Raw genomic sequence first — 52,643 nt, forward strand, 5'->3', positions numbered from 1 at the left:
AAACCCACAGCCCCTACGACCAGGCAACCGCCTGGTCGCACCGATCAAACGACCTCGCTGCTTGACAACAAACGTCCAGGGATGTCTGACCCGGCGCACTCGTCCTAGAGTCGGCGGCACACCCCTCAGGAGGTCAGGCATGTCCAGCATTCCCTCCCTGCTGCGCGACCGGATCGCGGCCACCCCCGACGCCGAGGCCTATCGGGTGCCGTCGGGCGACGCGTGGACATCCGTGTCGTGGCGCGAGGTCGGCGAGCGGGTCCGCGGGCTGGCGCTGGGGCTGTCCGGGCTCGGCGCCGGGCCCGGCAGGCGCGTGTCGATCCTCTGCTCGACCAGGCTCGAATGGATCCTCGCGGACCTGGCCGTGCTCTCCACGGGCGCGGCCACCACCACGATCTACCCGTCGAACACGGCCGCCGAGTGCGCCTTCGTCATCACCGACTCCGGCAGCACGATCGTCATCGCCGAGAACGACGAGCAGGTGGCCAAGCTCAGGTCCGTGCGGAAGGAACTGCCCGACGTCACCCGCGTGGTCGTGGTCGACGGCTCGGCGAGCGACGACGGCTGGGTGGTCACCCTCGACTCGGTCGGCCGCGGCGAGGGCGACTACGACGCCCTGGTGGACGCCATCGCCCAGGACGACCTGGCCACGCTCATCTACACCTCCGGCACCACCGGACGTCCCAAGGGCGTCGAGCTCACCCACGACAACTGGTTGTTCGCCGCCGGCTCGGTCCGCGAGATCGACCTCCTCTCCCCCGGCGACCTGCACTTCCTGTGGCTGCCGCTGTCCCACTCCTTCGGCAAGCTGCTGGAGGTCGTGATGATCGACATCGGCGTGCCCACCGCGATCGACGGCCGCCTCGACCGCATCGCCGACAACCTCGGCGCGCTGCGCCCGACCGTGATGGCCGCCGCGCCGCGCATCTTCGAGAAGATCCACAACACGGTCGTCGCCACCGTGCGCCGCGAGGGCGGGATCAAGCTGCGCATCTTCGAGTGGGCGCGGGAGACCGGCATCAGGGTCAGCAGGGCGCGGCAGCGCGAGGCGGCCGTCCCGCTCACCACCCGGGTCGAGCACGCGCTGGCCGACCGGCTGGTCTTCGCCAAGCTGCGGGCGCGCTTCGGCGGCCGGATCCGCTTGTTCATCTCCGGGGCCGCGCCGCTGTCGCGGGACGTGGCCGAGTTCTTCGACGGCGCCGGCCTGACCATCCTGGAGGGGTACGGCCTGACCGAGTCGTCGGCGGGCAGCTTCCTCAACCGTCCCGAGTCGGTGCGGTTCGGCACGGTCGGCCCGCCGCTGCCCGGCACCGAGGTCCGCATCGCGGACGACGGCGAGATCCTCATCGGCGGGCGCGGCGTGATGCGCGGCTACCACGGCCTGCCGCGGGAGACGTCCGAGGCGCTGGAGGACGGCTGGCTGCGCACCGGCGACATCGGCGAGCTGGACCAGGCCGGGCGGCTGATGATCACCGACCGCAAGAAGGAGCTGATCAAGACCTCGGGCGGCAAGTACGTCGCGCCCACCTACCTGGAGGGCCGCATCAAGGCCGCCTGCCCGTTCGCCTCGCACGTGTTCGTGCACGGCGACCGCCGCAACTACGTGACGGCGCTCGTCACCCTCGACATGGACGTCGTGCGCCCGTGGGCCGAGGCCGAGTCCCTGCCGGTCGACCCCGCGGCGCTGTGCGGGCACCCGCGCATGCGCGAGGAGGTCGACCGGGCGATCAGGCAGGTCAACGCCGACCAGGCCAGTTACGCCACGGTCAAGAAGTTCGCCATCCTGGCCGACGACTTCACCGTGGAGACGGGCGAGCTGACGGCCAGCCTGAAGATCAGGCGCAAGGCCGTCGTGGAACGCCACGCCGAAACCCTCGACGGCTTCTACGACGACTGACGACGGCGACCGACGACCGCGACCGACGACCGCGCCTGACGACCGCGCCTGACGACGGCGGGCTCCTCGGCCCGCCGTCTCACTTGGCCGACTCCGGGGCCCGCGCCGTCTCACGCCTGGCCGGAGGGCTCGCGGAACTGCTCGATCAGCGCCGTGTAACCCTCGCCGCCGTGGCCCGCCGCGACGGCCTGCCCGGCCAGGGCCCTGATGAAGCGCGGCAGCCGGGCGTCCACGCCGTGCGACTCGCTCTCGCGGACGAGGTGGTCCATGGCGGCCACGTGGGTGTCGATGGTCGAGTCGGTGGCCGGGTGCGCGCCCTCGTCGATCTGCCGCGCGTAGTCGGCCAGCCAGCCGGCCACGGTCTCGACGCCGTTCCGCGCCACCGGGGCGAACGCCGACGCCTCCACCCCGGCGGCCCCGAGCAGCGCGGCGCCCTGGAGGAAGCCGTTCAGGATGTTCCACATCAGGCTCAGCACGCCGACGTCGTAGAGCGCCGACAGGCCGTGGTCCGTCCCGAGGTACGTCGTCGCGCCGCCGAGGCCGCGCAGGGCCGGTTCGTGCAGGTCGAAGGCCGACCGCGGGCCGCTGTAGAGGAGGGCGGCGTCCGGGGTGCCGATGGCGGCGGGGGTGGCCATGATCGCGCCGTCGAGGTAGGCGCCGCCGTGCCCGGCCACCCAGCCGGCTGTGTCGCGGGCCTCCGCGGAGGTGCCCGAGGTGAGGTTGACCAGCACCCGGCCGTCCAGGACGTCGCCCAGCGGGTCGAGGACCTCGCGCACGGCGTCGTACCCGGTCAGGCAGACGACCACGAGCGGGGCGGCGGCCACGGCCTCCCTGGCCGAACCGGCCCGGACGGCCCCGAGCCCGGCCACCCGGTCGGCCCTGGCCGCGGTACGGTTCCACACGGTCGTCGGCCGGCCGTCGCGCAGGAACGCTCCGGCCAGCGCCTCCCCCATCAGGCCCAGGCCCACGACGGTCACGGGGGTGCGGGGATCCTTCGTCATCACAGTCGCTCTCCCAAAAGAGGTGGTTCGGTGGCTATGGGAGAATCGTCAACGTTCAGACCGATATGAAGGTCAAGGGGGACGGCCGTGCTGATCGGGGACCTGAGCCGGCGGACCGGGGTCCGCCCGCACCAACTGCGCTATTACGAGGCCCAGGGCCTGCTGGAGCCCGGCCGCCGCGCCAGCGGCTACCGCGAGTACGACGACGAGGCCGTGCTGACCGTCGCCCAGATCAGGAAGCTGCTCGACGCCGGGCTGTCGACCGGGGAGATCGCGTACCTGCTGCCCTGTGTCACGGGCCCCGACCCCGATCTCGCCCCCTGCCCCGAGCTGCTGGACACCCTGCGCGCCCGGCTGCGCGGCCTCGACGAGCAGATCGGCACGCTCTCCCGCTCCCGCCGCGCCCTGCGCGGCTACCTGGAGACCGCCGAACGGCGCGCGCCGGCCGAGCGGCCGGGCCCCGAGGGGACCGGGCCGGCCTGATCGCGCGCCGGGACGGCGGTCAGCAGGACAGGTTGCCGCCGGGGGCGACGCCGAGGATCCGGGTGAAGCGCTGGTAGGCGTCGACCCGGCTCCGCACCTGGCCGGGGTTGCCACCGTCGCACTCCAGGCTGCCGTTGATGCTGCGGATGGTCTCGCCGAACCCGCGGCCGTTGACCATGGCGGCGTGCGGGGTCATGGTGCCGGGGCCGTTCTGGGTCGTCCAGTACCACAGTGCGGTCTTCCAGGCCACGGACGCGTTCCGTTCCACCTGCCAGCGCCGCCGTTGTAGACCGTCGCGGCGTTCCATGCCGTCGCGCAGGCCGCCGCCCCGGCCGGCGAGGCCGGCACGACGACCGAGAGGACGCCCGCCACCAGCAGCGCGGCGGCGGACAGCGTCAGGCTCCGTCGCACCCGATCACTTCCTTTCCCGGAATTTCTTAAGAAAGTTTCCTAAAAGTTAGCGCGATGGCGGCACGCCGTCAGGCACCCGGCAAGGCCCGAAGTCAAGCCCCGAGTCAGAGGATGCGCCTGGCCCCCGGCAACGACCGGACCGCGTACGCCAGCCCCCAGCACAGCGGCAGCGACACCGCCAGCACCAGGGCGAACTTGACGACCGCCGCCGCGTGCAGCCCCCGCACCGCCCAGGCCACGGCGACCAGCACCAGCGGATGGATGACGTAGACCGCGTAGGCGTGCTCGGACAGGAACCTGCCGCGCGCCCCCTGCCCGGCGAACCGCTCCCTGAACAGCACCGTCAGCCCGACGATCATGCCGACGGCGACCACGGACTCCCACAGCGCCATGGCCGCCGACGCCACCAGGCCCGTGGTGAGGCTCGACACCGGCAGCAGCACCAGGCTCGCCAGGCCCGTGGCGGCGAACCCGGCGCGCGCCGCCCGCCTGGGCAGCGCCTCGAACCAGCCGCGCCGGAAGGCGACCACGCCGGCCGCGAACATCGCCGCGTACTGCGGCAGGAAGTAGGGCGTGGGCAGCCCCAGCACCGGCACGTACGTGCCCTGCGGCACCGGGACCCGCCACAGGACCGTGACCGCCGCCAGCCCCAGGGTGAACAGCACGACGCCCCTGAGGCTCGGCGCCCCGGCCCCCTGCCCGCCGGACCTGCCCGCGCGCCGCCACCACGCGTAGATCAGGGCGAAGACGATCAGCACCTCGACGAACCACATCGGGCCCGGGTCCCACGAGACGACGTACCACTTCCAGAACGGCATGCCGTGGTCCCCGAGCGTCACCAGCGGACGCAGCAGCAGGACGAAGACCAGCAGCGGCACCCCGAGCCTGGCCAGCCGGTCGCGGACGAACGCCCGCCCGCCCTTGCGGTCGTGGGAGCCGGGGGTGAAGAAGCCCGAGATGAGGAAGAAGAACCCCATGAAGAACGCCTGGTTGAAGACCACCAGGAGGTCGAGCGCCACCCCGGAGGGGTCGGTGGCCGGTTCGTTGTAGTACCAGATCGGGATGTTGCCGTACGTGACGGCGACGTGATGGGCGACGACCAGCGCGGTCAGCAGCACGCGCAGGTTGTCGATCGCGAGGAGCCTGGTCCCCGTCTCGGTCTTCATCGCCTGCATGCCCTCTCGAACAGGTCGGCCAGCTCCGCGGCGTGCGCGTCGAGGTCGTGGTCGGGGTTCGCCACCCAGTAGGCGAACATGTTGTCGATGGCGGAGGAGTGGGTGATGGCCATGACGCGCCGGTCGAAGTCGCGGAACTCGCCGGTGGTCTGGCCGTAGGCGTAGATCTGCTCCATCGCCTGGTAGAGCTCCTCGTTGGCCTTGACGCCGTAGCGCGGCCGGCCGTCGGCGGTGCGGAGGTTGTAGAAGATCTCGCCGAGGGCCTTGAGCCGCGTGCGGTGCTCGCGCATGTGCTCGGCGACCGCGAGGATGTGCGTCCGCAACATCGCGGTGGGGCCTTCGACGCCCTCGATCCGCGCCATGACGTGTGCGGCGATCTCGCCGTAGACGCTGTTGACCACCTCCTCCATCAGCTCTTCCTTGCCGGTGAAGTGGTAGGAGATGACCCCCTTGCTGATGCCCGCGTGCTGGGCGATGCGCGCCAGCGACGCCTGGGCGAAGCCGACGTCGGCGATCACCTCCACGGCCGAGGCGATGATCTGCGCCCGCCTGGCCTCCTCGATGAACGAGCGCGCCTTCTGGCCGCTCGGCTGATTTTCTGACCGCATGGCCAAAACCTAGCACACGCGGCCAGAAACGCGGCGCGGCCGGGCTTCAGGAGAGGGGGACGGGCCAGATGAGATGCGGACGCGCCCTCAGGACAGGCGGACCGGCTCTCAGGACGAGCGGACCGGGTCTCAGGACAGGCGGCCCCGGTAGACCTCTCTGGCCTGGTCCAGCAGGGCGACGTGGTCGGCGAGCTGGCCGGGGTCGGTCAGGCGGGCGTGCGACCTGATCAGCTCCTCCAGCAGGTCCAGCCATTCCAGGCACCAGCGCACGTCGTCCCGCCGGGCGACCCGGCGGCCGGCCACGTCCACGTGGACGGGGCTGGTCAGGGCGTAGCCGGTGCCGGTCATGGTGCGCGGGTGCGGGTCGCACACGACCTCGGCCACCACGTACGTCGGCTCGTCCACGCGCAGGTCGGCCGTCACGGTCAGCCGCTCGTCGCCGTCCGGGCGACGATCGTCGGCCAGGAGCCGTTCCGCGCCCGCGCGCACGCCCTCGGCCGTACGGATGCGCACCGCGGCCACCTCCGGGCCGATCGCGGTGGCGGTGACGCGGACGTGGTCGCCGGGGCGGACGTCGATGACGTGGCCGGGGCCGTGCCCGTCCACCGTCAGCTCCAGCCAGGGGCCGGTGGTGGCGAACGTGCGGCCCGCCCGTACCGCGTCGGCGAACGAGCGGGCGGTCAGCTCGCCCTCCACCCGGGCGTAGACGCGGGCCCAGCCGGGCGGGTTGGACTGGTTGTCCGAACGCGTGAAGGAGATCATCGAGTCGGTCCCGGCGGTGACGGCGAGCCGGTTGCCCGCGCCGATCAGCCGCCGGTAGACGGCCGCCGTGGACGCGATCGAGGCGTGGGTGAGCACGTCGAGGCTGTCCACCAGGCCGAGCGCGGCGTCGGCGACCAGCTCGCGGGCGGCGCAGTTGCGCGGCACCTGGGACACGACGGCCCTGGGCGGATCGCCGTCGGCGAGCGGCGTGGCGAAGGGATGGCTGTAGCCGAGCACCGCGCCGAGGCCGCGCAGCTCCCGCAGCCCCTCGGCGTTCGGCGGCCAGTCGGCGTCCCCGGCGAACCCGGTGTGGAAGCGTCCCGGCGCGCGCTCCGGGGCGAAGGCGTAGACGTGGCCGAGCAGGTCGTTGCGGTACTCGACGCCCATCCGGGCCAAATGGGTGGCGTCGGACCAGGGCAGGTCCTCCCCCGCCCAGTGGTCGAGGGCCTCCCGGTCGTAGACGCGCGGCCCGGAGACGTTCCCGGCGAGCAGGTTGAGCACGTGCAGGTCCTCGCCGTGCTGGGCGGCGGCCGCGTCGGCGGGCAGGCCCACCAGGTCGCCGGCCCAGTTGAGGTGGACGTGCATGTCGCCGCCGTACCAGCCGCGGGCGGCGGCGTCGTAGAGCCGTTGCGGGGAGAGCCGGACCACGCGTTCCTCGCCCGGGTCCAGGGTGGCCTCCACCGCGGACTCGGCGTACTCCATGCCCCGGGTGACGGTGATCGTCAGCGGCTCGGCCGGGACGTCGAGGGTGAGGCCGTCGCCGTGGAAGTACGGCCTGCCGTGGTAGTCGTGGCGGCTCGGGACGCCCGGCGGGTACCAGCCGCGGCCGTCCGCGGAGGCGACGCTCCACCGGCACGGCTGCCCCGCCACCAGGGTGAGCCGGGCGGCGGGGACCTGGCGGAGCAGGGGATCGAGCCGGACGCGCTGCCCGTCGGCCACGATCACGCTGCCTGCGTCGACCTCGGCCAGCCAGGCGCCGTGGGGGGCCAGCTCGCGGTGGGCGTCGTCCACGGTGACCGGGCAGGGGGCGTCGCGGGCGGAGTCGACGAGCAGGAAGATCTTCTCCTCACCCCGCCCGGGGGGCGGCGGAACGTGGGGGTCCGCGGCGGCCGGCGCGGGCCGGGCGCCGCCGGTCGCGGCGGCGGCCTGTGCGGGGTGGGCGCCGCCGGGCGCGGGCGGGACCGGCAGTTCGCCCACCCAGCGCGGGCCCGTGCCGGAGGACGGCCCGCCGGGGGTCAGGACCGTTCTCGGCGCCCCCCGCAGCTCGATCCGGTCCGGGCCGATCCGCAGCGCGGCCAGGTGCGGCGGCAGCTCGCCGCCCAGGGTGTCGCGCAGCACCCGGTCGTAGTCCGGCTCGGCGAGGTGGGCGGCGAGCCGGTCGATCGGCTGCCCCTGGTGCAGGCGGGCGGCCTCCTCGAAGGCCAGGCGCCAGAACGTACCGAACAACGAGGGCGGCAGCACCCTGCGCCTGGCGAAGAACTTCACGTAGTGGATCTCCGGCTCGCCCCAGGTGATGCCGTGCTCGGCCAGCAGCCGACCGTACTCCTCCAGGGCCCCCGCGACCGTTTCGGGCAGCATCGGTTCCGCACACATCTGCGCTTCTCCCCACGTCGGTTGCGCGACATCGTGACATGTCACGCCCGAGCCGTCGGATCGGCGATGACGCTGCGGATACGGATATTTCTCCCCCGGACGCAAGTCTGTTCCTCCGGGGCGCAGACCTCCCGGCGACCACCCCCCTGGGGGTCAGGGCCGCCTGAACACCGACAGCAGGCGGTCGGCGGCGAGCGCCGGGGTCAGCTCCCCCGCCAGCACCTCCCGCTCGACCTCCGCCCTGATCGCCGCCACCTCGGGGTCGTGGCGCAGCTCGGCGAGCAGGCGGTCGCGGACCAGCGTCCAGGTCCACTGGACCTGCTGGCGGCGGCGCTTGGCGGCCAGGTCGAGCGAGTCCTGATGGGCCAGGATCCGCCGCCACAGCCCCTCCAGACCGTCCCCGGTGAGCCCGCTGCAGGTCAGGACGGGCGGTGGTCCGGAATCCGAGCGCAACATGCGCAGCGCCCCCGCCAGTTCCCTGGCCGCCTTCCTGGCCGCGAGCTCGTGCTCGCCGTCGGCCTTGTTGACCGCGATCACGTCGGCCAGCTCCAGCACGCCCTTCTTGATCCCCTGGAGCTGGTCCCCGGTACGGGCCAGCGTGAGCAGCAGGAACGTGTCCACCATGTCGGCCACGGCGGTCTCCGACTGCCCGACGCCGACGGTCTCGACCAGCACCACGTCGAACCCGGCGGCCTCCACCACGACCATGGCCTCCCTGGTCGCCTGCGTCACGCCGCCGAGCGTGCCGGAGGTCGGCGACGGGCGGATGAACGCGGCGGGGTCGGCCGACAGCCGGGCCATCCGGGTCTTGTCACCGAGGATGCTGCCGCCCGTCCTGGTCGAGGAGGGGTCGACGGCCAGCACGGCCACCCGGTGCCCCTGGCCGGTGAGGTACGTGCCGAGCGCGTCGATGAACGTGGACTTCCCCACGCCGGGCACGCCCGAGACGCCGATCCGGCGGGCCCGGCCGGACAGCGGGGTGAGCTCGACGAGCAGCCGCTGGGCCAGCGCCATGTGGTCGGGCCTGGTCGACTCGACCAGGGTGATCGCGCGGGCGATCCACGTACGGGAGCCTGCACGTACGCCTTGGGCGTAGTCCTCCAGCGAGCGCACCCGGTTCACCCCTTTCTTCTGGTTTGATCAGCCTAACTTCTGACAAGTCTCGACATTTGCCAGTAAGGTGCTGGAGTTCTGATCACAGCCGTCACAGGAGTCACTCCCCTCATGCCCAACGTCGAACCCCTCCGCGAGGGCGACCCGGCAGCGGTGGGACCCTACCGGCTGGCCGGGCGGCTCGGCGCGGGCGGCCACGGTGTCGTCTACCTGGCGCGCGGGCGCGACGGCGGTCCGGTGGCCGTCAAGGTGCTCGCCGAGGGCGTCGCCGCGGGTGAGCCGTTCGCCAGGGAGATCGCCGCCGCGCGTGCCTTGGAGCCGTCCTGCGTCGCGCGGGTGCTCGACGCCTCGGCCAGGGGGCGGCCGTACATCGTGACCGAGTACGTGGACGGGCGCTCGCTGCAGGAGACCGGCGCGCTGCGCGGCGGGGACGGCCTGCGGCGGCTGGCCGTGGCGACCGCCACGGCGCTGGCCGGCGCGCACCGGGCCGGTGTCGCGCACCGCGACTTCAAGCCGGCCAACGTGCTGCTCGGGGCGGACGGGCCGCAGGTGACCGACTTCGGCGTCTCCGCGGCGTTCGGGACGGGGGTGAGCGCGACCGGCAGCATCACGGGCACGCCCGCGTACATGGCGCCGGAGCAGCTCTCGGGGCAGGAGGCGGGGGCGCCGGCGGACGTGTTCGCGTGGGCGTCGGTGATCGTGTTCGCGGCGACGGGGATGCCGCCGTTCGGCGACGACTCGCTGCCGGCTGTGATCAACCGCATCCTGCACGACGAGCCCCGCACCGGCGACCTGCCGCAGCCGCTGCTCGGCGTGGTCCTCGCCTGCCTCGCCAAGGACCCCGCCCGCCGCCCGGCCATGGCCGACGTCCTCCGCCACCTGATCGGCGCCCCGCCGGCCGCCGCGTCGGGGACCACCGGGCTGCGACTGGTCGCGGGCGCACCGCCCCTTTCCCCCGGGGAACCGCCGCGGACGGAAAGCTCGGCCCAGCGGGGCCCCGCGCCCATGACCGGGCCGGACCCCCAAACGCCCGCGCCCAACGTCAGGCCCGACCCGCAGGCGCCCGCGCCCAAGGTCAGGCCCGACCCGCAGGCGCCCGCGCCCAAGGTCAGGGTGCGGCGGCGGGTGAAGACGGCGATGGTGGCCGGGGTCTCCGGGGTGACCGTGCTGGTGCTGGCGGGCGCGATCGTGTGGCTGACGCCCTCGACGCCCACGCCCAAGGCCACCCACGTGGCGGACGTGACCAGCGCCCCCACCCCGGCCTCCGCCCCCACCCCCACACGGCGTCCCCGGCACACCCGTACGCCCGGACCCGGGCCGGGGTCGGAGAGCACGCCCAGCACGACGCCCGCCCCCGACCGCCTCACCCTGGCCTCACTGCGCCCGTCCGGCGGCACCAGGAACGGCGACTGCTGGGACGGCGCGGTACGGCTCCAGGCCACGGTGACCAGGTCCGGCGCCCCCGTCACCCTCCGGTACGCCTGGATCGTCGACGGCACGGTCACCGCCCGCTCCTCGGCCACGGTCGCCGAGACCGGCCCCCGGCACCTGACCTCGCCGACCGCCGTGACGGGCTCGGGCGCCCACAGCGTCACGCTCCGGATCACCGCGCCCGTCGCCCGCCAGCGCACCATCGCCGTCACCGTCTGCGACGACGCCCCTCTCGGACGCCCGCCGACCCCCTGACGAGCACCGCCCCCTCGACACCCACCGAAACTACGAAACCCGCCGAAACTACGACACCCGTCGCAATCAGGGCGCCGGAGGGCTAGTGACGGTCGCCGAGGGTCTGGAGGAGGTCGAGGGCGGCGTCGGCGATCACCGTTCCCGGCGGGAAGATGGCGGCGGCGCCGGCGGCGCGGAGCTCGTCGTGGTCGCCCGGCGGGATGACGCCGCCCACCACGATCATGATGTCCTCGGCGTCGAGTTCGGCCAGGGCGTGCCGGAGCGCGGGCACCAGGGTGAGGTGCCCGGCCGCCAGCGACGAGACGCCCACGATGTGCACGTCGGCCTCGACCGCCTGCCTTGCCACCTCTTCCGGCGTCTGGAACAGCGGGCCGACGTCGACGTCGAAGCCGAGGTCGGCGAAGGCGGTGGCGATCACCTTCTGGCCCCGGTCGTGGCCGTCCTGGCCCATCTTGGCGACCAGGATGCGCGGGCGGCGGCCCTCGTGCCGCTCGAAGTCGGCGCAGGCCCGGCGCACGCGCTCGATGGCCTCGGCCGGCCCGGACTCGTCGCGGTACACACCGGAGATGGTACGCACCTGCTCGGCGTGGCGGCCGAACACCCGCTCCAGAGCGTCGGAGATCTCGCCGACGGTGGCCTTGGCGCGGGCGGCGTCGACGGCCAGCTTGAGCAGGTTGGCGTCGAGGCCGGGCGCGGGGTTGTCGGCGGCCTTGGTGAGCGCGTCGAGCGCGCGCTGCACGGCCTCGCCGTCGCGTTCGGCCCTGAGCCGGGCCAGCTTGTCGAGCTGCTGGGCGCGTACGGCGCTGTTGTCGACCTTGAGCACCTCGATGGGCTCGTCGTCGGCGGCGCGGTACTTGTTGACCCCGATGACCGGCTGGCGGCCGGAGTCGATGCGGGCCTGGGTACGGGCCGCGGCCTCCTCGATGCGGAGCTTGGGCAGGCCCGCCTCGATGGCCCTGGCCATGCCGCCGGCCGCCTCGACCTCCTCGATGTGGGCCCAGGCGCGCTCGGCGAGGTCGTGGGTGAGGCGCTCGACGTAGTAGGAGCCGCCCCAGGGGTCGATCACCTGGGTGGTGCCCGACTCCTGCTGGAGGAGGAGCTGGGTGTTGCGGGCGATACGGGCGGAGAAGTCGGTGGGCAGCGCGAGCGCCTCGTCGAGGGCGTTGGTGTGCAGCGACTGGGTGTGGCCCTGGGTGGCGGCCATGGCCTCGACGCAGGTGCGGGCGACGTTGTTGAAGACGTCCTGGGCGGTGAGCGACCAGCCGGAGGTCTGGCTGTGCGTACGCAGGCTCAGCGACTTGGGGTTGGCCGCCCCGAACCGCGACACCAGCCTGGCCCACAACAACCGGGCGGCACGCAGCTTGGCGACCTCCATGAAGAAGTTCATGCCGATGCACCAGAAGAACGACAGCCGGGGGGCGAACCGGTCGACGTCCATCCCGGCGGCGATCCCGGCGCGCAGGTACTCGACGCCGTCGGCGAGGGTGTAGGCGAGTTCGAGGTCGCAGGTCGCCCCGGCTTCCTGGATGTGATAGCCAGAAATGCTGATCGAGTTGAATTTCGGCATCTTCTCGCTCGCATAAGCGAAAATATCCGAAATTATGCGCATCGAGGGGGCCGGCGGGTAGATGTACGTGTTGCGGACCATGAACTCCTTGAGGATGTCGTTCTGGATGGTCCCGGCCAGCTCCTCCGGCGCGACGCCCTGCTCCTCGGCCGCCACGATGTACATCGCGAGCACGGGCAGCACCGCGCCGTTCATGGTCATCGACACCGACATGCGGTCGAGCGGGATGCCGTCGAAGAGCTGCCGCATGTCGTAGATGGAGTCGATCGCCACCCCCGCCATGCCGACGTCGCCGGCCACGCGCGGATGGTCGGAGTCGTAGCCCCGGTGCGTGGCCAGGTCGAAGGCGACCGACAGGCCCTTCTGCCCGGCCGCCAGGTTGCGCCGGTAGAAGGCGTTGGAGTCCTCGGCGGTGGAGAAGCCCGCGTACTGGCGGATCGTCCAGGGCTGGTTGACGTACATGGTGGGGTAGGGCCCGCGCAGGTACGGGGCCGCGCCGGGGTAGGTGCGCAGGAAGTCGAGCCCGTCGAGGTCGGCCGCCGTGTAGAGCGGCTTGACCGCGATGCCCTCGGGCGTCTCCCACGCCTCCCCTTCAGGGCCGGGCCCCGCGCCGGAACCGGCCGCCGGGCCGAGCGGGACGCCGGAGAAGTCGGGGATCATCGCAGCACCTCCAGGTCCTCGAACGTCTGACGGAGCACGGCGAGCGCGTCGCACCCCGCGTAGAGGCAGGCGTCCACGCCCTCGTAGTCACCCTTCCCCGCCAGCCAGACGCGTCTCGCCCCCGCGTGCCGCAGCGCGGTGGCCACGGCGCGGGCGTGCTGGGCGTACAGCTTGTCGGTGGAGCACAGGCAGGCCACGGTGGCGCCGCTCACGGCGAAGGCGGTGGCGATCTGCTCGGGGTCGGCGCCCGGCCCGGCGGTCTCGGTGGCCAGGCCGCCGGAGTGGAAGAGGTTGGCGGCGAACGAGGCCCGCGCGGTGTGCGCGGCGACCGGCCCGATGGTGGCCAGGAACACCTTGGGACGCTCGGGCAGGGCGTCGGCGACGTCGCGCAACGCCTCGAACTCCTGGGCGTAGCGCGCCACGGGCCGCGCGGCGGGAGCGGGGGGCCGGCTCAGCGGCTTCTCGCCGGGGTCGGGGAACTCGCTGACGCCGGTGATCGGGAAGCGGCGGTGGGCGATGTCGTCGTCGCGGCGGGCGCGGGTGGCCGCGACGCGCCGGTCGATCAGCTCGCCGGCGGCCTCCACGCCTCCGGCGGTCTCGATCTCCTGGAACCACGCCCAGGCCCGCTCGGCCAGGTCGGCGGTGCGGCGCTCGACGTACCAGGAGCCGCCGGCGGGGTCGGTCACCCGTCCGATCCCCGACTCCTCCAGCAGCAGCGACTGCGTGTTGCGGGCGATGCGCCGGGAGAAGGCGTCGGGCAGGCCGAGCGCGGCGTCGAACGGCTGCACGGTGACCGCCTCCGCCCCGCCGACGCCCGCCGCGAAGCAGGCCAGGGTGGTGCGCAACATGTTCACCCAGGGGTCGCGGGCGGTCATCATGGCGGCGCTGGTGACGGCGTGCTGGCGCTGCCCGCCGTGTTCGGCGGCGCCGCACACCTCGGCCACCCTGGCCCACAACCGGCGCGCCGCCCGCAGCTTGGCGATGGTGGCGAACTGGTCGGCGGTGGCGGCGTACCGGAAGTCTATCTGGCCTAGCGCTTGCTCAACGGTAAGGCCGGCGCCGGTCAGCGTCCGCAGCTCGGCCACGCCGCGCGCGATCGAGCAGCCCAGTTCCTCGGCGTCGGCGGCGCCCACGTCGTGGTACGGCGTGGCGTCGACCATGACCGCCCGCAACCCCGGGAACGCGGCGCAACGCCCGGCCAGCCCGGCCGCCTCGCCGCCGCTCGCGCCCAGGTTCCCGCTGAGCGTGACGCCCCGCTCGGCGGCCAGGCCGAACAGCACCTCGGCGGCCTCCCGCGTCCGCTCCCCCGCCTCCAGGACGATCGGGGCCAGGTCGAGGTAGACGTCCTTCAGGACGGCGGGCAGCGCGTCCACCGGGATCGCGTCGTCGCCGACGACCAGCCAGAGCGAGGTGACGCCGTTCTCCAGGTCGGCCAGGACCGCCTCGGGGTCGGCCACCGCGTGCCGCTGCCGGACGTCCCAGCCGGGCACCGCCCGCGCCCCCCGCGTGAACGGCGGAGCGCCCGGCATCCCGGGATCGCCCGGCAGGTCGCCCGCGTCGTAGAGCGGCGCGACCGTCACGCCGTCGTAGGTCGGGCTGGACAGCGCCTCGTCGGGCGAGCCCGCCTCGACCCCCGACCTGCGCAGGACCTCGACCGCCAGCCTCCGCCAGTCGTCACGATCGGTGGGAGGAAACCCCGCTGCCAGTTCCATGCAACGGATAGTAGGCGCTGCCGGGCGGCCGCAGTAATCCGGGGGTTACCCGTCGGCGGGCGGCGCCTCCCAGGCCAGCTTCCACGTGAGCGGGCCCACGATCCCGTCGTCCTCGACGCCCTGCTCACGCTGGAACCTGCGGCACGCGTCGCGGGACCGGCCGCCGTACGCGCCGTCGACGGTCAGGTCCCAGCCGCGCTTCTTCATCTGGCGCTGCCAGGTGCGCACGTCCTCGCCCTCCATGACCGGCGGGTACTTCAGCAGCCGGCCGGGGAAGGGCGGCGTGGCCGGCGGCGGGGTGGTGGTGCCGCCGCCCGGACGGGGCGCGCCGCGCTTGATCCAGGCGTACAGGGGGTCGCCGGGGCAGTCGGTGGAGTAGCCGTCGCGGTGGCCCTTGATCTCCTTGCCGGCGCCGCCCTCGTCGCGCACGTACTGGACGGCGTCGAGGATCGCCTCCAGCATCGCGTCGGGCGGCTGCACCAGCCCGGCGTTGCCGACCAGCCCGAGCACGGCGTAGTGACCGGCGTTGAGCCCGGGACCGTTGGCGGCGGGCAGATGATGCAGCCCCCGCCCCTCGAACACCTTCCGGTGCGCACAGGCGACGAACGAATAGCCGATGTCTATCCAGCCGTTCCCGTCCATGTGGTACGCCTGGATCGATCGCACGAGGGACACGCAGCCGGCGTGGTCGGACACGATGGCGGGTTCGACCCTGCCGCCGGTGTAGTGGACCTTGACGCCCTTGGTCGAATCGAGCTGGGTGTAGGCGCCGCGGGGCGCGCGGGCCTGCCAGTCGCGCCGTAACACCAGATCTATGTCCACGGATGCTCTCCGAGAGTAGATATCGGGACGACCGAGCGTAACGCCAGCGAGGTGAACAGGTCCGGGGATCGCGCTATTTCACGGCCTGATCACCCGCCGTTCGGTCACGATCGCGGTGATCAGATCGTGCGGCGTCATGTCGAACGCGGGGTTCAGCGCCTGAGTGCCCTCGGGCGCGACGCGTACACCTCGCCCTTGGCCGGCAGGTACGGCCCCGCCGAGTCGGCCACGAGCCGGTGCGGCGCGCCCATCCTGGCCAGTTCCCAGGTGGTGAGCCGGGCGCCCTGGAGCAGCGGGCGGGGCTCCAGGGCGAGCACCTCGGCCAGGCGGCCGCGTTCGTGCAGGGTCTGGATCACGCCGAGGGCGGTGCCGCGTTCGACGGCGGCCAGGCCGCCGGTGTTGCAGACGGTCATGATCCGCAGCCGGTCGCCCTCCAGCAGGCCGGCGCCGCGCTCGCTCATGGCCAGGCAGGCGGCGATGTCGTCGTCGCGGACGCGGAGCGCGGCGGCCACGCCGAGCGCGGGGGCGCCGCGCACGGCCAGCCGCCGGATCGCCGCGACGAGCTCGGCCACGGTCTCGACGCGCAGCCGCACGCACCGGTCGGGCAGCAGCGTCTGGTCCACGAGCTCGACGGCGTCGCCGGCCCAGTCAATGGTCCTCACGCCGCACACCGTAGCCCACGGCCCGGGGCCCGGTCCGGCCCCGGGATCAGCGTTCGGCCAGGACGATCACGGAGTCCTGCCGGCCGAGGACGACGGTGTCGCTCTTGGCGGGGTTCAGCACGATGCCATAGTGCGGCGGGACGTTCCTGGAGACGTTGTCGCGGTAGCCGATCGCGGTCTCGCCCCTGCGCCGGGCCGCCTCGACGATGGTGGCGAAGGTGACCTCGGTGCCGGTCGTCACGTACGAGGCGGCGGGCCTGGGGTAGATCTCCGAGCCGTGCGAGTCGAACAGGTAGCCGAAGACGTCGGCCAGGTGCCGGTTCTCGGCGAGCTGGGCCAGCAGGAGGCCGATGACGGTGTCGCTGATGACGATGTCGTCGGCCTCGGTGACCTCGGCGAGGGCCCGGTTGCCCTCGTCGTGCATCTCGCTGACGATCGAGTAGTGCTCGCCGAGCGTGCTCTGCATGTCGCGGAGCTGGAGCAGGGTCATGAGCGTGCGGGTGTCGGCGTGGTGGGGCTTGAAGCGGTCGTCGGAGAGCACGATGACGTGCTGGTAGAGGCCGATGCCGAGGGATTCGAGGGCGTACCGGTCGGTGGTGTCGCAGTCCTTGACGTTCACGGTGAGGGTGCGCAGCCCGGTCAGGCCGGTGCCGGCCTTGGGGTGGTCGGCGGCGATGTCCAGGACGGAGCCCGGGGAGACGTAGCCGTCCAGGTAGCGCACGATCTGCTCGGCGCGGCCGTTCCAGTTCAGGAGCAGCGTGCGTTCGGGCTCTTGCTGCGTGGCGCCGGTGGCGGTGACGGCCCGCTCGTCCACGGGGGGCTCGCCGGTGGCGAGCTTGATGTGGGAGTCGTCGTGGGCGATGACGACGACCTGGTCCTTGACGGTGATGACGGTGTCCACAGGCGGGTTGAGCACAACGCCGGCCGGCCCGCGTAAGCCGATGACGGCGGCGGTCTCGTAGGCGTGCAGCGCCTGGCCGTAGGTGGCGCCGACGAGCTCCTCGTCGGCGCGCAGGTAGATCTCGCCGCCGTCGAAGTTGAGCAGGTCCATGCAGACGACGGACATGCCGGACTGGCGGGAGGACTGGACGATCAGCCGGGAGGCGGTGTCGTCGGAGTCGACCAGGTGCACGTCCTCGCCGCCGGCCAGCCGGGCGGCGGCGAGGTTGCGGGCGGAGGCCAGGGCGGCGACCACGGGCGGGTGGGAGCCGGCGCGCTTGGCCAGGGCCAGCAGGATCTTGATGACGTGCGCGTCGGGGTCCTCGCCCTCGGGTGAGAGCACGACGACGGACCTGGCGTCGGTGAGGTTCATCAGGCCGAGGTCGCGCGGCTCGGTGGGACGGCCGGTGCGGCAGACCAGGCGGGTCCTGCCGAGGTCGCCGACGTGCTCGCGGATGTCCTCCTCCATGGCCAGCTTGTCGCGGTCGGCCAGGATGGCGATGACCGAGTTCTTCTGGCTGGCGTGCGCCTTGACGAGCTCGGTGACGATCGTGAACACCTGGTCCGACCAGCCGAGCACCACCGTGTGGCCGGACTCGACGATGCGTGAACGGCCCCTGCGCAGGCGGTCCACCTTCTGCTTGAGGCCGTTGGACAGCAGGCCGACGAGCATGCTGACGATGAAGATGCCGCCGAGCGATCCGGCGAACATCACGGTCATGTAGCCGAACGAGCCCTTGTCGCTGGCGACCTTGCTGGGGGTGAGGGCGTGCATGAGGGCGACCCACAACACCTGCCCCGCGCCGCTGACGCCGTCCGGCTCGTCGGGCGCGAGCCAGAGCGTGAACGCGGCCACCACGAGGATGAGCGCGACCGACACCACCGCGAGCCAGCCGATGAGCGACGCCGTTCCCCTGGACATGGTGTTGTCGAACCAGTACCGCGCCCGTTCGCGGACCGTGACCCTCGACACTTCCCCGATACCTCCGTGTAAGGAGTGATTTAGACCGACGACACAAGGTACCGGGCGATCTTGGCTTCCGCATGGCGAGCGGTAACGTAGCCGCCATGGTGACCCCCCTCACAGCGGACGATCCGGCATCTCTGGGCGATTTCCGCCTTTCCGGACGTCTGGGCGAGGGCGGGCAGGGCGTGGTCTACCTGGCCCACTCCGCCTCCGGGGAGCCGGTCGCGGTCAAGCTGCTCAACGCGGGCGACCAGGAGACGCGGGCCAGGCTGGCGCGCGAGCTCGACGCGCTGGAGTCGATCGCCTCCTTCTGCACGGCCCGGGTGCTCGACGTCTCGACGCGGGGCTCGCGGCCGTACGTGGTGAGCGAGTTCGTGGACGGGCCCTCGCTGGCCGAGCGCGTGGCCGAGCGCGGCCCGCTGCGCGGCGGCGAGCTGGAACGCCTGGCGGTCGGCACGGCCACCGCGCTGGCGGCCATCCACGCGGCCGGGGTCGTCCATCGCGACTTCAAGCCGTCCAACGTGCTGCTCGGGCCGGACGGGCCGCGGGTGGTGGACTTCGGCATCGCCAGGGCCGAGGGGGCGGCGACGCACACCTCGGGGCTGATCGGCACGCCCGCGTACCTGTCGCCCGAGCAGATCGCGGGCTCGCCCGCCTCGGGGGCCTCCGACGTGTTCGCGTGGGCGGCGACGATGGTCCACGCGGCCACGGGGGTCAGCCCGTTCGGGGCGGACACCGTGCCGGCGGTGCTGCACCGGGTGCTGCACGCCGAGCCGGACCTGTCGCCGTTGCCGTCCCGGCTGCGCGGGGTGATCGCCGCCGCCCTGGCCAAGGACCCGGCCCGGCGCCCGACGGCCGGCGCCCTGATGATCGCCCTGGTCGCCCCCGGCACATCTCCCGTCCCCCCACCCGGCCCCGCGCCGGGCACGCCTCCCGGATCCCCACCCGGCCCCGGCCCGGCCGCGGGGCCTCAGCGTCTTGATCCGGTCGTGGCCGACACGCGCGAGAGTCGGGCGGGCCGAAGCGGGGGGCGCGGCGTCCTCGTCGGGGCCGGGGCGGTCCTGGTGGCCCTGGCCGTGGTCGGCGGCGTGGTCCTGCTGACCACCCGTACGCCCGGCTCGACCGCCACCCGGTCCACCCCGCCGCCGTCCGCGACCGCGGCCACGTCCACCCCGCCGTCCGCGACCGCCTCTCCCGGAACGCCCGCCGCCACCGCCCGTACGGCCACGGCGCGGCCCCCCGGCGGGACCGGGGATCCGAAGATCCCCGCGGCCTTCGCCGGCACCTGGTCGGGCCACACCGACACCACCAACCCGCTCGACCCCGACGGCGCCGACAACACGGTCGAACTGAAGGCCGGCCGGTCGCAGGCGGCCTGGAAGGAGCAGGACTCCCAGGTCGACTGCACCGCCACGATCACGCTGACCGAGGTGCGCCCGGACCGGCTGACTTTCTCCCTCGGCACGACCACGGGCGGCTGCATCCCGGGTACTGTCTGGCTGGAGCTTAAAGGCGACACTCTCACCTACACCTGGCGAGACGTGCCCGGCCTGGGAATGGTCACCCAGACCGGCGATCTCGGCAAGAAGTGACCGAACCGCTCGCATAACCCTTCGACATCCGAGCCCACGAAGGAGATCCTTTACCTATGTCTGTGATCAGGGAGGTGCCGTTCCCCAGCCCGGACTCCTCGTCCGAGCTGCCGATGAACATCTGGATCGACGACGCCGACTCGGCGATCGACGTCATCGACGCCCTGGCGTTGTCGCCGTTCGCGACCGGCGTCCAACCCTGGTCCAGGCTGGCCAACCTGGAGCGCGTGCGCCCGGACGCCCGGCTGCAGCCCGCCGAGGGGCGGGTGCTGCGCACCGCGCAGGTGGAGGACGGTTCGGAGTCGCGGCTCATCTGCGGCGAGGGGTGGACGCTGCGGGTCATCCGGCACCGCAACCGCACCGCCATGGTGAGCGTGACGGCCGTGAGCGAGGAACTGGCCACCTCGGTGCTGAAGGAGAGCATCGACGGCGCCGAGGAGCCGATGCCCGACGCCGACCACGTCGAGATGGGCTTCTGGTGGCGCGGCTCCCACGGCGGCAACCGGTCGGAGAAGCCGATCACCGCCCAGCCGTGGGACGAGATCGGGACGAACTACTCGGCGCAGGTGCGCCCGGCGCTCGGCCGCCTGATGGCGACCACGCCCGCCGACGTCAACGGCCGGCTCGTCCTGTTGCACGGCCAGCCCGGCACCGGCAAGACCACGCTGCTGCGCACGCTGGCCAAGCAGTGGCACGACTGGTGCCAGGTCGACTGTGTGCTCGACCCGGAGCGGCTGTTCAACGACCCGGGCTACCTGATGGAGGTGGCGGTCGGCTACGACACCGACGACGACACCCAGCGGTGGCGGCTGCTGGTGCTGGAGGACTGCGACGAACTGATCAGCTCGGGCGCCAAGGCCCAGGCCGGGCAGGGGCTCTCGCGGCTGCTCAATCTCACCGACGGCCTGCTCGGCCAGGGCCGCGACGTGCTGGTGGCCATCACCACGAACGAAGACCTGACCCGCCTGCACCCGGCGGTGATCCGTCCGGGCCGCTGCCTGGCCCAGATCGAGGTCGGCCCGCTGACCAGGGACGAGGCCGTCGCCTGGCTCGGCTCGTCGCAGGGCGTCGGCGCCTCGGGGGCCACCCTCGCGGAGCTGTACGCCCTGCGCGCGGGCCGCGCGATCAGTTCGGCGGGCCCCGACGAGTCCACCGGTCTCTACCTGTGACCGAGCCCGCCGGGGGCGTCAGGCACGCCCCCGGCGTCCCGCGCGCCGGGGAGCACGTCCGGGCTGGTACGTAAACCAACCGATGTGCGACACCCGGTGTGAAACCACAATATGGCTGGTGCTCACCGTCGATCTGGCGCGCGTCGCCTTCACCCGTCTCGCCGTGCCCGGAGGCACGTGGACCAGCGAGGAACACCGGGTCGGCTTCGCGGCCACCCAGCTCGTCCCCTCGTGGACCGCGCGCACCCCGCCGGGCGCCTGGGTCGAGGTGGAGCTGCGGGCCAGGACCGGGGCAGGCACGCTGACCAAGTGGTACGTCATGGGCCGCTGGTCCGAGCACGGGCCGCGCACCTCGGTGCCCGGCCAGGGTGACGAGGACGGCGACGTGGCCGTGGACACGTTCGTGGCCAGGCGGCCGGTCGTGGCGTTCCAGACGAGGGTCACCGCGCGCGGCGAGGGCGCGCGGATGACCTCTCTCGGCGTGCTGGCCTCGGCCCTGCCGCAGCGTCCGGTCGCGGTGAGCACGCCCGGGCCGGCCGGGCACGTCGAGCTGGACGTGCCCGGCCGTTCCCAGTACGCGCACGCCGGGCACCACCCGCGCTGGGACGGCGGCGGCGCGAACTGGTGCAGCCCCGCCTCGGTGGCGATGGTCCTGGCCTTCTGGGGCCGCGGCCCCGAGCCCGGCGAGCTGGACTGGGTGGGCGCGGACGACCCCGCCCCGGCGGTGGACCACGCGGCCATGGGCACCTACGACGACGGCTACCAGGGCACCGGGAACTGGCCGTTCAACGTGGCCTACGCGGGGCGTTACGGGCTGACCGGCTTCGTGACCAGGCTGCTGTCGGCGGCCGAGCTGGAGTCGTTCGTCCTGGCGGGGATCCCGGTGATCGCCTCGCTGTCGTTCAAGGCCCACGAGCTGCCCGGCTCCGGCTACTCCACGAACGGCCACATCCTCGTCGTCACCGGCTTCACCGCCGGGGGCGACGTCGTCGTGAACGACCCCGCCGCGCCCGCGAACGGCGAGGTTCGCCGGGTATACCCGCGGGCGGCGTTCGAGAACGTGTGGCTGAGGAGCTCGGGCAGCGGCGGCATCGTGTACGTCCTCCACCCGCCCGGGCACCCCCTGCCTCCCTGTACCAACGGCAATTGGTGATTTTTCATGAGCATTCGACCGATCGATGTGGCGCGTACCGACGGCGGCCCCCAGTGGGTGGAGGCCGTGGCCACGCCCGAAGGCGTGGAGGTGTGGTGGGACGAGCCGCGCCCGCACGAGGGCGGCAGGCGCTGCGTGGTGCGCCGCCTGCCCGACGGCTCCCGCGCCGACGTGCTGCCTCCCGGCTGGAACGCCCGCAACCGCCTGATCGAGTACGGCGGCCGCTCCTGGCGCCCGCTGCCGGGCGGCGGCCTGGTCTTCACCAATTGGTCCGACCAGCGGCTCCACCGCCTGGACGCCCCCGGCTCCCCGGATGAGACCGCCCAGCCGGTCGCGCTCACCCCCGAGGGCCCGGCACGGTACGGCGACCTCTACCTCCCGCCCGGCCGCGACGAGGTGTGGGCGGTCCGGGAGACCGACGACGTGCGGGACCTGGTCGCGGTCCCCCTGGACGGCGGCCCGGTCAGGGTCGTCGCCCGGACCCACCACTTCCTCATGAACCCCCGCCTCTCCCCCGACGGCGCCCGGATCGCCTGGATCGGCTGGAACCACCCCGACATGCCCTGGGACGGCACCGAGCTGTGCGTGGCCTCCCTGTCCCCGGACGGAGTCGCGGGCCCCCACCAGGTCGTGGCCGGCGGCCCCGAGGAGTCGGTGGCCCAGGCCGAGTGGCGCGACGCGGACTCCCTGTACGCCGTCACCGACCCGACCGGCTGGTGGAACGTGCACGTCGTGCACCTCGACGGCTCGCCCTCGCGCAACCTCACCCCGATGGAGCTGGAGTTCGGCGCGGCGGCCTGGAAGCCGGGCCTGACCTGCCTGGCCCCGGCGGGCGAGCACCTGGTCGTCGTGTACGGCACCGCCGACCACCGCCGCCTGGGCGTGCTCGACCCGGCGACGGGCGGCCTGCGGGAGATCGGCGGGGAGGAGCACACGTACTGGGCCTCGACGGTGTCGGCGGCCGGGGGCAGGGCGGCGGCGGTGGGGGCGACGCCGTACACGCCGCTGGAGGTCACGCTGGTCGATCTGGCCACCGGCGGGCACGAGGTCGTCTCGGCCCCCAAGCCCCTGCCCGACCGCGCGCTGCTGCCCACGCCGGAGGCGGTGACGATCGAGGGCGTGCACGCCCATCTCTACCCGCCGGCCGGGGTCGCGGGCCCGGCGCCGTACGCGATCTTCGTGCACGGCGGCCCGACCGGGAACACGCCGGTCGTGCTGGACCTGGAGATCGCCTACTTCACCAGCAGAGGCATCGGCGTGGCCGTGGTGAACTACGGCGGCTCGACCGGCTACGGCCGGGCCTACCGCGAGCGGCTGCGGCACCGGTGGGGCGTGGTGGACGTCCAGGACTGCGCCAAGGTGGCCCGCGGGCTGGTGCAGCTCGGCCGGGCGGACGCGGCCAGGATCGCGATCCGGGGCGGCAGCGCCGGCGGCTGGACGACGGTGGCCGCGCTGGTGCACAGCGACGTGTTCGCGGGGGGCGTCGCGCACTACGCGATCACCGACCCGGAGAGCTGGGCGGCCGAGACGCACGACTTCGAGTCGCGCTACCTCGACGGCCTGGTGGGCCCGCTGCCCGAGACGCGGCAGCGGTACACCGACCGCTCGCCGCTCCTGAACGCGGCCCGGGCATCGGGCCCATGCCTCATGTTGCACGGTCTGGAGGACGCGATCGTGGACGTGAGCCAGGCTGAGCGATTCACCGCCGAACTGGACAAGCACGGCAAACAGTGGGCTCTGCTCACCTTCGCCGGCGAGCAGCACGGCTGGCGCAGGGAAGAGACCATCGTGGCGGCGCTGGAGGCCGAGCTGGCCTTCTACGGGCTGATCTTCGACCTGGAGACGCCCGGCGTGCCGCCGCTGACGTTGAAGGGGAGAGCGTGAAGAGCGTCGCCGAGATCTGCTCGGACCTGATCAGGTTCGACACCACCAACCCGGGCTCGGGCGAGCGCCCGGCGGCCGAGTACGTGGCCACGCTGCTGGCCGACGCGGGGCTGGAGCCGGTGGTGTTCGAGTCGGCGCCCCGGCGCACCACCGTCGTGGCCAGGATCGACGGCGACTCCCCCGACGCGCTGCTCGTCCACGGTCACCTGGACGTGGTGCCCGCCGACCCCGCCGAGTGGCGGATGCACCCGTTCTCCGGCGAGATCACCGACGGCTGCGTGTACGGCCGGGGCGCGGTGGACATGAAGGGCTCGTGCGCGATGACCCTCGCGGCCGTGCTCGGCATGGCGGCGGGCGGCGTGCGGCCGAAGCGGGACCTGGTGCTGGCCTTCCTGGCCGATGAGGAGGCGACCGGCGACTACGGCTCCCGGCACGCGGTGACCGAGCACCGGCACCTGTTCGACGGCGTCACCGAGGCCATCAGCGAGTCGGGCGGCTTCAGCGTCGACTCCGGCGGGCGGCGCGTCTACCCGATCGCCGTCGGCGAGCGCGGCACCGCGTGGATGAAGGTGACCGCCCACGGCGTGGCGGGCCACGGCTCGCGGCCCGCCGTGGACAACCCCGTCGCCACGCTGGCCCACGCCCTGTCGCGGGTGGCCGCCCACCAGTGGCCGGTACGCCTGACGCCGTCGGTCGCCGCGCTCCTGGAGAGCCTGTCGGAGATCACCGGGCAGCCGATCGACCTGGACCGGCTGGACGCCGAGGCCGACCGGCTGGGCGCGCTCGGCGAGCTGTTCCACGGCCAGATCCGCAACTCGGCGAACCCGACGATGCTGGAGGCCGGGTACAAGGTCAACGTGGTGCCCTCGACGGCCTCGGCGCACGTGGACGGCCGGTACCTGCCGGGCCTGCGGGAGGAGTTCCTCGCGACGATCGACGAGCTGCTCGGGCCGAAGATCACCCGCGAGTTCGTGAACCTGGAGGAGGCGCCCGCCGCGCCGTACCCGTCGGCGTTCTTCGACGAGCTGGCGGGGGCGCTGGTGGCCGAGGACCCGCAGGCGCGGCCGGTGCCGTACGTGATGAGCGGCGGCACCGACGCCAAGTCCTTCGCCACCATCGGCATCCAGGGGTACGGCTTCGCCCCGCTCATGCTCCGGCCCGACCTGGACTACTTCGGCATGTTCCACGGCAAGGACGAGCGGGTGCCGGTGGAGGGCCTGGAGTTCGGCACCCGCGTACTGACCCGCCTGCTCACCTGACCGCCCCGACGCGCGTCCCGGGGGCGCGCGTCCGTGGGGTGCGCCTTCGTGGGGACGGTCATGACGCCGGGCCGAACCAGGCGGCGAGCGCGTCTCCGAGGCCGCTTCCCGGCCTGCCCGCCCAGGCCACGTAGCCGTCGGGCCGGATGAGCAGAGCACCGCCACCGGCCGGGCGCGCGCCGGACGGGGGTCCCCCTGCCTCGGGGCCGCCGGCCCGAGGTGTGGCGGCCACGGCCAGGCGTACGCGGTCGCGGTGGCCGGCCAGCGCGACCGCCAGTTCGGCCGTGTCCGCGCCGCCGGACAGGTCGAGCAGCAACCCCCGCCCGTCCCGCAGCGACTCCGCGACCGGCCGCCCCGTCCCGTCCGCCGCAGGGGTCTCGCTCCCCCACCCGCCGCCACCCACCGCCCCAGCAACCCGAGGGCCGGAAGTGTGGAGACCGGGAGCGCGGGGACCCGAAGCGGGTGGGGTGGCGGTCAGGGGTGGGGTGAAGCGGCCGACGCGGGGGTCGGGCGAGGCGGGCGCGTAGTCGACGTCGGTGCCCTCGACCATGCCGGTGAAGTGCCGCTTGGCGTCCGGCAGCGCCATCACCTCCGACAGCACCTCCCGAAGCGCGTCCACCTGGGCCCCCGGACGCATCGCCGCCACCTGGGCGCGGGTGTTGCGCAGCACGCGGGCCGCCACCGGGTGACGCTCGTCGGTGTAGGTGTCGAGCAGGCTCTCCGGAGCCGCGCCCCGGGCCACCAGCGCCAGCTTCCACCCCAGGTTGACGGCGTCCTGCAGCCCCAGGTTGAGCCCCTGGCCGCCGATCGGCGAGTGCACGTGGGCGGCGTCCCCCGCCAGCAGGACGCGTCCCCTGCGGTAGGTGTCGGCGTGCCGGGTGTTGTCGCTGTAGCGGATGCCCGCCTCCAGCCGCGCGACGCCGACGTCCTCCCCCGTCACCCGGCGCAGGCTGCCCGCCAGCTCCTCGGCCGTCACCGGCGCGTCCCTGTCGAAGGACCTGCCGCCGGGCTCGTCGCCGGACCCGTCGGCGGATCCCTCGCCGGACCCGTCGGAGAATCCGCCGCCGGGCCCGCCGCCGAACTCGATGGTGGCGATCTCCCCGGGCACCAGGGACAGGTTCACCAGCCCGGCCGGGCAACGCAGGGACGAGGTGACCGACCCGGGCCCGGTCAGCGTGGCCACGGCCGTCCTGCCGGTCATGGTCGCGGGCGTGCCGGAGAAGGCGAACCCGGACCGCTTGCGCACCAGGCTCCGCCCGCCGTCGCAGCCCACCAGGTAGGCGGCCTCGACGCGCTCGCCGTCCGCCAGCGTGGCCACCGCGCGGACGGCGTCCTGGGTGACGTCCACGACGGCGCGGCCCTGCCGGACCGGTACGCCGAGCGCGGCGGCCCGCGCGGCCAGGACTGCCTCGATCCGGTGCTGCTTGAGCATGGCGTACTCGGCCCCGCCGTGCTCCTCCAGCAGCGGCAGGCCGGCGAAGTGACCGCGCATCATGCCCTTCCTGAGCAGCTCGGTCATCATGCCGACCAGGTCGGAGCGGTCCGGGCCCGGACCGGTGGCCAGCTCGTCGAACAGCCTCCACTGCGCCTCGGTCAGCGGCTCCACCAGCCCGCGCAGCTCCAGCGAGTGCAGGGTGCGCGCGTTGAGCGAGCGCAGGCCGAGGCTGCGGGTCACGCGTTCCTCGCCGGTGGCCGCCTCCAGGACCAGCGGCTCGGCCCCGCCCAGCTTGAGCTCGCAGGCCAGCAGCAGCCCGACCGGCCCGCCGCCCACGATGATCACGTCGGTCATCCCCGGCTCCTTACTTACACCGTATGCTTACGTCGTAAGTCGAGCACGTCCACCGTAAGCTCTGTCAAGCACGAAGGGAGAGCCGATGGCACGGCGCGAGCCGCTGAACCGGGAGAAAGTCCTCGACGCGGCCCTGGAGCTGGCGGACGCGGAGGGCCTGGACGGCCTGTCCATGCGGCGGCTGGCCAAGGCGCTCGGCGTGGAGGCGATGTCGCTCTACAACCACGTCTCGAACAAGGCCGACCTGGTCGACGGCATCGTGGAGCGGGTGTTCCACCAGGTGGAGCCGCCAGACCCGGGGCTGCCCTGGCAGGAGCAGCTACGCGTCACGGCGCGCAACATGCACCAGGCGTTCAGCCGCCATCCCGTGGTCCCGCTGGCACTGGCGACCGACCGGTCCAACCCCACCTCGCCGCACGCGCTGAGGACCTTCGACGGCCTGGTCGGCACGCTGTACGCGGCGGGCTTCGACGACCTGGGCGCCTGGCGGGCGCTGACCGCCGTGAACGCCCTGGTGTTCGGCACCCTGCTGCTGTCCACCGGCGGCTTCGGCGGCGACCCCGGGCGGCACGCCGGCGAGGAGCAGGTGGGCGTCTACGTCCGCGCCCTCGACCCGGAACGCCTGCCGCACTTCGCCAGGCTGCTGCGCTGGACGCGCGGCGGCGTCGACCCGGCCGCCGACTTCGAGCAGGCTCTGGACCTGCTGATCGACGGGCTCACGAAGGCAGCCGCCAATTAGTGGAACAAATCATTCCGTTCTGATATTGTGGAGGCACGACGAAAGGAGCTCCACATGAGCGACGACATCAGCGGCTGGGCCGTTCTGGACGCCTCGCACGAGGCGCTGCGCAAGGCCGTCGGCGGCATCCCGGCCGACGGCTGGGACCTGCCGACCCCCTGCTCGGCGTGGAACGTCACCAAGGTCTTCAAGCACGCGGTCGGCGACCAGATCGGCTTCGCCGCCACGCTCACGGGCGAGGACGGGCCGGCGTTCAACCCGTTCGACCCGCCCGCCGAGCCGGGCGCGGACCCGTCGGCCGAGCTTGAGGACGCCCTGACGCGCTCGGCCAGGGCGTGGGCCGCGGTCGACCGCGACGCCGCCGAGGTGGCGACGCCGGTGCCGCCGAACAAGATGTCGCCGTGGATGGGCTCGACGGCCTGCGCGCTCGACGCGGCCGTGCACGCCTGGGACATCGCCGTGGCCACGGGGCAGCCCTCGCCGCTGACGCCCGAGATGGCCGGGCCGCTGCTGGAGGTCGCCAAGCAGATCGCCGACCCGCTGCGCCCGTGGGGCGCCTACGCCGAGGCCCTGCCGGACGACGCCTCCGGCGACGAGGTCGCCGCCCTGCTGCGCTACCTCGGCCGCGACCCGCGCTGGGCCCCGGCCGCCTGATCCCCCGCCCGCGCCCCGCCACCCGGCGGGGCGGGGCCGGACTCAGGAGAACTTGGTCTTCGGACGCTCCTCGCGCTCGCCGTCGATGAAGATGTCCAGCTTCTCGTTGTAGAAGGCGATCAGCCCGGCCACGCGCTCGCTCTCGGGCAGCGGCGTGCGGTAGGACCAGGCCAGATCCTTCTTCCCGTTGACCGACCAGTACTCCGCCGTCCCCTTGTACGGGCAGTGCGTGGCGGTGTCGGTGTGCTCCAGCAGGTCGAGCCGTACGTCGGTCTTCGGCAGGTAGTAGCGGGCGGGCAGGCCCGTCTCGAACAGGATGCGGGCGTTGCGCGAGTCGGCCACGGTGACCCCGTCGACCTCCACCCGGATGTGCCGCGAGCTGGGCAGGATGTCCACCCGCGTGTACGGGTCGCGCGCGTGCACGTAGACCTCCTCGTCCTCCTCGAACCAGGCGTCCATGGCGTCCCAGTCGAAGCGCACGTGCCCGCGGATCTCCTCCAGCGGCGAGTCGTCGTGGACCAGCGCCGCCTCGGGAGCCTCCGCGGTGCCCGAGGTGACCGTGTGGACGGCCGCGTCGCCCCTGCTCGGGGAGTGCCTGAACGTGCCGGTCGGCTTGAGCGCCGCCTCCTCGACGTCCTGGAGGGGGAAGTAGTACGTGGGGTAGAAGGGGCCTTCCCACACCAGCAGGGCCCGGGTCGTGTCGGCGATCAGCCGGCCGCCCAGATAGGTCCGCACGCGCTTGGCCGACCGCTCGACGCGGACCCGGCCCCGGTTCGTGGCATCCATGTTCGCGCCAACCCCCGTGGCGGCGGGGCTATTCCGGCCCTCAGACCCCGAACAGCGCCAGCGTCGCCCACGTGGTGAGCGTGCCGGTGAACGCGCCCGCCGCGACCTGCGCCCACGTGTGATGGGCGAGGCGGACCCTGGCCCAGCACACCAGCCCCACCACGGCCGCGCCGGCGAGCGCGACCGGCAGGACGGGCAGCACGTGCGCCAGCACCACCACCGTGCCCGCCGAGACGGCGGCGTGGAAGGAGATCTTCCAGCGGGTGGTGATCGGCACGGTCACCGCCAGGGCGACCAGCATCGCGGTCACGGTGGCGACCAGCAGCCGCGGCGCGCCCAGCACGACGAGCAGCGCGAGCGCGACCAGCACGGCGGCCACGGCGGCCAGCAGCGGGCCGGTGCGGCGGGCGCGGTCGACGATGTGGTGGGAGTCGAGCCGCCCCGAACGCACGCCGAGCGCGATCACCGCCGCCGGCACGCCGCCGCAGAACGCCGAGGCCACCAGCCCCCAGGCGGCCCCGGTCCAGCCCTGGGCGAGCAGGCCCACGGCGGGCGGCATGACGATCACCAGCACTTGCGGTGCCAGCAGGTTCGTCACCCGCTTCGCCACCAGGTCGGCCATCATGGCATGAAAGATTACGCGATCATGGCCCCTGCCCGTTTCAGCGACGCCCAGCGCTCTCGGAGACCGGGAGGACCGGGGCGCCTCAGCCCTTGCCGGCGGCGTTCACGATGCGGGTCGTGGAGCGGTCGGGGATGGCCGCCATCTCCCAGCACTCCGCGCCCAGGATGGCCGCCGCCGTGGCCCGCGCGCCCGCGTGCGGGTCGCCCGCCGTGTGGGCCAGCGCCCCGGGCCGCATCGGCGCGAGCAGGTCGATGTAGTCCTCGGGGCCGTGGGCCTCGGGCGGCCCGGTCACCACGAAGACGCCGGACACGCAGCGCAGCGCGGCCAGCACCTCGGCCCGCTCCGCCGCCGGGTTGAACGGCCGGCTGGGCCCCTTCCACGCCCGCACGCGCGGGTCGTCCTCCACGCCGACCACCAGGGGCAGCCCGCGGGCGGCCACGGCGCCCAGGTAGCGCACGTGGCCCACGTGCAGGATGTCGAAGACGCCGGTCACGACCGCCGCCCCGGGCCCGTCGTACGGCTCCACCCAGACGGCCTCCAGGCTGCTCACGCGACCTCCTCCGACGGCCGGGCGAGTAGGCTGCTGTGCACGCTTTGCTCCCCACGGGCCTAGACGACTCGTCGATCGCAGCGTACTCGGTCGCCGCGCCCGGTCGTGCAGGCGACCTTGGGAAAGAGCATTCCTACCTTTTCGCGATAATCTTCGGGCCCCCTCTCGGGCGTCTCATGACGTCACCTGATTCGGGGGAGGTCGCCGTGGCGTCTTCGGACTCTCAGCATGCCGACGGGGGTGAATCGCCCGGGTTCCGCGACCTCGCGGTCCGGCTCCCGGGGGTTCCGTCCCAGGTCTCGCGGGCCAGGGGGCTCGTGACGGCCGCGCTCGGCCGCGATCATCCGCTCCATGACGACGTGGTCCTGCTCACCAGCGAGCTGGCCACGAACGCCATCCTGCACACCAGGTCCGGGGACGGCGGCTCGTTCACGGTGTCGGTGCTCAGCTCGGACACGACCGTCCGGGTGTGCGTCGCCGACGCCGGCGCGGACTGCCCGCCCTGCGTGTGCCGGACGGCTCCCCAGGCGACCAGCGGCCGGGGGCTGCCGCTGATCGAGGCGCTCAGCCACCGCTGGGGATTCGTCCGCGAGGACGGCTCGACGACGGTGTGGTTCGAGCTGACGCAGGCACGCGTGCCCGCCGGGATGCCCCTCTGAGGGGGCCGGGGCGCCCGGCGTCAGAGGTCGAGCCGGCACAACCCCTCGGCCAGCGCCTTGGTGGTCAGCCGGGTACGGCTGTCGCATCCCAGCTTGGCGAAGATGTGCTCCAGGTGGGTGGTCACCGTCCGCACGCTCAGCACCAGGCAGGCCGCGATCTGCGGGTTGGAGTCGCCGGCCGCTACCCGGGTGAGCACGTCGACCTCGCGGCCGGTCAGTTCGTAGGGCAGCGGGCAGGGCCGTTCGGCGGCGACCGCGCCCTGCAACGACCCCTGGTAGCCGACGCCGGCCCGCAGCAGCCGCACCTCGTGCCAGCGTCCGCCGCCGTCGAGCCACAGGCCGCGCCGGCTCAGCTCGCGCGAGTCGATGAACGCCCGCGCGAAGGCCGCCATGGCGGGGTCGTCCCACAGCTCGCGGGAGACCTCGTGGCCGGGCACCGCGCGGCGCTCGCCGCGCCGGTCGAAGGCGACCGCGCGGAAGTCGGACGGCAGCCCGGCGGGGTCGATCACGCACCGGGTGAGGTCGGTGACGTGCGCGAGCATCGGGCTCACGGCGGCGACCAGGGCGGTGGTGAGCAGCGGGAAGGCGTTCCTGGCGGCCAGGTGCAGCAGGCCGGTGTAGCGGCCGCCGTCGGCGAGGAACAGCGGCGTGGTCAGCCCGGCCCGCCAGCCGTAGGGGGCCAGGTGGCGGCGGAAGTAGCGTTCGGTGCCCGGCTGCGGCATGGGCACCGGACGCCGTCCGGCGATGGCCTCGCGGCAGGCGTCGAGCGCGGCGTACTCCTCGGCGGCGTCGCGGTCGATGCGCCGGTGGCCGTCGGAGACGACGCTGTGGTGACGCCCGGTGGCCGGGTCGAAGGCGACGAACTCGTAGGCGTCGAGCGGGACCACGTGGCGCAGCGCCGCCATCGCCGCGTGCGCGCCGCCACCACCCGCGACCTGGTAGCCGACCTCGGCGAACGCCTGCAACTGGCGGACGCTCAAGGTGATCTCAGCCACGGCTCTTTTATATCATTTGCCATTCCTTGACCGTCTGCTGAAGATTTTCTTCACGGCCGCCCGCGGTGCTACAGTCTCCGGCATGCAGCGCGCTCTCGTCACGACGACGCCGGACACGATCCCGGCGCGCTGATTCCACGCATCCCGGGCGGACGCCCGGGAGCTGGTCGTTCGCCCTTCACGCAAAGGACGATCATGAACGACCACCGCAGGCTCGGCCGCGAGCTGGAGATCTTCGGCACCGACCCGCTGATCGGCTCCGGCCTCCCCTACTGGCTGCCCGCCGGGGCCGCCGTGCGCAAGGCCGTGGAGGACTACGTCCACGAGCTCGAACGCCGCCACGGCTACGTGCACGTCAACTCCCCCGTGCTCGGCAAACGCGAGCTGTACGAGCGTTCGGGCCACTGGGCGCACTACGCCGAGGACATGTTCCCGCCCATGAACGTGGGCGGCGAGGAATTCGTGCTGCGTCCCAGCCTGTGCCCGCACCACGCGCTGATCTACCGCTCGCGCGGGCGCAGCCACCGCGACCTGCCGCTGCGCGTGGCCGAGCTCGGCGGCATGTACCGCTCGGAGCTGTCGGGCGTGCTCGGCGGCCTGACCCGGGTGCGCGCCATCCAGCTCAATGACGGTCACGTGTTCTGCGCGCCGGAGCAGGCCGCGGCCGAGGTGTCGGCCGCGCTGGACCTGATCGAGGCCGCGCACGCCCAGCTCGGCATCGAGGCCGCCCGCTACCGTCTCTCGCTGCGCGGCGACGGCGACAAGTTCGTGGACGACCCCGCGATGTGGGCCCGCTCGGAGGCGATCCTGCGTGACGTGCTCAGGGAGCGCGGCCGCGCCTACGACGAGGAACGCGGCGAGGGCGCCTTCTACGGCCCGAAGATCGACATCCAGATCGCCGACCCGGCGGGCCGGGAGAGCACCCTGTCGACCGTCCAGGTGGACCTGTACCAGCCCGAGCGCTTCGACCTGGCCTACGCGGGCGGGCGGCGTCCCGTCATGGTGCACCGCAGCGTGGTCGGCGGGCTCGAACGCCTGGTCGCGCACCTGATCGAGGTGCACGGCGGCGCATTCCCCGCGTGGCTGGCGCCCGTGCAGGCGGTCGTGCTGCCGCTGTCGGACGCCGAGCTGCCGGCCGCGGAGGACGTGCTGCGGCGGGCCGTGGCCGCCGGGCTGCGGGCCGAGCTGGCCCCGGCGGACCGGGGCACCCTGGGGGCCAGGATCAGGGCGCACCGGCTGGTGCCGTACCAGCTCGTGGTGGGGCCGCGCGAGGTGGCCGGTGGCGTGCCGGCCGTCCGGTTGCGGGACGGGAGCCAGGCGGGCCCGGTGCCGGTCGAGAGACTGGCCGAGGACTGCCGGCCGCGTTTCTGAGCCCCGCCGCTCAGAGCCAGTCCTTCTTCTTGAAGACCACGTACAGCGCCACGGACGCCACCGCCACCAGCACCGACGAGACCCAGAAGCCCGAGATGTCCCCGGCCCCGGGGTAGGGCACGTTCTGGCCGTAGAAGCCGGTGATGGCGGTGGGCACCGCGATGATGGCGGCCCAGCTCGTCACCCGCTTCATGATCTCGTTGAGGCGGAAGCCCTGCTGGGCCAGGCGGGTCTCCCGGACGTTGGCGAGCATGTCGCGGATCGCCTCCACCCACTCGGCGACGCGCTGGACGTGGTCGTAGACGTCCTCGTAGTAGGGGGCCATCACCGGGTCGGCCACGAGCTCCTGGTCGCGGCGGAGCAGGGTGCCGAGCACCTCCCGCATCGGCATCGAGATCTTGCGCAGCCTGGCGGTGTTCTTGCGCAGCACGTACATGGCGCGCTGGAGTTGCCTGCCGTCGCGCGGCGCGTCGTCGAACAGCGTCTCCTCCATGGCCTCGGCCTGCGCGTCGAGGTCCTGGACGAGGTCGAACTGGCTGTCCACGACGTGGTCGAGCAGGCCGTGCAGCAGGAAGGAGACGCCGTGCGAGGCCAGGCGGGAGGCCGCGTCCCAGCGCCTGATCACCTCGTCGATGTCGAAGCGGTCGTTCTCGCGGACGGTCACCAGGGCGTTGCGGGTGACGAAGACGTTCACCTCGACGGGGACGAGCCGGTCCTCGTCGAGGTGGATGCCGTACACGGTGATGAACAGGTGGTTGTCGTAGACGTCCACCTTGGGGCGCTGGTGGTCGCTGAGCACGTCCTCGACGGCCAGCTCGTGCAGGCCGAGCTCCTCGCCGATCAGGTTGAGCTGGTCGGGGGTGGGCGAGCACAGATCGAACCAGATGGTGGCCTCGGGGTCGCCGACGTGGTCGGAGACCTCCTCGACGGGGAAGCCCTCCTTTTCGAGGACGCCGTTCCTGTACAGACGCGTGCGCATCAGGTGAGTCTGGCAAATCGCCGGGCATCGCGCACGGCCGCTCCCCCGGGATCGTTGTTGAAGTAGACGTGGACGTCCCGCCAGCCGGCCTCGTCCACCCTCCTCGCCCAGCTCCTCAGCGCCGCGTCGCCGTAGGAGGGCCAGGGGGCGGCCAGGCCCTCGTGCAGGCGCACGTACCCCCAGTCGGCGGTGCGCCACAGCGGCGTCAGCGGCCGGCCGAGCCGGTCGGCCCAGCACAGCGCGGCCCCCCGGGCGAGCAGCACGTCGCGCACCTCGCCGGTCCACCAGGAGTCGTGCCGCGGCTCCACCGCCACCCGCACGCCGCCGGGGAAGCAGCCCAGGCAGCGGTCGAGCAGGGCGGGGGCGGCCCGCAGCGTGGGCGGCAGCTGCAGCAGGACCGGGCCCAGCTTCTCCTTGAGCTCCCCCGCGGCCCGCATCAGCCGGGCGACCGGCTCCTCGGGCTCGGCCAGCCGCTTGATGTGGGTGAGGTACCGGCTGGCCTTGACGGCCATCACGAACCCGTCGGGCGTGCGCGCCCGCCAGGCGGCGAACGTCTCCGGCGACGGCAGGCGGTAGAAGGCGTTGTTGCTCTCCACCGTGGGGAACTCGGCCGCGTACGTCTCCAGCCACAGCCGCTGCGGCACCCCCTGCGGATACAACACGCCGCGCCAGTCCTTGTACTGCCATCCGGAGGTGCCCACCAGCGTCGCCACACCCGGCTCCTACCCCGGGCCCGGTGCGTTACTGTCGCAGTCCCGGAAGCCGAGGAGGATCTTTCACGCGATGGGCGCCGATCATTTCCACGGCCACGGCCACTCCCACGGCACGCCCGCCGCGCCGCCGTCGCGCCGGGCGGTCGTGGCGAGCCTGGCCGTGCTGGTGCCGCTGGCCCTGGCGACGCTGGCCTGCCTGGTGTGGCTCTGGCCCGCCGCGCGGGAGGCGCCCGCCGGTCAGGACGGCCAGGAGGGGCAGGCGGTCGAGCGGGTCGAGGGCACGGTCATCTCGGTCACGCTCAGGCGCTGCCCGGCCGTCCAGGAGGGGATGCCCGCGCCCGACCCGGCCACCTGCGGCAACGCCACCGTGAGGGTCGGCTCGGGGCCCGGCCTCGGCCGCGACGTCACCCTGCGGCTGCCGGGCGGGCCGGGGGCGCAGCGGTTCACGGCGGGCGACGACGTGCTGCTGCTGCGGGCCGCCGACGGGGAGTACCAGCTCTCCGACCACGACAGGTCCACGACGTTGTGGCTGCTGGGGGGCGCGTTCGCGCTGGCGGTGATCGCGTTCGGACGGTGGCGCGGGGTGACGGCGCTGGTGGGACTGGCGGTGACGTTCGGGCTGCTGCTGACGTTCGTCATCCCGGCCGTCCTGGCGGGCGAGCCGCCGATGCTGGTCGCCATCGTCGGCTCGGCCGCGATCATGCTGACCGTGCTCTACCTCACCCACGGCTTCTCCCTGACCACGTCGATGGCCGTGCTCGGCACGCTGGCCAGCCTCACGCTCACCGGGCTGCTGTCGTACGGGGCACTCGGCCTGGCCCGGCTCAACGGCGTCACCGACGACAGCGCGCTGACCCTGGGCATGAGCCTGTCGATCGACACCCAGGGCCTGCTGCTGGCCAGCATCATCATCGGGGCGCTGGGCGTGCTCGACGACGTCACCGTCACCCAGGCGGTGACGGTGGGCGAGCTGGCCGCGGCCAACCCCTCCTACGGCTTCGCCCGCCTGTACCGGGCCGCGGGACGCGTCGGCCGGGCCCACATCGCCTCGGTGATCAACACGATCATCCTGGCGTACGCGGGGGCGTCGCTGCCGCTGCTGCTGCTGTTCAGCATCGGCGCGCAGCCGCTCGGCGACGTGCTGACCACGCCGGTCGTGGCCCAGGAGATCGTCCGCAGCGTCGTGGGCACGCTCGGGCTCATCGCCGCCGTGCCCATCACGACCGCGCTGTCGGCCCTGGTCGCCGCCCGCGGGGCGCGGCACGAGGAGATGCCGGCCGCCGAGCCGTTCACCAGGCCCGTACGCGCCGAGGGCCCGCTCACCCGGCCCGCCCGGCACCGCCGCTGAACGCGGTCAGCCGACCTCGGCGCTGCCGTCCACGCGCAGCTTGCGGCGGGCGCGTTCGTAGAAGGTCGTGCCGACGCGGACCACCTTGGCAGCCCCCGGCCAGGCCGTGACCGTGACGGTGTCGCCGGGGCACAGGTGGCCGACGACCCGGCCGTCCACCTCGACGGCGAGCCTGCCGCTGGTGGGCAGCACCTCCAGCGTCACCTCCTCGTCGGCGGGCAGCACCAGGGCCCGGTTGAAGGAGGAGTGGGCGGCGGCGGGCACCACGAGGATCGCCTCCACCCGGGGCGAGACGATCGGCCCGCCGGCCGAGAAGCTGTAGGCGGTGGAGCCGGTGGAGGTGGCCACGATCACGGCGTCGGCGGACAGGCTCACGAACGGGCTGCCCGACGGGGTGACCGACACGGCGGCCAGCCCCTCGCCGGGGATGCGCACCAGCGCGATGTCGTTGAACGCCGTCACCTCGACCCCGGCGACCACGCTCTTGATGGCCATCCGGGGCTCGATCGTGTACTCGTGGCGGTCGATGGCCGACAGCGTGCCGGCCAGCTCGTCGACGTCGATCTCGGCCAGGAATCCGAGCTTGCCCAGGTTCACCCCCAGGATGGGCGTGGGCCGGCCGGCCAGCAGCCGCATGGTGCGCAGCATCGTGCCGTCGCCGCCGAGCCCCACCAGCAGGTCGGCCCGCTCGACGAGGGCGACCGCGTCGACCGGGACGGCGCTGCAGTCGATGCGCCCGACCTCCTCGGGCAGCCCGAGAACGGTGGCCCCCTTCTCCGCGGCCCAGCGCAGGATGGTGTCGATCGCCTTCTTGGAGTCGCGCTGGGGATGCAGCACCAGCCCGACCGTCCCGACCATGCCCATGCGACCAGCCTAAACGGTGACGTTCCAGGACATCGGAGGCGGGCCCTGAGGACCCGGCGGCTCCGCTAACGTCGGAGGCATGCGGCTTCATGTGGGATGTGCGATGTGGACGCACACACCGTGGAACGGACGTTTCCTGCCCCATCCGCTCCCGCCGGGAGAGCGCCTGCGCGCCTACGCCACCTGGTGCGACGCGGTCGAGGGCAACACCACGTTCTACGCCACCCCCGCCCGTGCCACGGTGGAGTCGTGGGCCCGGCAGATCGGCCCCGACTTCCGCTTCGTGGTCAAGCTGCCCAAGTCCATCACCCACCACCACCGGCTGACCGGCGCCGAGCAGGACCTCCACGCCTTCCTCGACGCCATCGAGCCGCTGGGGCCGCGCGCGCACGCCCTGTGGGTGCAGTTACCGCCCGCCTTCGGGCCCGCCGACCTCGGCACGCTGGCCGCCTTCCTGCACCGTCTCCCCCGCTCCCGCCGCTACGCCGTGGAGGTGCGCCACCGCGCCTTCTTCGAGGACGCCCGCCAGGCCGCGCAGCTCGAACGGGTCCTGGCCGCGGCCGGCGCCGAGTGGGTGCCGTTCGACACGGTGACGCTGTTCCGCAGCCCGCCCACCAGCGACGCCGAGCGTGACGCGTGGACGAAGAAGCCGCGCGTGCCGCGCCGCACCCGCGCGCTCACCGGCCATCCGATCGTCCGCTACCTGGGCCGCGACTCCGTCGAGGCCACGGTGGAGGGCTGGCGGGAGTGGGTGGCCACGGTCGCCGGGTGGCTGCGCGAGGGCCGCTCCCCCACCGTGTTCATCCACACGCCCGACAACGCCGACGCGCCGATGCTCGCCCGCCGCTTCCACGACGAGGTCCGCGCCCGGGTGCCCGAGTTGCGGCCGCTGCCCGAGCCGATGCCCGCCGAGCCCCCGACGCTGTTCTGACCGGCCCCCGGGTTCGTGGGCGCGCTCACGCCCCGCCCGGCCGGTCGCGCAGCGTGTAGCGGATCGGCAGGTGCTTGAGCCCGCCCACGAACGTGGTGGCCACCCAGGCGGGCTCGCCGTCGAACTCGACGCTCTCCAGCCGCGGCAGCAGCTCGGCGAACAGGGCCCGGATCTCCATGCGGGCGAGCGCGGCCCCGAGGCAGTAGTGGACGCCCGAGCCGAAGGCCAGGTGGCGGTTGGGGTCGCGGCCGGCGTCGAACCGGGACGGCTCGGCGAACACCTCCTCGTCCCGGTTGGCCGACGGGTACGACAGCAGCACCGACTCGCCCCGCCTGACCGGCGTGCCGCGTACGTCCGTGTCGGCGGCGGCGGTGCGCATGAACTCCTTGACCGGGCTCACCCACCGGATCATCTCCTCGGCCGCCGGCGGCAGCAGCCCGGGGTCCCGGCGCAGCCGCCGCAGCTCGCCGGGGTGCCGGATGAGCGCCTCCAGGCCGCCGGCGATGGTGGAGCTGGTGGTGTCGTGCCCGGCGGTGGCGATGATCACGTAGTAGGAGGCGGCGTCGAGGTCGCTCAGCGGGCGGCCGTCCACGCGGGCGTTGGCGATCTCCGAGGCGAGGTCGCCGGTGGGCCTGGCCCGGCGGGCGGCGGTCAGCTCGCGGAAGTAGGCCAGCAGGTCGGCCAGCACGGCGGTGTGGTCCGAGGCGGTGCCGCCGCGCCGGTTGTCGCTGTCGTCCTGGCCGAACAGCTCCTGGGTGAGCCGCAGCATGCGCGGGAAGTCCGACTCCGGCAGGCCCAGCAGCGACAGGATGACGTAGAGCGGGTAGTGCACGGCGACCTGCCGGGCGAAGTCGCAGGAGCCGCCGTGGGCGGCCATCCGGTCGACGTAGCGGCGGGCCAGGTCGCGTACGCGTACCTCCAGGGCGCGCATGGCCCGGGGCCTGAACCAGTCGGTGGCGATGGCGCGCACGACGCGGTGCTCGGGGTCGTCCATGTGGACGAGCGTCTTCAGGCCGGTTCCGCGCGCCCGCTGCTCGGCCAGGCGCGCGTCGATCTCCGCGCTGCGCAGCACGGGACGCGGGGCGCTCAGCCACAGGGCGTTGTTCCGCTCGATCTCCAGCAGGTCGGCGTGCCGGGTGACGGCCCAGAAGGGGTTGTAGCCGGGCACCTCCACGCGGTGCACGGGGGACTCGCGGCGCAGCAGCGCCAGGGCCTCGTGCAGCCGGGTCTCGTCGGCGTACGCGGCGGGCGTGGCGAACACGTGCCCGGCCTCCTCCACGGACATGGTCGCGGTCACGGGCGGGCCCTCCTCTCGATGCGGGGTAGTGCGGCCAGGAGAGCCATTCCCCCGGGGCGAGTGCGCCATTCGGCCCTCCTGCCGCGCCCGGCAGGGCAGGATCGGACGCAGCGTTTCCGCAGTCGAGTGCAGCAGTGGAGTGGAGTGGACATGACGGCTACCGCCGAGTCGTTACGGCAGACCTCCGGCGGCACGACCGCCCGCCTGATGGGCGTCGAGGAGGAGTACCTGATCGTCGATCCGGCCACCCGCGCGGTGGTGCCGGGGGCGGCGGCCGTCGTCGAGCGCGCCGCGACCGGCCTGGGCGACCGGGTCTGCACGGAGATCACGCAGTTCCAGGTGGAGGCCAAGACGGCGCCCTGCGCGAGCCGGGCCGAGCTGGACGGCGAGCTGCGGCGGATGCGCGAGGTCGTGGCCGCCGCCGCGCGCGCCGAGGGCCTGGCCGTGGTCGCCTCCGGCACGCCGGTGATCGGCGACGTCGTCCCGCCGCCGATCACCGAGCACGCCCGGTACGGCGTCGGCATCGACAACTACCGGGCCCTGCACGACGAGCAGGCCATCTGCGCCGGTCACGTGCACATCCACGTGCCGGACCGGGAGCAGGCCGTGCTGGTCTGCAACCACCTGCGCCCGTGGCTGCCGGTGCTGCTCGCGCTCATGGCCAACTCGCCCTTCTGGGCCGGTCGCGACACCGGTTACGCGGGGTGGCGGGTGCTGGCCTGGGGCAAGTGGCCGGTGGCCGGGCCGCCGCCGTACTTCCGGTCGCTGGAGCACTTCGAGCGCACGGTCGCGGCGCTGACCGCCAGCGGCGCGCTGGTCGACCCCGGGACGCTCTTCTGGGACGTGCGCCCGTCGGCCCGGCTGCCCACGGTGGAGGTGCGGGTGACCGACGTGCCCGCCTCCACGCGGGAGTCGGTGTTCCTCGCGCTGGTGGTGCGGGCGCTGGTCACGGTGTCGCTGCGCAGGGTGGAGGACGGCGACCCGGGCCCCGAGGTGCCCGGCGAGCTGCTGCGCGTGGCCTACTGGCGGGCCGCCAGGGACGGGCTCGGCGGGTCCGGCGTCGATCCGTTCACGGGCGCGGCGCGGCCGGTCGCCGAGCTGGTGGCGGAGCTGCTCGAGCACGCCGGGCCCGCGCTGGCCGCCTCCGGCGACCTGGAGGCGGCCCGGCAGGGGTGGCGGCTGCTGCGCGAGGGCGGCGGCGGCGCCGACCGCCAGCGGGCCGCGCACGCCCGGCGCGGGGCGCTCGCCGACGTGGTCGACGACCTCGTGGCCCGCTTCTCCTCCGAACGCTGAAACCGGGCGGCTCCTACGGCTGAAGCCGGGCGGCCAGGAACGCGCGCAGCGGCTCGGCGTGGCGGGCCGGGTCGCGCCAGCGGGCCTGGAGGTCCTCCAGGAGGTGCTGCTCGGCGACCGGCTCGCCGTGCCGCCAGGCCCGGACGACGGGATGCAGGAAGGCGCATTCGTCGGCCCGCTCGGGCGTGGGGTGGCGCTGGATGGCGAACACGTCGGCGCGGTCGCGCGGCCCCCAGCGCAGGGTCAGCGTGAGGCACAGCCCGGCGTCGGCGAAGCGCTCGCGGGCGTAGTCCTCCGGCAGGTCCTCGTAGTGGCGCACGACGCCGCCGGGGCCGAGCACGTACGCGTCGGCCAGGTACTCGAACTGGGTCCACAGCGCCGAGCTGTGGTTGACCCGGTCGAGCATCGACCCGGTCAGCGCGTCGGCGTCGGCGGGCAGCTCGCGGACGGGCAGCGGCCTGCCCTCGTAACGTTCGAGGAGCAGGGCGGTCAGGGAGCGCAGGTTGTAGCGGAAGCCGTCGATGAACGCCGAGGAGGCTCGTTTGAAGTCGCGGGCCTGCATGAGGGTGCCGGCGAAGTACAGGCCCTCGACGTCGGCCGACTGGAAGTCGGGGCGGATCGCCGGCATCCGCCCGCTGGGTGTCAGCGCGGGACGGCAGGAGTCGCCGAACAGGCCGGTGTCCATGGTGAAGCCGGTGCAGCGCAGGACGGCGTCGTAGTCGAGCAGCGCCTGCTCGCCGTCGGCCAGCGTGTAGGTGATCGCGGCCCTGATCGCGCCGTTCTCGCGCCAGAGGCGGTCCACGGTGCATTCCAGGACGCCGTGCAGGGTCTTGAACCAGTAGCTGTCCAGGAAGGCGCCGTACTGGCCGCGGACGTGGCCGGGGTGCTTGCTCGTCCAGGCCAGCCGTACGGGGCTGGGGCTGGCCAGGTGGATGACGGCGGCGTGCGGGAGCAGCGCCTGCGCGGTCTCGAAGGCCGAGTTGCCCTTGCCGATGACCAGGACGCGCCGGTCGGTGAAGTCCTCGCCGTTGACGGGGACGTCCTCGTAGCCGGTGGCCAGCTCGATGCCCGGGATGTCGGGGACGTGGGGGCCGCCCCACCCGGTCGCGACGATCAGGCAGTCGGCGCGGTGGACCTGCTCGCCGGCGTGGACGACGAAGCCCTCGCCGTCCTTGTCCACGCGCTCGACGGCCGTCGAGTACCGCACCCGCAGCCCGTGGACGCGCTGGAAGTCGGCGAGGTAGCGGACCAGGTCGTCGGCGTGCGGGAAGTACTCCTGGGAGTACTGCGGGAACATCAGGTCGGGCTCGTCGTTGAGCAGGGAGTTCCAGTCCCAGCGGAGCTGGATCTCCCGGTCCTTCTCGCCGGTGTGCACCTTGTTCAGCGAGATGAGCCGCCGGTGGCGCGGGTAGCGGCGGAAGAAGCCGCCGGGCGCGTCCTCGCGTTCCAGGGTGAGGTAGTCGGCCCCGGCGCGCTGCAGGAAGTAGCTGAGCTGCAGCCCGCCGGGCCCCGCACCGATGATCAGGAACCGGTGGTGTTCCTCGGCCATCAGCCCTGCTGTCCCGCCGCCGGTGGGACGGTCGTGTAGCCGTACGCGAGGATGCGCTGGGCGGCCAGCTCGTACCCGGCGGGGTCGTCGGGGGCGTGGGTGCCCAGGCCGTCGACGTACCGGTTGAACATGCAGAACGCGGCCGCGATCAGCACGGTGTGGTGCAGCTCCTGGTCGGTGGCCCCCTCCGCCCTGGCCGCGGCCACCAGCTTGTCGGTGACGTTCCTGCCGCTCTGCTGCACGGCGGCGGCGATGGCGAGCAGGGCGCGGAGCCTGGGCGAGACGGGAGCCGTGTCGGGGTCGGCGCGGACCTGGTCGACCAGCGTCATCCCTTCGGTGAGCTGGGCGGCGGCGAACGCGGCGTGGGAGGCCGTGCAGAACCGGCACTCGTTGAGCCCCGACACGTAGGCCGCGATCAGTTCCCGTTCGCCACGACTCAGCGTGCTGTCACCACGCAGAAGAACCTCGGCCAGCGCGTTCATCGGCGCGGCCGTCTCCGGGCTGAACTGGAAAAGTCCGCGGATCCCTGGCTCGTCGGAATCGAGGGCGATATGGGGCATCCAAGCTCCCATCGATGCGGTTTTCTCCTAGTCTGCACACTCCTGCAAATTGCGCAAGATCTCCTTTAATCCGCCTCCTTCTTGTCTCCTGCAACTGACGCGCGTAATGTCACGGACGCCACCTAAACCCCGTTTGTGACTGGGCGGTCGTCATGGATGAGCATCCCCACATCACCGTTGCCAGCAATACCTACGACGCCATTGCCAAGGGCGACCTGGAGGACCTTCGCCGGCTGCTCGCCGACGACGTGATCTTCCATGTCCCCGGTCGCGGCCCGATGGCCCGCGACTACTCCGGCAAGGAAGCCGTGCTCGGCTACCTGGCCGAGCTGCTGCAGTCCACCACCGGCACGTTGCGCCTGGAGCCGGAGTCCTATCTCGTCGGCGGCGACCAGGTCGCCGCGGTCCTGCGCATCCGCGGCGAGCGCGAAGGCCGTTCGCTCAACGACCGCGGCATGCAGTTGTTCAGGATCACCGACGGGAAGATCAGCGAGCGCTGGAGCTTCCCGCTCGACCCCTATTCGGTGGACGAGTTCTTCGGCTGACCGCACGACGCCCGACGGCGCGGGACGGGGCCGCTCAGCCGGCCTCGTCCAGCGCCTCGTCGTTCCACACCTTCACGTATCCGCTGGTCAGGCGGGCCCTGTCGGCGTAGTGGCCGGGGTCGTCGGTGGCCAGCGTGGCCAGGCCGTCCACGTACCGGTTGTACATGCAGAAGGCCGCCGCGATCAGCACCGTGTCGTGGATCTCCAGGTCCGTGGCGCCCTCGGCCCTGGCCGCGCGCACGTGCTCGTCGCCGACCTCCCGCCCGCTCCGCTGGACCGCCCCGGCGATGGCCAGCAGGGCCTTGAGCTTGCCGGAAAGGGGGGCCGCCGCCGGATCGGCGCAGGTCTCGTCGACCAGCGTCATGCCGTCCGGCACCCGTACGGCGGCGAAGGCGGCGTGGGTGTGGAAGCAGAACCGGCACCGGTTCAGCGACGACACGTACGCGGCGATCAGCTCGCGCTCGCCGCGGGTCAGCGGGCTGTCCCCGCACAGCAGCACCTCGGAGAGCAGGGTCAGCGGTTCGGCCGCCTCGGGCCGGTAGCGGAACAACCCCCGGATCCCGGGCTCGTCGGATATCAGCTGGATATGCGGACGAGTCCCGCCCGCGTGATTAACGAATTCACGCCGCTCGGCGTCGCGCGAGACGGATCGTAATGCTGAATTTCCCATTCGGCCCTCCAACGTCCGTTTGCCTGCCTATGGCATCCAGTGTGCGGGTTCACCGCGCGCAGATTCCGCCGGGGGACGACCAGGAAGTTGCGTGCCGCTGACCACTTGATGCCAGCCGCGCCGATGGAATTGCCGCCAGGAATCCGGCCCGGGGCCGGTCCGGCGCGCCGACAGAGCCTCCGACCAGCGATAACAGTCTGTGGCGATATCCTGGCGAACAGTAGCTGGCGGACAATCCGGGGGCGGGCATGAAGATCGGCATCATCGGCGCGGGGAACATCGGCGGCACGCTCACCCGGCGCCTCACCGAGCTGGGGCACGAGGTGGCGGTGGCCAACTCGCGGGGTCCCCAGACCCTGGCCGGCCTGGCCTCCGAGACCGGCGCGACGCCGGTGACCGTCGAGGAGGCGCCCCAGGGGGCCGACCTGGTCGTGGTCACGATCCCCCAGGGCAAGGTGCCCGAGCTGCCCGACGACCTGTTCGGCGACGTCACCGGCGGCCTGACCGTCGTGGACACCGGCAACTACTACCCCCAGCGCGACGGCAGGATCGACGAGATCGAGGCCGGGATGCCGGAGAGCCGGTGGGTGGAGCAGCAGCTCGGCCATCCGGTGGTGAAGGCGTTCAACAACATCTTCGCCGACCACCTCGGCCACGGCGGCCGTCCCTCCGGCACCCCCGGACGCATCGCCCTGCCCGTGGCCGCCGACGACGAGCGCGGCAAGAAGATCGTGATGGGCCTGGTGGACGCGCTCGGCTTCGATCCGGTCGACGCCGGCGGGCTCGACGAGTCGTGGCGGCAGCAGCCGGGCAGCCCCGTCTACACCACCGACAAGGACGCCGAAGGCGTCAGGGAGGCCCTGTCCCAGGCCAGTCAGGAACGCACCCCGGAGTGGCGCGCCTGACCAGGGCCGGCGCGGCTCAGATCCGGCTGGTGCGCAGGAGCATCATGGCGATGTCGTCGGCGCGGTGCTCGACGGCCGCCGCTCCGATCATGGTCTCGGCCAGGTCGGTGAGCGGCTGATCCGGCGACGGGGCGAACCCGGCGGCCAGACCGCCGATGGCCTCGCCGAGGTCGCGTCCGGGGACCTCGATGAGCCCGTCGGTGTAGAGGGCGAGCACCGAGCCGGGCGGCAGGGCGAGCTGGGTGGTGGCGTACTCGGTGCCCGGTTCGATGCCGAGCAGCAGCCCGGGGTCGGGCTCCACCACCTCGGCGGGCTCCCCGGGCCGGCGCAGCAGCGCCGGCAGGTGGCCCGCGCTGGCCACGCAGGCCGTCCCGCGGCCCAGGTCGATGCTGATGTACAGACAGCTCGTGAACCGGTCCGGGGCCAGCTCGTTGAGCAGGCGGTTGGTGTGCCCGAGCACCTCCCCGGGGTTGGCGCCCGCGGACGCGTGGGCGTGGATGGCCGTCCGCACCTGGCCCATCAGCGCGGCGGCGGTGACGTCGTGCCCCTGGACGTCGCCGATGACGGCGGCGGCCACCGTCTCCTCCAGCCGGATGAGATCGTAGAAGTCGCCGCCGATGTCCATGCCGGGCGTGGCGGGCAGGTAGCGGGCGACCACCTCCAGCCCGGGGATTCCGGGCAGGGTGCGCGGCAGCAGGCTCGACTGCAGGGACTGCGCGAACTGGTGCTTGACGTCGTAGAGGCGGGCGCGCTCGAACGCCTGGGCGATGAGCCCCCCGAGGGCCGTCAGGCTGGCCCGCTCGTCGGCGGTGAAGCGGTGGGGACGGTCGTAGGCCAGGATGCACATGCCCGCCCTACGCCCGCCGACGGTCAGCGGCAGGAACGCCCAGGCCGACATGTCGTCCGACCTGATCGCGTCCGGGTACGTCCCGCGCAGCTCGGCCCAGGTGCCGAAGAAGGCCGGCGCGCCGGCGGCCAGCGGGTGGTCGGGCGACAGGTGCATGAGGGGCTGGCCGTCGTACTCCTCGATCGCCTGCTCGCTGTACCCGCGGGAGGCGGCCACCTGCATGCGCCCGCCCCTTGAGGTGAGGATGGCCAGGGCCTGCACGTGGTAGGCGGGCATCACGTGGTCGGCGACCAGGTTGATCACCTCCTGGGCGGTGACGGCCCGCGCCAGGGTGGTGGCCAGGTGCAGCATCTCGTGCAGCGCGACCAGGCGCGGCGGCCGGTCGGCGGCGGCGAGCTGGTCGGGCATGACGGGACGCGGGTCGCGGGCCATCGTGCTCGGCGTGACGCGCACGGTGACGCCGGCCAGGCCCGGATAGAGGTGGAAGGCCAGCCACTGGCCGCCGGGGTTGCGGGTGGTGAAGTAGGTGACCTCCTGGCTGACCACCGCGGCGCGGTAGCGGTCCTCGTAGGCGAGCTCGCCCAGCCACGCCAGGACGTCCCAGGGCCGCCTGCCGATCAGCTCGTCGGCGTCGGCCTGGAGCAGCTCCTCGGCCGGGGCGGTGAGCAGGACGAGCCGGCCCTCGACGTCGAGCATGCAGTAGCCCTCGGGCAGCCGGTTGAGGCAGGTCAGCAGGAAGTCGTCGCCGCCGGGCGGCTCCCTGGTCAGCACGCGCGGCTGGTGACCCGGCGGCACCGGCCGGTTCGCCCGCGGGACGATCTCGGCCAGGTCCGCGCAGGTGGCGGTCAGGACGTCGAGGTGCTGCCTGGTGGGCCGGCCGGCCGGGGCGGGCGGCCAGAGCAGCAGCACGGCCCCTCGTACCTCGCCGTCGCGGTCGATCAGGGGCGCGACGGCCAGCGCGAACCCGTACGGGAAGGCGAGCGCCACGAGCGGGAACTCGCGGGCCATGGCCTCACGGTCGGGCACCCACACCAGCCGACGCTGCCGCACCGCCAGCGCGACCGGCGACTGGTCGGTCGTCCTGATCAGGACCCACGAGCGCGAGAAGGGCTCGGGGAGCCCCGACTCGGCCTCCATCATCAGCACGCGCCCGTCCTCTGCCAGGACGAAGAGCACGCACACGTGCGCCTGCGTGCTGATGGCCGCGCCGAGCAGCAGACTGTCCACATGCGCGTCACGGGCCCGGTCCGCGTGCGCGTGACGAGCCGGGCCCGCGTGCGCGTCACGAGCCAGACCATCGGTGCCGCCACCGCCGCCACCGCCGCCGCCACCGCGGCCGCTGTCGGCGTTCGACGGGCCGGGAGGGGGCGGCGGCGCGTGGGGGATATCTCCCATGAAATCAGGCTATGCAAGCGCTGTGTCCGGATATATGCACTCTCCGTAAGGGATGGGTAAAGTGTTCAAAGGCTCCGTCAGGCCAGCGGGCCGAGGTACGTCCCACCCGAGACGTCGATGGTCTGGCCGGTCACCCACCGCGCCGCCGGACCGGCCAGGAACCCGACCACGTCGGCGACGTCCTCGGGCTCGCCGAGCCGGCCGAGCGCGGTGATGGACTCCAGCCCGGCCACCACCTCGGGGATGGAGGTGTAGCCCGCGGTCATGTCGGTCCGTACGGCGCCGGGGGCGACCGTGTTCACGGTGATCCCGCGCCGGCCCAGCTCGTTGGCGAGCGTCGGGGCCATCGCCTCCAGGGCCGCCTTGCTGATCGTGTAGCCGATCTGCGTGGTGACGGCGAACCGGCTGGCCGTCGAACCCATGTTGACGATGCGTCCGCCGTCGTTGAGCAGCGGCAGGGCGCGCTGGATCACGAAGAACGGGGTGGTGACGTTGATGGTCATCACCCGTTCGAACTCGTCCGGGGTCAGGTGGGCGATCGGGGTTGCCGAGGCGATGCCCGCGTTGTTGACCAGGATGTCCAGCCCACGCCCGCCCAGCCCGACCGCCAGCCCCTCGAACAGCCTGTCCACCACCCCCTGGACACCCGACCCGCCCAGGAAACCCTCGGCGCCCCTTACGTCCTCGGCGCCGTTCGCGCCTTCGACGCCGTTCGCGCCCTCCGCGTTCTTTGTGCCGAAGCGGGCGCGGATGGCGAATGCCTGGCCGCCGGCGTCCTCGATCTGGGCCACGGTCCGCTTGGCCGCCTCGTCGTCGCCCCCGTAGTGCACGGCCACCAGCGCGCCCTCGGCGGCCAGCCGCAGCGCCACCGCCCGGCCGATGCCCCGAGAACCGCCCGTCACCAGCGCGGTCTTACCGGTCAGCATGCCCATTGTTCGCTCCCCACCTGTGTGGCCTGTGTTCCGCGGTCGCGGAGACAGGTCAACAGTGGCGGGGGCGACTCACCGCGTCCTCACCGCCGGCTCACCGCCCTTTTGGGCGGATCACCGCGGCTAGCTGACCGCGGGCGAGGAGTCGCCGCCCTGCCAGGGACGCAGATGAGTGGCCATGGGCAGGCGCATACGCAGCCGCAGCCTGCTGCCTCCTTGCGGATGGTCGATGCCGACCTCGTCGCACAGCCGGTGGATCAGCCACAGCCCGAGCCGCCGTCCCGAGGCCGAGGGACGCGTGAGGCGGGCGTCGGCCAGATGCTCGGCCCGCAGGCGTCCGGCGGTGTCGCAGACCTCGACCGTGAGGACGGCGGCGTCGGTGTACGCCGTCACCGTGCCATGGCCGCCGCCGTGCTCCAGGACGTTCGCGGCGGCCTCGTTGACGGCGAGCACCAGGTGGTCGAGCCGCGCGCCGGACAGCCCCGCGTGACGGGCGTAGACGCGGACCAGATCACGGGTGAGCGCGAGATTGTTGGTGATGGTGCACCGCAGGTGGAAGGGTGCGTGCATGGCTTGCCCCTACCGTGTACGGGGGTTACGGCGGCGTAAAGCGCCCGATCGAGGGCAGAGAGTAAGGCGACCGAGTAAACGAGCCGAGCCGGGCGCGCCGCGGGCGCACCCGTCCAGCTCACCGGCGGCCCACGCCGCGGTGACCTGGCCGGTGCCTGGCGGAAAGAGTCGATCGCCCGACATCTGCTTCTCCCTCTGCCCGATGTGCCGACGCTGAATGGACGCGCGGCGCGCCGGGCGCTCTTGTTTTCGGCGATCTGTCAGGGGCGCCCGTCCCCTCCCTTGATCCGGGACGTGGCGCGGCTCGGCTCTGCCCTGAGACGACCGCATTTAGGTGTGATTTCGATGACCGACCAAACCGGCGACCCTGCCGACGTGCTGCCCATGGTGCACCCCTTCGGCCTGCGCGTGCGCGGCGAGATCGACCACCAAGGACGGCCCGCACTGGCCCGAGCGCTGGCGTGGGCGTTACGCATCGGCGAGACCGACATCCATCTGGACCTGTCCGAGCTTACCTTCATCGACGCCGGCGGGCTGCGGCTGATCATCAGCACGGCCACCGACCTGCCGCCGCCGCGACGGCTGGTGCTGCAGAACGCCTCGTCCACGGTGCGCGAGCTGCTGGTGCTGCTCGGCTGGCGGCTGGGGCCCGACCATCAGCTGTATCAAATGATCAACGAATCTCATCCCCACGGCCCCGACCCGGCCCCCTCACCACCGTCCTAGCCTGACACTCCCGCCGCGGCCCGGCGCCCTCGCACCAGCCCCTGACGGGCCGGCTTGGTGACCTGGCGCTCCGGCCTGGCCCGGCAGCCGTCCTTGCTCGGGAGCTCGGCGCTTGTCGCGGCTCGGCGACCGCCGACGTCCTCGGCGGTCAGGACGGCCAGCCGCGCGGCTTGGCCCAGACCGCGGCCTCGGCCTGGACGTCCTCCGGCGGGAACAGACGCGACAGCCGGGTGATGTCCAGCAGGCGCGCCAGCGGCCCGTGCACCCCGACCAGACGGACCGTGCCGCCGCGCCGCTCGGCCTGCCGCTGGCCGACGATGAGGGCCCAGAGGCCGCACGAGTCGCAGAAGGCCAGGTCGGTGACATCGATCACGACCTTCGGACGGTCCGCCTCCAGGAGTTCCGCGAGGGTACGGGCCAGGGGCATCCGGGTCACGCGGTCGAGCTCGCCGTCGAGGTGCACGACATGGCAGCCCGGCAGACGTTGGACGTTGATCGCTAACTCTGTCATAAGGGGGATCCAGAGCTCGGCGCCACCACTGTCCGCATCCGGCACATCGGCGGCGACATCGGACATCGCCCGTTCCTACCCCTCAGCGGCGGTCTTGCGCCTCGGCACGTCCCAGGTAAGCACGATGTGGCCCACCCGCCACAACCGCGCCCCTTCCTGGGCCGATGGCCGGCATGCGAGCCCGCCCCACGCCTCACCAGCCCACACGCCAACGACCAGAGCCCCGACGTCGCCGGGAGAAGCCCGCGAAGGCCCCTTTCCACCCGATCCGAGCCGCCCACCCGCCCGCGCGCGACCACGTCCAAGCCCGTCACCGCCGCGCCCCACGCCGGTCCGATCGCGCCGCGCGCCGCCGATCCAGCCGGAGAAGCACTCGTCACGGCCGTCCCGGCCGTATAGTGAGTTGGGTGACTGACTCAACGAGGACACGGGCCCGGGGGGCCGACAAGCGGCGCAGGCTGATGGCCGCCGCCGCCCGCGTCCTGCACGAGCAGGGCGTCGAGCGGACGACCATCGCCGACATCGCCGAAGCCGCCGGCGTGCCCGTGGGGAACGTGTACTACTACTTCAAGACCAAGGACGAACTGGTCCTGGCCGCACTGTCCGAGCACGCCGGCCACCTGGCCGGGCTCACCACCGAACTCGACCGGTTCCCCGATCCGCGCGCCCGCCTCAAGGCCATGGTGGACGCCTGGGTGAGCCAGCGCGACATCGCCGCCCGGTACGGCTGCCCCACCGGCACACTCGCCGCCGAGCTCGACAAACGCGCCGAGGGCGGCCTCGACGTCGAGGCGGGCCGGGTCATGCGGCTGCTCCTGGACTGGTCGGAGCGCCAGTTCCGCGCCCTCGGCCTGCCGGACGCCGACGATCTCGCGCTCACCTTCGTCGGCGCGTACCAGGGGATGTCGCTCCTGGCGAACGCCTTGCGCGACCCCGAGATCATGACCCGCCAGGGCACCCGCCTGACCCACTGGCTCGACTCCCTTGCCACCGACGCGTCCCACCAGGAGCCCTGACGTAGAGGATGTCGAGGTCGGCGCCGCGCCAAGGGACGCGCTGAGGACGATCGCCGACCCTCTGGTCCCGCCGCAGGTACGCATGCTCATGAGAGCGGAGCACAGGAACCTGGCCAGCTTCGCGCTGCGGCTCAGGCGATGTCTACCGGCTCCTGTTCGTACTGGCCCTCGGGGCGGCGTCCGCCACCCGGCGGCATGTCGTGACCGCGGAGGAGTTGCGCATCCGCCACGACGCGTACTTCGACCTGCGCGTCCCGTGCGAGCTCATCGCCTCGGTCAAGGTGAGCCGCAACTTCAACGCGTTCCTGAACCAGGTACGACCACGAGCACGCGTGCCCGGCGGGCTCTCCCCGCCCGACCGCACATCGCCCTTCACCCAAAGCCCGCCCCCATCCGGCACGCATGACCTCCTGTCCCGGCCCACCCCGGTCGGGCGCCCTGACCTCTTGGCCCGGCCCGCCCCTCTCCCCCGTCCGGCCCCCGCGTGGCTTCCCACGCGAGCCCGCCTCCTTCCTGTTCGAGATCCGTGGAGCGTTCCCGGCAAAGAGGGTGGCTGGTGCGGCGTGTCGGGGAAGGGTGCGGGGCGGGGGCCGCTGATCCTTGCTGAAGGCGGGACAAAGAGGGTGGTCATGGACTTCGCGCGGATCGTGGAGACGATCGGCCAGGCTGTCGATCTCACGGGCGTGGCGATCATCGTGCTGGGCGCGCTGACCGCCACCGTGTCCTTCGTGCTGCGACTCCGCGAGGGACGGGCTCCGCACGACGTCTACCGCGCCTACCGGCAGGGCCTCGGGCGGGCGATCCTGCTGGGGCTCGAATTCCTGGTGGCCGGGGACATCATCCGTACCGTGGCGGTGTCGCCGACCTTCGTGAGCGTCGGCGTGCTCGCGCTCATCGTGCTCGTACGGACCTTCCTCAGCTTCTCGCTGGAGGTCGAGCTGGAGAACCGCCTGCCCTGGCAGGCGGGGCGCGGCGCCGACACCCCCGGCTGACCCACACCGACCCCCGGACGCAGCCGGCCACTCCAACACGGCAGGCCGCCCGAGGACGTGAGGTCGCCCCGGACGGCCTGACCGGACGGGATCACTTCAGGACGCAGGGCCGTCCGTTGCGGTCCACCCCGCTGGACTCGGTCAGGTTCACCGCCGAGCCACGCGCCACGGTCGCCCCCGCGCCCGGGCTGCTGAACAGCACGGTCCCGCGGACGTCCACACAGGTGTTGTCGAACGTGACCGCCCCCACGGTCAGGCCCGCCCCCGCGATGGAGTTCCGCGCGCCGCCGTCGTCGAAGCCCTGCACGTTCGGCACGGTGGTGAGGCCGCACTGCAGCCGGAACAACTCCCACGACCGCGCCTGGGTGGCGTCGCTGTGGATCACGTCGGTCGTACGGCCCCCGCCGCCCACCGCCGTCAGGTAGTTCCCGGTGTTGAACGTCTGGAACGTACAGGTGGTCGGGGTGGCGATGGGCGGCGCCGCCCACGCGGGCCCGCTCAGCCCCGCCATCCCCGCGGCGGCCAGCGCCAGCCCCGCCACCGTGCCGAACGCGCGTCTCAGGTTCATGCGTCTCTCCCTGCTCCCGGCTCCTCGGTCGGAGTCCTCGCCCTGGGGGCGTTCCAGGGATCTGGATCAAAGGTTGTGGAGCGGTGACGGAGCGCTACCCGGCCGGCGACGGTACTGGTGATCGCGATCCTGTAACAGGCTGTGCGTGAAGG

49 protein-coding genes are annotated in these 52,643 nt (G+C 73.0%); 20 read left to right on the top strand and 29 right to left on the bottom strand.

Annotation, left to right across the window (positions count from 1 at the left end; genetic code table 11):
• The first annotated feature begins 139 nt into the window (after positions 1-139).
• Positions 140-1,897: an AMP-dependent synthetase/ligase gene (locus ACIHAD_RS46475; protein ID WP_397361268.1), complete on the top strand. Its 1,758-nt coding sequence runs from the start codon at positions 140-142 to the stop codon at positions 1,895-1,897.
• Between the two features lie 110 nt (positions 1,898-2,007).
• Here ACIHAD_RS46475 and ACIHAD_RS46480 read toward each other — a convergent pair whose 3' ends face one another.
• The gene (locus ACIHAD_RS46480) at positions 2,008-2,898 is read right to left on the bottom strand and encodes an NAD(P)-dependent oxidoreductase (RefSeq protein WP_397361269.1); all 891 of its coding nucleotides are present in this window, start codon (positions 2,896-2,898) and stop codon (positions 2,008-2,010) included.
• 87 nt (positions 2,899-2,985) lie between these two features.
• Between ACIHAD_RS46480 and ACIHAD_RS46485 the strand changes: the two genes are divergently transcribed.
• Positions 2,986-3,381 (top strand): MerR family transcriptional regulator, encoded by a 396-nt coding sequence (locus ACIHAD_RS46485; RefSeq protein ID WP_397361270.1) that lies wholly within the window; start codon positions 2,986-2,988, stop codon positions 3,379-3,381.
• 19 nt (positions 3,382-3,400) lie between these two features.
• Here ACIHAD_RS46485 and ACIHAD_RS46490 read toward each other — a convergent pair whose 3' ends face one another.
• The 5 genes from ACIHAD_RS46490 to meaB all read right to left on the bottom strand — a co-directional run bounded on the left by ACIHAD_RS46490 (position 3,401) and on the right by meaB (position 9,052).
• A complete protein-coding gene (locus ACIHAD_RS46490; protein WP_397361272.1) occupies positions 3,401-3,688 on the bottom strand; it encodes a chitinase in 288 nt (95 codons plus the stop codon).
• 208 nt (positions 3,689-3,896) lie between these two features.
• The gene (locus ACIHAD_RS46495; protein WP_397361273.1) at positions 3,897-4,958 is read right to left on the bottom strand and encodes an acyltransferase; all 1,062 of its coding nucleotides are present in this window, start codon (positions 4,956-4,958) and stop codon (positions 3,897-3,899) included.
• A complete protein-coding gene (locus ACIHAD_RS46500; RefSeq protein WP_397361274.1) occupies positions 4,955-5,575 on the bottom strand; it encodes a TetR/AcrR family transcriptional regulator in 621 nt (206 codons plus the stop codon). The genes ACIHAD_RS46495 and ACIHAD_RS46500 overlap by 4 nt, the downstream gene beginning before the upstream one ends.
• Before the next feature lie 129 nt (positions 5,576-5,704).
• Positions 5,705-7,930 (bottom strand): CehA/McbA family metallohydrolase, encoded by a 2,226-nt coding sequence (locus tag ACIHAD_RS46505; protein ID WP_397361275.1) that lies wholly within the window; start codon positions 7,928-7,930, stop codon positions 5,705-5,707.
• 153 nt (positions 7,931-8,083) lie between these two features.
• Positions 8,084-9,052, bottom strand: coding sequence for a methylmalonyl Co-A mutase-associated GTPase MeaB (gene meaB / locus ACIHAD_RS46510; RefSeq protein ID WP_397361276.1), 969 nt, complete (start codon positions 9,050-9,052; stop codon positions 8,084-8,086).
• A 102-nt stretch (positions 9,053-9,154) separates the two neighbouring features.
• Here meaB and ACIHAD_RS46515 point away from each other — a divergent pair, with 102 nt between their 5' ends.
• Positions 9,155-10,729 (top strand): protein kinase, encoded by a 1,575-nt coding sequence (locus ACIHAD_RS46515; RefSeq protein ID WP_397361277.1) that lies wholly within the window; start codon positions 9,155-9,157, stop codon positions 10,727-10,729.
• An 82-nt stretch (positions 10,730-10,811) separates the two neighbouring features.
• On the opposite strand, the gene scpA is transcribed toward ACIHAD_RS46515, so the two are convergent.
• From scpA to ACIHAD_RS46545, 6 genes are all read right to left on the bottom strand, one after another.
• Positions 10,812-12,956 (bottom strand): methylmalonyl-CoA mutase, encoded by a 2,145-nt coding sequence (gene scpA, locus ACIHAD_RS46520; protein ID WP_397361278.1) that lies wholly within the window; start codon positions 12,954-12,956, stop codon positions 10,812-10,814.
• On the bottom strand, positions 12,953-14,668 hold the full coding sequence (locus ACIHAD_RS46525) for a methylmalonyl-CoA mutase family protein (RefSeq protein WP_397361279.1): 1,716 nt from the start codon (positions 14,666-14,668) through the stop codon (positions 12,953-12,955). The genes scpA and ACIHAD_RS46525 overlap by 4 nt, the downstream gene beginning before the upstream one ends.
• Positions 14,669-14,713: 45 nt before the next feature.
• Positions 14,714-15,490 (bottom strand): N-acetylmuramoyl-L-alanine amidase, encoded by a 777-nt coding sequence (locus tag ACIHAD_RS46530; protein WP_397361280.1) that lies wholly within the window; start codon positions 15,488-15,490, stop codon positions 14,714-14,716.
• A 78-nt stretch (positions 15,491-15,568) separates the two neighbouring features.
• A complete protein-coding gene (locus ACIHAD_RS46535) occupies positions 15,569-15,646 on the bottom strand; it encodes a hypothetical protein (protein ID WP_397361321.1) in 78 nt (25 codons plus the stop codon).
• Positions 15,643-16,152, bottom strand: coding sequence for a hypothetical protein (locus tag ACIHAD_RS46540; RefSeq protein WP_397361281.1), 510 nt, complete (start codon positions 16,150-16,152; stop codon positions 15,643-15,645). Before ACIHAD_RS46540 ends, ACIHAD_RS46535 begins: the two co-directional genes overlap by 4 nt.
• Positions 16,153-16,198: 46 nt before the next feature.
• Positions 16,199-18,064 (bottom strand): potassium transporter TrkA, encoded by a 1,866-nt coding sequence (locus ACIHAD_RS46545; RefSeq protein ID WP_397361282.1) that lies wholly within the window; start codon positions 18,062-18,064, stop codon positions 16,199-16,201.
• A 95-nt stretch (positions 18,065-18,159) separates the two neighbouring features.
• On the opposite strand from ACIHAD_RS46545, the gene ACIHAD_RS46550 reads away from it, so the two are divergent.
• The 5 genes from ACIHAD_RS46550 (at position 18,160) to ACIHAD_RS46570 (ending at position 25,115) form a co-directional block, all read left to right on the top strand.
• Positions 18,160-19,650, top strand: a complete 1,491-nt coding sequence (locus ACIHAD_RS46550) for a serine/threonine-protein kinase (protein ID WP_397361283.1) — start codon at positions 18,160-18,162, stop codon at positions 19,648-19,650.
• A gap of 56 nt (positions 19,651-19,706) precedes the next feature.
• Positions 19,707-20,819: a DUF5925 domain-containing protein gene (locus ACIHAD_RS46555; protein ID WP_397361284.1), complete on the top strand. Its 1,113-nt coding sequence runs from the start codon at positions 19,707-19,709 to the stop codon at positions 20,817-20,819.
• Between the two features lie 118 nt (positions 20,820-20,937).
• On the top strand, positions 20,938-21,972 hold the full coding sequence (locus ACIHAD_RS46560) for a C39 family peptidase (RefSeq protein WP_397361285.1): 1,035 nt from the start codon (positions 20,938-20,940) through the stop codon (positions 21,970-21,972).
• A 6-nt stretch (positions 21,973-21,978) separates the two neighbouring features.
• The gene (locus ACIHAD_RS46565) at positions 21,979-23,856 is read left to right on the top strand and encodes a prolyl oligopeptidase family serine peptidase (RefSeq protein WP_397361286.1); all 1,878 of its coding nucleotides are present in this window, start codon (positions 21,979-21,981) and stop codon (positions 23,854-23,856) included.
• The gene (locus tag ACIHAD_RS46570; RefSeq protein WP_397361287.1) at positions 23,853-25,115 is read left to right on the top strand and encodes a M20/M25/M40 family metallo-hydrolase; all 1,263 of its coding nucleotides are present in this window, start codon (positions 23,853-23,855) and stop codon (positions 25,113-25,115) included. The genes ACIHAD_RS46565 and ACIHAD_RS46570 overlap by 4 nt, the downstream gene beginning before the upstream one ends.
• A gap of 58 nt (positions 25,116-25,173) precedes the next feature.
• Here the strand turns inward: ACIHAD_RS46570 and ACIHAD_RS46575 are convergent, their stop codons facing one another.
• Positions 25,174-26,904, bottom strand: a complete 1,731-nt coding sequence (locus ACIHAD_RS46575; protein ID WP_397361288.1) for an FAD-dependent monooxygenase — start codon at positions 26,902-26,904, stop codon at positions 25,174-25,176.
• An 85-nt stretch (positions 26,905-26,989) separates the two neighbouring features.
• On the opposite strand from ACIHAD_RS46575, the gene ACIHAD_RS46580 reads away from it, so the two are divergent.
• Positions 26,990-27,643, top strand: a complete 654-nt coding sequence (locus tag ACIHAD_RS46580) for a TetR/AcrR family transcriptional regulator C-terminal domain-containing protein (RefSeq protein WP_397361289.1) — start codon at positions 26,990-26,992, stop codon at positions 27,641-27,643.
• 54 nt (positions 27,644-27,697) lie between these two features.
• On the top strand, positions 27,698-28,297 hold the full coding sequence (locus tag ACIHAD_RS46585; RefSeq protein ID WP_397361290.1) for a TIGR03086 family metal-binding protein: 600 nt from the start codon (positions 27,698-27,700) through the stop codon (positions 28,295-28,297).
• Between the two features lie 42 nt (positions 28,298-28,339).
• Here the strand turns inward: ACIHAD_RS46585 and ACIHAD_RS46590 are convergent, their stop codons facing one another.
• The 3 genes from ACIHAD_RS46590 to ACIHAD_RS46600 form a co-directional block, all read right to left on the bottom strand.
• Positions 28,340-29,083 carry a DUF427 domain-containing protein gene (locus ACIHAD_RS46590; RefSeq protein WP_397361291.1) on the bottom strand — a complete coding sequence of 248 codons (744 nt, stop codon included), beginning with the start codon at positions 29,081-29,083 and terminating at the stop codon, positions 28,340-28,342.
• A 40-nt stretch (positions 29,084-29,123) separates the two neighbouring features.
• The gene (locus ACIHAD_RS46595; protein WP_397361293.1) at positions 29,124-29,708 is read right to left on the bottom strand and encodes a hypothetical protein; all 585 of its coding nucleotides are present in this window, start codon (positions 29,706-29,708) and stop codon (positions 29,124-29,126) included.
• An 82-nt stretch (positions 29,709-29,790) separates the two neighbouring features.
• On the bottom strand, positions 29,791-30,258 hold the full coding sequence (locus ACIHAD_RS46600) for an adenylyltransferase/cytidyltransferase family protein (protein ID WP_397361294.1): 468 nt from the start codon (positions 30,256-30,258) through the stop codon (positions 29,791-29,793).
• Between the two features lie 206 nt (positions 30,259-30,464).
• Here ACIHAD_RS46600 and ACIHAD_RS46605 point away from each other — a divergent pair, with 206 nt between their 5' ends.
• The gene (locus ACIHAD_RS46605; protein ID WP_397361295.1) at positions 30,465-30,917 is read left to right on the top strand and encodes an ATP-binding protein; all 453 of its coding nucleotides are present in this window, start codon (positions 30,465-30,467) and stop codon (positions 30,915-30,917) included.
• Positions 30,918-30,937: 20 nt separating this feature from the next.
• Here ACIHAD_RS46605 and ACIHAD_RS46610 read toward each other — a convergent pair whose 3' ends face one another.
• Entirely contained in the window at positions 30,938-31,912 is a 975-nt protein-coding gene (locus ACIHAD_RS46610) for a response regulator transcription factor (protein ID WP_397361296.1), read from the bottom strand.
• A gap of 195 nt (positions 31,913-32,107) precedes the next feature.
• Here ACIHAD_RS46610 and thrS point away from each other — a divergent pair, with 195 nt between their 5' ends.
• Positions 32,108-33,283 carry a threonine--tRNA ligase gene (gene thrS, locus ACIHAD_RS46615; protein WP_397361297.1) on the top strand — a complete coding sequence of 392 codons (1,176 nt, stop codon included), beginning with the start codon at positions 32,108-32,110 and terminating at the stop codon, positions 33,281-33,283.
• A 10-nt stretch (positions 33,284-33,293) separates the two neighbouring features.
• Here thrS and ACIHAD_RS46620 read toward each other — a convergent pair whose 3' ends face one another.
• Together ACIHAD_RS46620 and ACIHAD_RS46625 are read right to left on the bottom strand one after the other, a co-directional pair.
• A complete protein-coding gene (locus ACIHAD_RS46620; protein WP_397361298.1) occupies positions 33,294-34,262 on the bottom strand; it encodes a magnesium transporter CorA family protein in 969 nt (322 codons plus the stop codon).
• Positions 34,262-34,975 carry a DUF72 domain-containing protein gene (locus tag ACIHAD_RS46625; RefSeq protein WP_397361299.1) on the bottom strand — a complete coding sequence of 238 codons (714 nt, stop codon included), beginning with the start codon at positions 34,973-34,975 and terminating at the stop codon, positions 34,262-34,264. The genes ACIHAD_RS46620 and ACIHAD_RS46625 overlap by 1 nt, the downstream gene beginning before the upstream one ends.
• Before the next feature lie 70 nt (positions 34,976-35,045).
• Here ACIHAD_RS46625 and ACIHAD_RS46630 point away from each other — a divergent pair, with 70 nt between their 5' ends.
• On the top strand, positions 35,046-36,323 hold the full coding sequence (locus tag ACIHAD_RS46630) for a YibE/F family protein (protein ID WP_397361300.1): 1,278 nt from the start codon (positions 35,046-35,048) through the stop codon (positions 36,321-36,323).
• A gap of 6 nt (positions 36,324-36,329) precedes the next feature.
• On the opposite strand, the gene ACIHAD_RS46635 is transcribed toward ACIHAD_RS46630, so the two are convergent.
• On the bottom strand, positions 36,330-37,187 hold the full coding sequence (locus tag ACIHAD_RS46635; protein ID WP_397361301.1) for an NAD(+)/NADH kinase: 858 nt from the start codon (positions 37,185-37,187) through the stop codon (positions 36,330-36,332).
• Positions 37,188-37,290: 103 nt separating this feature from the next.
• Here ACIHAD_RS46635 and ACIHAD_RS46640 point away from each other — a divergent pair, with 103 nt between their 5' ends.
• Positions 37,291-38,118: a DUF72 domain-containing protein gene (locus ACIHAD_RS46640; RefSeq protein WP_397361302.1), complete on the top strand. Its 828-nt coding sequence runs from the start codon at positions 37,291-37,293 to the stop codon at positions 38,116-38,118.
• Between the two features lie 25 nt (positions 38,119-38,143).
• On the opposite strand, the gene ACIHAD_RS46645 is transcribed toward ACIHAD_RS46640, so the two are convergent.
• Positions 38,144-39,415, bottom strand: coding sequence for a cytochrome P450 (locus tag ACIHAD_RS46645; protein WP_397361303.1), 1,272 nt, complete (start codon positions 39,413-39,415; stop codon positions 38,144-38,146).
• Between the two features lie 150 nt (positions 39,416-39,565).
• Between ACIHAD_RS46645 and ACIHAD_RS46650 the strand changes: the two genes are divergently transcribed.
• On the top strand, positions 39,566-40,708 hold the full coding sequence (locus tag ACIHAD_RS46650) for a glutamate--cysteine ligase (RefSeq protein WP_397361304.1): 1,143 nt from the start codon (positions 39,566-39,568) through the stop codon (positions 40,706-40,708).
• 13 nt (positions 40,709-40,721) lie between these two features.
• On the opposite strand, the gene ACIHAD_RS46655 is transcribed toward ACIHAD_RS46650, so the two are convergent.
• Together ACIHAD_RS46655 and ACIHAD_RS46660 are read right to left on the bottom strand one after the other, a co-directional pair.
• Positions 40,722-42,257 carry an NAD(P)-binding domain-containing protein gene (locus ACIHAD_RS46655; protein ID WP_397361305.1) on the bottom strand — a complete coding sequence of 512 codons (1,536 nt, stop codon included), beginning with the start codon at positions 42,255-42,257 and terminating at the stop codon, positions 40,722-40,724.
• Positions 42,257-42,817, bottom strand: coding sequence for a carboxymuconolactone decarboxylase family protein (locus tag ACIHAD_RS46660; RefSeq protein ID WP_397361307.1), 561 nt, complete (start codon positions 42,815-42,817; stop codon positions 42,257-42,259). Before ACIHAD_RS46660 ends, ACIHAD_RS46655 begins: the two co-directional genes overlap by 1 nt.
• Before the next feature lie 152 nt (positions 42,818-42,969).
• Between ACIHAD_RS46660 and ACIHAD_RS46665 the strand changes: the two genes are divergently transcribed.
• Positions 42,970-43,362: a nuclear transport factor 2 family protein gene (locus ACIHAD_RS46665; RefSeq protein ID WP_357695590.1), complete on the top strand. Its 393-nt coding sequence runs from the start codon at positions 42,970-42,972 to the stop codon at positions 43,360-43,362.
• Positions 43,363-43,396: 34 nt separating this feature from the next.
• Here the strand turns inward: ACIHAD_RS46665 and ACIHAD_RS46670 are convergent, their stop codons facing one another.
• Entirely contained in the window at positions 43,397-43,912 is a 516-nt protein-coding gene (locus ACIHAD_RS46670) for a carboxymuconolactone decarboxylase family protein (protein ID WP_397361308.1), read from the bottom strand.
• 368 nt (positions 43,913-44,280) lie between these two features.
• On the opposite strand from ACIHAD_RS46670, the gene ACIHAD_RS46675 reads away from it, so the two are divergent.
• A complete protein-coding gene (locus ACIHAD_RS46675; protein WP_397361309.1) occupies positions 44,281-44,937 on the top strand; it encodes an NADPH-dependent F420 reductase in 657 nt (218 codons plus the stop codon).
• 16 nt (positions 44,938-44,953) lie between these two features.
• On the opposite strand, the gene ACIHAD_RS46680 is transcribed toward ACIHAD_RS46675, so the two are convergent.
• The 3 genes from ACIHAD_RS46680 to ACIHAD_RS46690 all read right to left on the bottom strand — a co-directional run bounded on the left by ACIHAD_RS46680 (position 44,954) and on the right by ACIHAD_RS46690 (position 48,678).
• On the bottom strand, positions 44,954-47,179 hold the full coding sequence (locus ACIHAD_RS46680; protein ID WP_397361310.1) for a SpoIIE family protein phosphatase: 2,226 nt from the start codon (positions 47,177-47,179) through the stop codon (positions 44,954-44,956).
• 77 nt (positions 47,180-47,256) lie between these two features.
• Positions 47,257-48,111 carry an SDR family NAD(P)-dependent oxidoreductase gene (locus ACIHAD_RS46685; RefSeq protein ID WP_397361312.1) on the bottom strand — a complete coding sequence of 285 codons (855 nt, stop codon included), beginning with the start codon at positions 48,109-48,111 and terminating at the stop codon, positions 47,257-47,259.
• 120 nt (positions 48,112-48,231) lie between these two features.
• Positions 48,232-48,678, bottom strand: a complete 447-nt coding sequence (locus tag ACIHAD_RS46690; RefSeq protein WP_397361314.1) for an ATP-binding protein — start codon at positions 48,676-48,678, stop codon at positions 48,232-48,234.
• A 345-nt stretch (positions 48,679-49,023) separates the two neighbouring features.
• On the opposite strand from ACIHAD_RS46690, the gene ACIHAD_RS46695 reads away from it, so the two are divergent.
• Entirely contained in the window at positions 49,024-49,404 is a 381-nt protein-coding gene (locus ACIHAD_RS46695; RefSeq protein ID WP_397361315.1) for an STAS domain-containing protein, read from the top strand.
• A 148-nt stretch (positions 49,405-49,552) separates the two neighbouring features.
• On the opposite strand, the gene ACIHAD_RS46700 is transcribed toward ACIHAD_RS46695, so the two are convergent.
• Complete coding sequence (locus ACIHAD_RS46700; RefSeq protein WP_397361316.1) at positions 49,553-49,915, bottom strand: STAS domain-containing protein; 363 nt, start codon at positions 49,913-49,915, stop codon at positions 49,553-49,555.
• A gap of 407 nt (positions 49,916-50,322) precedes the next feature.
• Here ACIHAD_RS46700 and ACIHAD_RS46705 point away from each other — a divergent pair, with 407 nt between their 5' ends.
• A complete protein-coding gene (locus tag ACIHAD_RS46705; RefSeq protein WP_397361317.1) occupies positions 50,323-50,931 on the top strand; it encodes a TetR/AcrR family transcriptional regulator in 609 nt (202 codons plus the stop codon).
• Positions 50,932-51,560: 629 nt separating this feature from the next.
• The gene (locus ACIHAD_RS46710; protein ID WP_397361319.1) at positions 51,561-51,923 is read left to right on the top strand and encodes a DUF1622 domain-containing protein; all 363 of its coding nucleotides are present in this window, start codon (positions 51,561-51,563) and stop codon (positions 51,921-51,923) included.
• Between the two features lie 91 nt (positions 51,924-52,014).
• On the opposite strand, the gene ACIHAD_RS46715 is transcribed toward ACIHAD_RS46710, so the two are convergent.
• Positions 52,015-52,491, bottom strand: coding sequence for a PASTA domain-containing protein (locus ACIHAD_RS46715; protein ID WP_397361320.1), 477 nt, complete (start codon positions 52,489-52,491; stop codon positions 52,015-52,017).
• Between the last annotated feature and the right edge of the window lie 152 nt (positions 52,492-52,643).

It is taken from the genome of Nonomuraea sp. NPDC052265, from assembly GCF_044547985.1.
Taxonomy (GTDB): domain Bacteria; phylum Actinomycetota; class Actinomycetes; order Streptosporangiales; family Streptosporangiaceae; genus Nonomuraea.

Coding starts and splice junctions, on each gene's coding strand:
- ACIHAD_RS46475 (WP_397361268.1), top strand. CDS start 140: ATGTCCAGCATTCCCTCCCTGCTGCGCGACCGGATCGCGGCCACCCCC.
- ACIHAD_RS46480 (WP_397361269.1), bottom strand. CDS start 2,898: ATGACGAAGGATCCCCGCACCCCCGTGACCGTCGTGGGCCTGGGCCTG.
- ACIHAD_RS46490 (WP_397361272.1), bottom strand. CDS start 3,688: ATGGAACGCCGCGACGGTCTACAACGGCGGCGCTGGCAGGTGGAACGG.
- ACIHAD_RS46495 (WP_397361273.1), bottom strand. CDS start 4,958: ATGAAGACCGAGACGGGGACCAGGCTCCTCGCGATCGACAACCTGCGC.
- ACIHAD_RS46500 (WP_397361274.1), bottom strand. CDS start 5,575: ATGCGGTCAGAAAATCAGCCGAGCGGCCAGAAGGCGCGCTCGTTCATC.
- ACIHAD_RS46505 (WP_397361275.1), bottom strand. CDS start 7,930: ATGTGTGCGGAACCGATGCTGCCCGAAACGGTCGCGGGGGCCCTGGAG.
- ACIHAD_RS46515 (WP_397361277.1), top strand. CDS start 9,155: ATGCCCAACGTCGAACCCCTCCGCGAGGGCGACCCGGCAGCGGTGGGA.
- scpA (WP_397361278.1), bottom strand. CDS start 12,956: ATGATCCCCGACTTCTCCGGCGTCCCGCTCGGCCCGGCGGCCGGTTCC.
- ACIHAD_RS46525 (WP_397361279.1), bottom strand. CDS start 14,668: ATGGAACTGGCAGCGGGGTTTCCTCCCACCGATCGTGACGACTGGCGG.
- ACIHAD_RS46550 (WP_397361283.1), top strand. CDS start 18,160: ATGGTGACCCCCCTCACAGCGGACGATCCGGCATCTCTGGGCGATTTC.
- ACIHAD_RS46555 (WP_397361284.1), top strand. CDS start 19,707: ATGTCTGTGATCAGGGAGGTGCCGTTCCCCAGCCCGGACTCCTCGTCC.
- ACIHAD_RS46565 (WP_397361286.1), top strand. CDS start 21,979: ATGAGCATTCGACCGATCGATGTGGCGCGTACCGACGGCGGCCCCCAG.
- ACIHAD_RS46575 (WP_397361288.1), bottom strand. CDS start 26,904: ATGACCGACGTGATCATCGTGGGCGGCGGGCCGGTCGGGCTGCTGCTG.
- ACIHAD_RS46580 (WP_397361289.1), top strand. CDS start 26,990: ATGGCACGGCGCGAGCCGCTGAACCGGGAGAAAGTCCTCGACGCGGCC.
- ACIHAD_RS46585 (WP_397361290.1), top strand. CDS start 27,698: ATGAGCGACGACATCAGCGGCTGGGCCGTTCTGGACGCCTCGCACGAG.
- ACIHAD_RS46590 (WP_397361291.1), bottom strand. CDS start 29,083: ATGGATGCCACGAACCGGGGCCGGGTCCGCGTCGAGCGGTCGGCCAAG.
- ACIHAD_RS46595 (WP_397361293.1), bottom strand. CDS start 29,708: ATGATGGCCGACCTGGTGGCGAAGCGGGTGACGAACCTGCTGGCACCG.
- thrS (WP_397361297.1), top strand. CDS start 32,108: ATGAACGACCACCGCAGGCTCGGCCGCGAGCTGGAGATCTTCGGCACC.
- ACIHAD_RS46620 (WP_397361298.1), bottom strand. CDS start 34,262: ATGCGCACGCGTCTGTACAGGAACGGCGTCCTCGAAAAGGAGGGCTTC.
- ACIHAD_RS46630 (WP_397361300.1), top strand. CDS start 35,046: ATGGGCGCCGATCATTTCCACGGCCACGGCCACTCCCACGGCACGCCC.
- ACIHAD_RS46635 (WP_397361301.1), bottom strand. CDS start 37,187: ATGGGCATGGTCGGGACGGTCGGGCTGGTGCTGCATCCCCAGCGCGAC.
- ACIHAD_RS46640 (WP_397361302.1), top strand. CDS start 37,291: ATGTGGACGCACACACCGTGGAACGGACGTTTCCTGCCCCATCCGCTC.
- ACIHAD_RS46650 (WP_397361304.1), top strand. CDS start 39,566: ATGACGGCTACCGCCGAGTCGTTACGGCAGACCTCCGGCGGCACGACC.
- ACIHAD_RS46655 (WP_397361305.1), bottom strand. CDS start 42,257: ATGGCCGAGGAACACCACCGGTTCCTGATCATCGGTGCGGGGCCCGGC.
- ACIHAD_RS46660 (WP_397361307.1), bottom strand. CDS start 42,817: ATGCCCCATATCGCCCTCGATTCCGACGAGCCAGGGATCCGCGGACTT.
- ACIHAD_RS46665 (WP_357695590.1), top strand. CDS start 42,970: ATGGATGAGCATCCCCACATCACCGTTGCCAGCAATACCTACGACGCC.
- ACIHAD_RS46675 (WP_397361309.1), top strand. CDS start 44,281: ATGAAGATCGGCATCATCGGCGCGGGGAACATCGGCGGCACGCTCACC.
- ACIHAD_RS46680 (WP_397361310.1), bottom strand. CDS start 47,179: ATGGGAGATATCCCCCACGCGCCGCCGCCCCCTCCCGGCCCGTCGAAC.
- ACIHAD_RS46685 (WP_397361312.1), bottom strand. CDS start 48,111: ATGGGCATGCTGACCGGTAAGACCGCGCTGGTGACGGGCGGTTCTCGG.
- ACIHAD_RS46690 (WP_397361314.1), bottom strand. CDS start 48,678: ATGCACGCACCCTTCCACCTGCGGTGCACCATCACCAACAATCTCGCG.
- ACIHAD_RS46695 (WP_397361315.1), top strand. CDS start 49,024: ATGACCGACCAAACCGGCGACCCTGCCGACGTGCTGCCCATGGTGCAC.
- ACIHAD_RS46700 (WP_397361316.1), bottom strand. CDS start 49,915: ATGACAGAGTTAGCGATCAACGTCCAACGTCTGCCGGGCTGCCATGTC.
- ACIHAD_RS46710 (WP_397361319.1), top strand. CDS start 51,561: ATGGACTTCGCGCGGATCGTGGAGACGATCGGCCAGGCTGTCGATCTC.
- ACIHAD_RS46715 (WP_397361320.1), bottom strand. CDS start 52,491: ATGAACCTGAGACGCGCGTTCGGCACGGTGGCGGGGCTGGCGCTGGCC.